This is a genomic window from Yoonia ponticola, from assembly GCF_014199395.1.
GTDB lineage: Bacteria > Pseudomonadota > Alphaproteobacteria > Rhodobacterales > Rhodobacteraceae > Yoonia > Yoonia ponticola.
The window spans coordinates 56038-112567 of record NZ_JACIJM010000005.1; the positions used below are offsets into that span (position 1 = coordinate 56038).

General features: G+C 55.2%; 59 protein-coding genes and 1 tRNA gene (2 of these 60 running past the window's edge). 29 read left to right on the forward strand and 31 right to left on the reverse strand.

The features are described from left to right. Window positions 1–609, reverse strand: partial view of a haloacid dehalogenase type II gene (locus FHS72_RS09645; RefSeq protein WP_183528518.1) — the 5' portion only. The gene continues 69 nt to the left of window position 1, outside the view; 609 of the gene's 678 nt are visible here — the first part of the coding sequence; the start codon lies at window positions 607–609; its stop codon lies beyond the left edge, outside the window. 129 nt (window positions 610–738) lie between these two features. Between FHS72_RS09645 and FHS72_RS09650 the strand changes: the two genes are divergently transcribed. Further along, window positions 739–1173 (forward strand): FKBP-type peptidyl-prolyl cis-trans isomerase, encoded by a 435-nt coding sequence (locus FHS72_RS09650; protein ID WP_183528519.1) that lies wholly within the window; start codon window positions 739–741, stop codon window positions 1171–1173. 319 nt (window positions 1174–1492) lie between these two features. On the opposite strand, the gene FHS72_RS09655 is transcribed toward FHS72_RS09650, so the two are convergent. After that, window positions 1493–2281, reverse strand: coding sequence for an enoyl-ACP reductase FabI (locus tag FHS72_RS09655; protein ID WP_183528520.1), 789 nt, complete (start codon window positions 2279–2281; stop codon window positions 1493–1495). A gap of 149 nt (window positions 2282–2430) precedes the next feature. Beyond that, window positions 2431–3660: a beta-ketoacyl synthase N-terminal-like domain-containing protein gene (locus FHS72_RS09660; protein ID WP_183528521.1), complete on the reverse strand. Its 1230-nt coding sequence runs from the start codon at window positions 3658–3660 to the stop codon at window positions 2431–2433. A gap of 193 nt (window positions 3661–3853) precedes the next feature. Between FHS72_RS09660 and FHS72_RS09665 the strand changes: the two genes are divergently transcribed. Next, window positions 3854–4423 (forward strand): fasciclin domain-containing protein, encoded by a 570-nt coding sequence (locus tag FHS72_RS09665; protein ID WP_183528522.1) that lies wholly within the window; start codon window positions 3854–3856, stop codon window positions 4421–4423. Window positions 4424–4580: 157 nt separating this feature from the next. On the opposite strand, the gene phoB is transcribed toward FHS72_RS09665, so the two are convergent. From phoB to FHS72_RS09695, 6 genes are all read right to left on the reverse strand, one after another. Beyond that, window positions 4581–5270, reverse strand: a complete 690-nt coding sequence (gene phoB / locus FHS72_RS09670) for a phosphate regulon transcriptional regulator PhoB (RefSeq protein ID WP_183528524.1) — start codon at window positions 5268–5270, stop codon at window positions 4581–4583. Beyond that, the gene (gene phoU, locus FHS72_RS09675) at window positions 5267–5989 is read right to left on the reverse strand and encodes a phosphate signaling complex protein PhoU (protein ID WP_183528526.1); all 723 of its coding nucleotides are present in this window, start codon (window positions 5987–5989) and stop codon (window positions 5267–5269) included. The genes phoB and phoU overlap by 4 nt, the downstream gene beginning before the upstream one ends. A 10-nt stretch (window positions 5990–5999) precedes the next feature. Then, window positions 6000–6797 (reverse strand): phosphate ABC transporter ATP-binding protein PstB, encoded by a 798-nt coding sequence (gene pstB, locus FHS72_RS09680; RefSeq protein ID WP_343042671.1) that lies wholly within the window; start codon window positions 6795–6797, stop codon window positions 6000–6002. Window positions 6798–6814: 17 nt separating this feature from the next. Further along, window positions 6815–8107: a phosphate ABC transporter permease PstA gene (pstA, locus tag FHS72_RS09685; protein ID WP_183528530.1), complete on the reverse strand. Its 1293-nt coding sequence runs from the start codon at window positions 8105–8107 to the stop codon at window positions 6815–6817. A gap of 10 nt (window positions 8108–8117) precedes the next feature. Continuing rightward, on the reverse strand, window positions 8118–9494 hold the full coding sequence (gene pstC / locus FHS72_RS09690) for a phosphate ABC transporter permease subunit PstC (protein WP_183528532.1): 1377 nt from the start codon (window positions 9492–9494) through the stop codon (window positions 8118–8120). A gap of 74 nt (window positions 9495–9568) precedes the next feature. Beyond that, window positions 9569–10612 (reverse strand): substrate-binding domain-containing protein, encoded by a 1044-nt coding sequence (locus FHS72_RS09695; protein ID WP_183528534.1) that lies wholly within the window; start codon window positions 10610–10612, stop codon window positions 9569–9571. 201 nt (window positions 10613–10813) lie between these two features. On the opposite strand from FHS72_RS09695, the gene FHS72_RS09700 reads away from it, so the two are divergent. The 7 genes from FHS72_RS09700 (at window position 10814) to FHS72_RS09730 (ending at window position 18509) form a co-directional block, all read left to right on the forward strand. Further along, window positions 10814–11656, forward strand: a complete 843-nt coding sequence (locus FHS72_RS09700) for an arsenate reductase/protein-tyrosine-phosphatase family protein (protein WP_183528536.1) — start codon at window positions 10814–10816, stop codon at window positions 11654–11656. Window positions 11657–11662: 6 nt separating this feature from the next. After that, window positions 11663–12661 carry an ArsJ-associated glyceraldehyde-3-phosphate dehydrogenase gene (locus FHS72_RS09705; RefSeq protein WP_183528538.1) on the forward strand — a complete coding sequence of 333 codons (999 nt, stop codon included), beginning with the start codon at window positions 11663–11665 and terminating at the stop codon, window positions 12659–12661. Further along, entirely contained in the window at window positions 12658–13923 is a 1266-nt protein-coding gene (gene arsJ, locus FHS72_RS09710; protein WP_183528540.1) for an organoarsenical effux MFS transporter ArsJ, read from the forward strand. Before FHS72_RS09705 ends, arsJ begins: the two co-directional genes overlap by 4 nt. Next, entirely contained in the window at window positions 13920–14930 is a 1011-nt protein-coding gene (arsB, locus tag FHS72_RS09715) for an ACR3 family arsenite efflux transporter (RefSeq protein ID WP_183528541.1), read from the forward strand. Before arsJ ends, arsB begins: the two co-directional genes overlap by 4 nt. Before the next feature lie 76 nt (window positions 14931–15006). After that, complete coding sequence (locus tag FHS72_RS09720) at window positions 15007–16215, forward strand: NAD(P)/FAD-dependent oxidoreductase (protein ID WP_183528542.1); 1209 nt, start codon at window positions 15007–15009, stop codon at window positions 16213–16215. Between the two features lie 73 nt (window positions 16216–16288). Next, on the forward strand, window positions 16289–17122 hold the full coding sequence (locus tag FHS72_RS09725; protein WP_183529111.1) for an NAD-dependent epimerase/dehydratase family protein: 834 nt from the start codon (window positions 16289–16291) through the stop codon (window positions 17120–17122). Window positions 17123–17180: 58 nt separating this feature from the next. Next, complete coding sequence (locus tag FHS72_RS09730; RefSeq protein WP_183528543.1) at window positions 17181–18509, forward strand: cytochrome-c peroxidase; 1329 nt, start codon at window positions 17181–17183, stop codon at window positions 18507–18509. Here FHS72_RS09730 and FHS72_RS09735 read toward each other — a convergent pair. Further along, window positions 18506–19984, reverse strand: a complete 1479-nt coding sequence (locus FHS72_RS09735; protein WP_183528544.1) for a CRTAC1 family protein — start codon at window positions 19982–19984, stop codon at window positions 18506–18508. The genes FHS72_RS09730 and FHS72_RS09735 overlap by 4 nt on opposite strands. Further along, window positions 19981–21261: an ROK family protein gene (locus FHS72_RS09740; protein ID WP_183528545.1), complete on the reverse strand. Its 1281-nt coding sequence runs from the start codon at window positions 21259–21261 to the stop codon at window positions 19981–19983. The genes FHS72_RS09735 and FHS72_RS09740 overlap by 4 nt, the downstream gene beginning before the upstream one ends. Window positions 21262–21474: 213 nt before the next feature. On the opposite strand from FHS72_RS09740, the gene xylF reads away from it, so the two are divergent. From xylF to xylA, 5 genes are all read left to right on the forward strand, one after another. Continuing rightward, a complete protein-coding gene (gene xylF, locus FHS72_RS09745) occupies window positions 21475–22503 on the forward strand; it encodes a D-xylose ABC transporter substrate-binding protein (RefSeq protein ID WP_183528546.1) in 1029 nt (342 codons plus the stop codon). 123 nt (window positions 22504–22626) lie between these two features. Beyond that, the gene (locus FHS72_RS09750) at window positions 22627–23907 is read left to right on the forward strand and encodes a sugar ABC transporter permease (protein ID WP_183528548.1); all 1281 of its coding nucleotides are present in this window, start codon (window positions 22627–22629) and stop codon (window positions 23905–23907) included. After that, window positions 23907–24653, forward strand: a complete 747-nt coding sequence (locus FHS72_RS09755; protein ID WP_183528550.1) for an ATP-binding cassette domain-containing protein — start codon at window positions 23907–23909, stop codon at window positions 24651–24653. Before FHS72_RS09750 ends, FHS72_RS09755 begins: the two co-directional genes overlap by 1 nt. Next, window positions 24650–26086, forward strand: coding sequence for a xylulokinase (gene xylB, locus FHS72_RS09760; RefSeq protein WP_183528552.1), 1437 nt, complete (start codon window positions 24650–24652; stop codon window positions 26084–26086). The genes FHS72_RS09755 and xylB overlap by 4 nt, the downstream gene beginning before the upstream one ends. 2 nt (window positions 26087–26088) lie before the next feature. After that, window positions 26089–27390: a xylose isomerase gene (gene xylA, locus FHS72_RS09765; protein WP_183528554.1), complete on the forward strand. Its 1302-nt coding sequence runs from the start codon at window positions 26089–26091 to the stop codon at window positions 27388–27390. 8 nt (window positions 27391–27398) lie between these two features. Here xylA and FHS72_RS09770 read toward each other — a convergent pair whose 3' ends face one another. Continuing rightward, a complete protein-coding gene (locus tag FHS72_RS09770) occupies window positions 27399–27842 on the reverse strand; it encodes a hypothetical protein (protein ID WP_183528556.1) in 444 nt (147 codons plus the stop codon). A 59-nt stretch (window positions 27843–27901) separates the two neighbouring features. Next, window positions 27902–28660, reverse strand: coding sequence for an ABC transporter permease (locus FHS72_RS09775; protein WP_183528558.1), 759 nt, complete (start codon window positions 28658–28660; stop codon window positions 27902–27904). Between the two features lie 104 nt (window positions 28661–28764). Here FHS72_RS09775 and FHS72_RS09780 point away from each other — a divergent pair, with 104 nt between their 5' ends. Further along, window positions 28765–30840, forward strand: coding sequence for a 4Fe-4S binding protein (locus tag FHS72_RS09780; protein ID WP_183528560.1), 2076 nt, complete (start codon window positions 28765–28767; stop codon window positions 30838–30840). Continuing rightward, window positions 30837–31691, forward strand: a complete 855-nt coding sequence (locus FHS72_RS09785) for an FAD:protein FMN transferase (RefSeq protein ID WP_183528562.1) — start codon at window positions 30837–30839, stop codon at window positions 31689–31691. Before FHS72_RS09780 ends, FHS72_RS09785 begins: the two co-directional genes overlap by 4 nt. Here the strand turns inward: FHS72_RS09785 and FHS72_RS09790 are convergent. Next, a complete protein-coding gene (locus FHS72_RS09790; protein WP_425511116.1) occupies window positions 31688–32581 on the reverse strand; it encodes a substrate-binding periplasmic protein in 894 nt (297 codons plus the stop codon). The genes FHS72_RS09785 and FHS72_RS09790 overlap by 4 nt on opposite strands. Window positions 32582–32590: 9 nt before the next feature. Continuing rightward, on the reverse strand, window positions 32591–33286 hold the full coding sequence (gene pedF / locus FHS72_RS09795; RefSeq protein WP_183528563.1) for a cytochrome c-550 PedF: 696 nt from the start codon (window positions 33284–33286) through the stop codon (window positions 32591–32593). A gap of 146 nt (window positions 33287–33432) precedes the next feature. On the opposite strand from pedF, the gene FHS72_RS09800 reads away from it, so the two are divergent. The 6 genes from FHS72_RS09800 (at window position 33433) to FHS72_RS09825 (ending at window position 38151) form a co-directional block, all read left to right on the forward strand. Continuing rightward, the gene (locus tag FHS72_RS09800) at window positions 33433–34599 is read left to right on the forward strand and encodes an ABC transporter substrate-binding protein (RefSeq protein WP_183528565.1); all 1167 of its coding nucleotides are present in this window, start codon (window positions 33433–33435) and stop codon (window positions 34597–34599) included. After that, on the forward strand, window positions 34596–35549 hold the full coding sequence (locus FHS72_RS09805) for a YVTN family beta-propeller repeat protein (RefSeq protein WP_183528567.1): 954 nt from the start codon (window positions 34596–34598) through the stop codon (window positions 35547–35549). The genes FHS72_RS09800 and FHS72_RS09805 overlap by 4 nt, the downstream gene beginning before the upstream one ends. A 70-nt stretch (window positions 35550–35619) precedes the next feature. Next, window positions 35620–36063, forward strand: a complete 444-nt coding sequence (locus tag FHS72_RS09810) for a hypothetical protein (RefSeq protein ID WP_183528569.1) — start codon at window positions 35620–35622, stop codon at window positions 36061–36063. Beyond that, window positions 36060–36767: an ABC transporter ATP-binding protein gene (locus FHS72_RS09815; RefSeq protein ID WP_183528571.1), complete on the forward strand. Its 708-nt coding sequence runs from the start codon at window positions 36060–36062 to the stop codon at window positions 36765–36767. Before FHS72_RS09810 ends, FHS72_RS09815 begins: the two co-directional genes overlap by 4 nt. Continuing rightward, window positions 36764–37555, forward strand: a complete 792-nt coding sequence (locus FHS72_RS09820; protein ID WP_183528573.1) for an ABC transporter permease — start codon at window positions 36764–36766, stop codon at window positions 37553–37555. The genes FHS72_RS09815 and FHS72_RS09820 overlap by 4 nt, the downstream gene beginning before the upstream one ends. A gap of 59 nt (window positions 37556–37614) precedes the next feature. Beyond that, window positions 37615–38151 (forward strand): tetratricopeptide repeat protein, encoded by a 537-nt coding sequence (locus FHS72_RS09825; protein ID WP_183528576.1) that lies wholly within the window; start codon window positions 37615–37617, stop codon window positions 38149–38151. Here the strand turns inward: FHS72_RS09825 and FHS72_RS09830 are convergent. Both FHS72_RS09830 and FHS72_RS09835 read right to left on the reverse strand, forming a co-directional pair. Then, window positions 38148–38774, reverse strand: coding sequence for an ABC transporter ATP-binding protein (locus tag FHS72_RS09830; protein WP_183528578.1), 627 nt, complete (start codon window positions 38772–38774; stop codon window positions 38148–38150). The genes FHS72_RS09825 and FHS72_RS09830 overlap by 4 nt on opposite strands. Then, on the reverse strand, window positions 38774–39745 hold the full coding sequence (locus FHS72_RS09835) for an ABC transporter substrate-binding protein (protein WP_221235396.1): 972 nt from the start codon (window positions 39743–39745) through the stop codon (window positions 38774–38776). Before FHS72_RS09835 ends, FHS72_RS09830 begins: the two co-directional genes overlap by 1 nt. A gap of 221 nt (window positions 39746–39966) precedes the next feature. Between FHS72_RS09835 and FHS72_RS09840 the strand changes: the two genes are divergently transcribed. Then, the gene (locus FHS72_RS09840) at window positions 39967–41733 is read left to right on the forward strand and encodes a PQQ-dependent methanol/ethanol family dehydrogenase (RefSeq protein WP_183528580.1); all 1767 of its coding nucleotides are present in this window, start codon (window positions 39967–39969) and stop codon (window positions 41731–41733) included. A gap of 47 nt (window positions 41734–41780) precedes the next feature. Here FHS72_RS09840 and FHS72_RS09845 read toward each other — a convergent pair whose 3' ends face one another. Both FHS72_RS09845 and FHS72_RS09850 read right to left on the reverse strand, forming a co-directional pair. Next, a complete protein-coding gene (locus FHS72_RS09845; protein ID WP_183528582.1) occupies window positions 41781–42248 on the reverse strand; it encodes a DMT family transporter in 468 nt (155 codons plus the stop codon). Continuing rightward, entirely contained in the window at window positions 42249–42713 is a 465-nt protein-coding gene (locus FHS72_RS09850; protein ID WP_183528585.1) for a DMT family transporter, read from the reverse strand. Between the two features lie 190 nt (window positions 42714–42903). Between FHS72_RS09850 and rpsD the strand changes: the two genes are divergently transcribed. After that, window positions 42904–43524 (forward strand): 30S ribosomal protein S4, encoded by a 621-nt coding sequence (gene rpsD / locus FHS72_RS09855; protein WP_183528587.1) that lies wholly within the window; start codon window positions 42904–42906, stop codon window positions 43522–43524. A gap of 64 nt (window positions 43525–43588) precedes the next feature. On the opposite strand, the gene FHS72_RS09860 is transcribed toward rpsD, so the two are convergent. Beyond that, window positions 43589–44209: a YdeI/OmpD-associated family protein gene (locus FHS72_RS09860; protein WP_183528590.1), complete on the reverse strand. Its 621-nt coding sequence runs from the start codon at window positions 44207–44209 to the stop codon at window positions 43589–43591. A gap of 181 nt (window positions 44210–44390) precedes the next feature. Between FHS72_RS09860 and FHS72_RS09865 the strand changes: the two genes are divergently transcribed. From FHS72_RS09865 to FHS72_RS09875, 3 genes are all read left to right on the forward strand, one after another. Next, window positions 44391–45794 carry a tyrosine-type recombinase/integrase gene (locus FHS72_RS09865; RefSeq protein WP_183528592.1) on the forward strand — a complete coding sequence of 468 codons (1404 nt, stop codon included), beginning with the start codon at window positions 44391–44393 and terminating at the stop codon, window positions 45792–45794. 135 nt (window positions 45795–45929) lie between these two features. Further along, entirely contained in the window at window positions 45930–46739 is an 810-nt protein-coding gene (locus tag FHS72_RS09870; protein WP_183528594.1) for a ParB N-terminal domain-containing protein, read from the forward strand. Window positions 46740–47121: 382 nt separating this feature from the next. After that, window positions 47122–47685: a recombinase family protein gene (locus tag FHS72_RS09875; RefSeq protein WP_183528596.1), complete on the forward strand. Its 564-nt coding sequence runs from the start codon at window positions 47122–47124 to the stop codon at window positions 47683–47685. Window positions 47686–47754: 69 nt separating this feature from the next. Here the strand turns inward: FHS72_RS09875 and FHS72_RS09880 are convergent, their stop codons facing one another. The 4 genes from FHS72_RS09880 to FHS72_RS09895 form a co-directional block, all read right to left on the reverse strand. After that, window positions 47755–48537 carry a hypothetical protein gene (locus FHS72_RS09880; RefSeq protein ID WP_183528598.1) on the reverse strand — a complete coding sequence of 261 codons (783 nt, stop codon included), beginning with the start codon at window positions 48535–48537 and terminating at the stop codon, window positions 47755–47757. Next, a complete protein-coding gene (locus FHS72_RS09885; protein WP_183528600.1) occupies window positions 48509–48997 on the reverse strand; it encodes a DUF488 domain-containing protein in 489 nt (162 codons plus the stop codon). The genes FHS72_RS09880 and FHS72_RS09885 overlap by 29 nt, the downstream gene beginning before the upstream one ends. Window positions 48998–49213: 216 nt before the next feature. Next, window positions 49214–49289 (reverse strand) — tRNA-Ala (locus tag FHS72_RS09890). A 118-nt stretch (window positions 49290–49407) separates the two neighbouring features. Beyond that, window positions 49408–49746, reverse strand: coding sequence for a TIGR02300 family protein (locus FHS72_RS09895; RefSeq protein ID WP_183528603.1), 339 nt, complete (start codon window positions 49744–49746; stop codon window positions 49408–49410). Window positions 49747–49857: 111 nt separating this feature from the next. Between FHS72_RS09895 and FHS72_RS09900 the strand changes: the two genes are divergently transcribed. Both FHS72_RS09900 and FHS72_RS09905 read left to right on the forward strand, forming a co-directional pair. Continuing rightward, on the forward strand, window positions 49858–50547 hold the full coding sequence (locus FHS72_RS09900; RefSeq protein WP_183528605.1) for a M48 family metallopeptidase: 690 nt from the start codon (window positions 49858–49860) through the stop codon (window positions 50545–50547). Window positions 50548–50578: 31 nt separating this feature from the next. Beyond that, entirely contained in the window at window positions 50579–51226 is a 648-nt protein-coding gene (locus tag FHS72_RS09905) for a GntR family transcriptional regulator (RefSeq protein WP_183528607.1), read from the forward strand. On the opposite strand, the gene FHS72_RS09910 is transcribed toward FHS72_RS09905, so the two are convergent. The 7 genes from FHS72_RS09910 to FHS72_RS09940 all read right to left on the reverse strand — a co-directional run. Then, the gene (locus FHS72_RS09910) at window positions 51223–51828 is read right to left on the reverse strand and encodes a TerB family tellurite resistance protein (protein ID WP_183528609.1); all 606 of its coding nucleotides are present in this window, start codon (window positions 51826–51828) and stop codon (window positions 51223–51225) included. The two genes, FHS72_RS09905 and FHS72_RS09910, sit on opposite strands and share 4 nt — an antisense overlap. Window positions 51829–51922: 94 nt before the next feature. Further along, window positions 51923–52240, reverse strand: a complete 318-nt coding sequence (locus FHS72_RS09915; protein WP_183528611.1) for a hypothetical protein — start codon at window positions 52238–52240, stop codon at window positions 51923–51925. A gap of 129 nt (window positions 52241–52369) precedes the next feature. Beyond that, window positions 52370–53758 carry a dihydrolipoyl dehydrogenase gene (gene lpdA, locus FHS72_RS09920; RefSeq protein WP_183528613.1) on the reverse strand — a complete coding sequence of 463 codons (1389 nt, stop codon included), beginning with the start codon at window positions 53756–53758 and terminating at the stop codon, window positions 52370–52372. Between the two features lie 72 nt (window positions 53759–53830). Further along, window positions 53831–54223: an MAPEG family protein gene (locus tag FHS72_RS09925; RefSeq protein WP_183528615.1), complete on the reverse strand. Its 393-nt coding sequence runs from the start codon at window positions 54221–54223 to the stop codon at window positions 53831–53833. Continuing rightward, window positions 54220–54534: a GIY-YIG nuclease family protein gene (locus FHS72_RS09930; RefSeq protein ID WP_183528617.1), complete on the reverse strand. Its 315-nt coding sequence runs from the start codon at window positions 54532–54534 to the stop codon at window positions 54220–54222. The genes FHS72_RS09925 and FHS72_RS09930 overlap by 4 nt, the downstream gene beginning before the upstream one ends. Before the next feature lie 57 nt (window positions 54535–54591). Then, on the reverse strand, window positions 54592–55779 hold the full coding sequence (odhB, locus tag FHS72_RS09935) for a 2-oxoglutarate dehydrogenase complex dihydrolipoyllysine-residue succinyltransferase (RefSeq protein WP_183528619.1): 1188 nt from the start codon (window positions 55777–55779) through the stop codon (window positions 54592–54594). Then, window positions 55776–56530, reverse strand: the 3' end of a protein-coding gene (locus tag FHS72_RS09940) for a 2-oxoglutarate dehydrogenase E1 component (RefSeq protein WP_183528620.1). The gene runs 2209 nt beyond the window's last position; only the last 755 of its 2964 coding nucleotides appear in the window; its start codon lies beyond the right edge, outside the window — the gene reads right to left on this strand; the stop codon is at window positions 55776–55778. Before FHS72_RS09940 ends, odhB begins: the two co-directional genes overlap by 4 nt.

Below are 56530 nucleotides of genomic sequence, written 5' to 3' on the forward strand. Positions count from 1 at the left end.
GGGTTCGCCCGCACGGTTCACCCAAGCGGTGGTAAATCCGTAGCCCGATGCCCCCGCCGCGTCCCATCCGTTTGAAGATACAAATAACACTTCATCGCGGGCGCAGCCGTAGTGGGCTTCGACCAGATCATACACCGATGCGTGTGGTTTAAAGACGCCGACGGTTTCAACCGACAGGCTCGCGCTGATAAATTCGCCTAAACCCGCCGACTCGACGGCCCCCGCCAACATGTCAGGCGATCCGTTGGACAATATCCCGGCCTGCAATCCGCGCGCGTTCAGTTCCGCCAACATGTCAGGCACTTCGGCGTAGGCAGGTAGTTCCCAGTACAGCGCAAGCAGGCGCTCGCGCAGCTCAACGTCGTCTAGACCTGCGGCCTCCATCGCCCAATCCAGCCCGTCTTGGGTCACTTGCCAGAAATCGCAATGCTGCCCCGCGACGGCTCTTAACCACGTATATTGCAACTGTTTCAGCCGCCAATCCCGTGCGACTTGTGGCCAAACGGCGGCCAATGCATCGCGTCCAGGTTCTGCAGCGGCAAGCCTTGCCGCCGCGTTCACGTCAAATAACGTCCCATACGCATCAAAAATGCAGGTTTTGATCGGCATTTATCTCTCCCAGCGTCATTTTCCGTAACGTTGCCATGCACAGGGCAGAACGAAAAGGGGCAAAGCGGTTTGCGCCTCGGTGTCAGTCCCTGTTAGGGTCCCCGCGATCTGAAAATCGAAAGGAAGAATATGTCACAAGCAAAGCAGGGCGACACAGTCCAAATTCACTACAAAGGTACATTGGACGACGGGACCGTTTTCGATAGCTCCGAAGGGCGTGACCCGCTTGAATTCGCTGTTGGCTCTGGCATGATCATCCCGGGTTTGGACGTTGCTATTCCCGGCATGGCTGTTGGCGACAAAAAAGTCGTGAACGTGCCTTGCGCGCAGGCCTACGGTGAAGTGAACACGGAAAACCGCCAAGCGGTGCCGCGCGATCAGTTCCCTGACGACATCCCGATGGAAGTTGGCACGCAGTTGCAGATGCAAGGCGAAGGCGGTCAGGTCATGGTTGTAACTATCGCTGAAGTTGCAGATACCGAAGTCACGCTGGACGCGAACCACGCGCTTGCCGGCAAAGATCTGACGTTTGCGATTGAAATGGTCGGCATTCAGGCTGCCTAAAAAATATGCCCCGCAGACCTACGAGCCTGCGGGGCATACTTACAAAACTGTTTACTACTCGATATGCAACTATCGCTAAGGCGACATGGTTAACACGAGGTTAACTTTGCAGCGCGTGCTCGGCACGTCAGCGATGCTCTGGAAATGTGTTGCCTTTAGATTGCATTTTCGCGTCGCCCCGAAAACTTAAAGCGGCAGAACAACTCTCCCAAACGATCAAATTGCGCTATTGTCGCCGCAATTCATCAGGTGGAAACGTGAAGTCAAACAATATTCGTTGCCAACCTTATGACCCGTAGTGCCGCCGCGGCACGGTCAATTAAAGGTTCTCACCCTGCGGCATCCCAAGAACATGGTAGCCGCCATCAACACGAATAATCTCGCCCGTGGTGCAAGCACCCGCATCAGAGGCAAGGTAAACAGCCGTGCCGCCAACCGCTTCTAGGGTCGCATTGGACCGCAGCGGCGCGTTCTCGCCAGTGTGCTTGTAGGTCTTGCGCGCGCCACCGATCGCCGCACCAGCCAGCGTTTTCATCGGGCCGGGGCTGATTGCGTTGACGCGAATACCGTCGGGACCCAGATCATTGGCCAGATACCGCACGGCACTTTCCAACGCAGCTTTGGCGACGCCCATCACGTTATAACTCGGCGTGACGCGGTTCGAACCTTGGTAAGTCAACGTCATGATCGTGCCGCCATTTGGCATCAGATCATGCGCACGACGGGCGACATCGATCAGGGAATAACAAGAAATCTGCATCGACTGGGCAAAGTTTTCGCGGGACGTGTTCATAATCCGACCCGTCAATTCGTCTTTGTTCGAGAAGGCAATCGCATGGACCACAAAGTCAATCGTGCCCCATTTATCCTTGATACCCGCAAAGGCTGTGTCCATCGACGCTTCGTCCGTGACGTCAACGTCAACCATAAAGTCGGAACCAACAGACGCGGCCAGCGGCTCTAACCGTTTGCCAAAAGCTTCACCTTGATAAGTAAACGCAAGCTCCGCGCCAGCCTCTGCCAGCGCCTTGGCAATGCCCCAAGCGATAGAGCGTTCATTGGCGACGCCCATAACCAAGCCACGTTTGCCTTGCATAGAAAGTGTCATCTGCGTCCCCTGAGTTGTTGATTTCTAAGTGGACGTTTTGTCGCGGGAGGTCAAGTTTATGGTGGCTATGATGCCAATCTACAGCGTTCTTCGTTTCGCTTTGGTAAAGCTGGGCAGGACAGCGCGTTTGCTTGTCCTGCCCGCCGTTTTTACCCCGTAAACTTCGACAACAGCATCGAGCCGTTTGTCCCGCCAAAACCGAACGAGTTGGTCATGACCGTATCAAGCCCTGCGTTCTCGACCATTTCAGTGGCGATTTCTTCGGGTTTCAACGCAGGATCAAGCGTTTCGACGTTGATCGACGGCGCGATGAAGTCGTGTTGTAGCATCAGCAAGCAATAGACTGCTTCGGATGCGCCGGTTGCACCTTGGCTGTGGCCTGTCATGGACTTGGTGGATGACACGGGCGGGGTGGATCCTTCTCCAAACACGCGCCGCACGGCTTCGATTTCGCCAACGTCGCCCACTGGCGTCGATGTGCCGTGTGCGTTGATGTAGCTGATCTTGCGACCTTCTGGCAGCGTTTTCAGCGCACCGCGCATCGCACGTTCACCGCCCTCACCGGATGGGGCAACCATATCAGCGCCGTCAGATGTGGCCGAGAAACCCGTGACTTCCGCGTAGATTTTCGCACCGCGTGCTTGGGCTGCTTCTAGGCTTTCGAGCACAACCATCGCACCGCCGCCTGCGATCACAAAACCATCACGGCCAGCGTCAAAGGCGCGAGACGCTTTTTCTGGGGTGTCGTTATATTTGGATGACATCGCGCCCATCGCGTCGAACAGGCAGGACAATGTCCAATCGAGTTCCTCGCCGCCACCCGCGAACATCGTGTCTTGTGTGCCAAGCGCGATTTGCTGGGCCGCCATGCCGATGCAATGCAACGATGTGGAACAGGCCGACGTGATCGAAAAGTTCATACCTTTGATCTGGAATGCAGTCGCCAAGTTCGCAGATACGGTGGACGACATGGTTTTCGGCACCGCAAACGGCCCGATGCGTTTCGTGGCACCCGTGTTTTCCACAACCTTGTGTGCGGCAAACATTGCAGATGTGGACGGACCACCTGAGCCGGCAATCACACCCGTCATCGGGTTCACGACTTGGGCCTCATCCAGACCCGCGTCTTCGATCGCTTGCTTCATCGCGATGTAGGAATAGGCCGCACCCGGTCCCATGAACCGCAACGTGCGCTTATCAACGTGGTCGGCTACGTTCAGTTTGACGTTGCCTGCGATCTGCGACCGAAAGCCGTGTTCGACCATATCAGCATTTGCTTCAATTCCGGATTTTCCAGCTTTCAAAGAGGCCAAAACCTCGTCTGCATTATTTCCGATGGGGGATACGATCCCCAAACCTGTGACGACGACGCGACGCATGTTCAGTCCTTTTCTTAAGTCGAGGTATGTGTAGGCGAGGGGGGATTACGGGGCAAGAGGCAAGGCGAAAACTGCTGCTTTGCGTCGCCTCAAAAAAAAATTGAAAATTTTTGAAACTCATTTTGAGGATCGTCCGTGGTTGTAGGCAAGTCAAAGCGATCATGCTTCGACACTTCACACTCGGGAGAGACCAATGACTTTTACGAAAACACTCACAGCTGCTGCCGCAATCATGTCCATCACAGCCGGTGCTGCGTTCGCTGACGGCCATGCGATGAACCCAACAGTTGGTGGCGCAGAAATGTCGACTGAAATGAACATCGTTGAAAACGCGATGAACAGCCCGATCCACACAACGCTTGTGGCTGCTGTTGTTGCGGCTGACCTTGCTGAAACACTGTCCGGCGAAGGCCCGTTCACAGTATTTGCACCAACAGATGACGCATTCGCAGCCCTGCCAGAAGGCGCAGTAGAAGACCTGCTGAAGCCAGAAAACAAAGATCGTTTGACACAAATCCTGACTTGCCACGTTGTTGCCGCTGACGCGATGTCCGACGCAATCCAAGGCATGATCGCTGATGACAACGGCAAGCACCCTGTGCCAACTGTTGGCGGTTGTACGCTTCAGGCGACTTACACGGATGGCATGATCATGCTGGAAGACGAGCAAGGCCGCATTGCGACTGTGACCGTTGCTGACGTGAAACAGTCTAACGGCGTGATCCACGTGATCGACACAGTACTTCTGCCATCCGCGTCTTAAGAACGCGATAGTTCGAGCCTCGCGGTTCGTTAGGCACCCCAATCCGCGCGGCTTGAAGACTGCACCGCCCTTGCAAAAGGGCGGTGCATTTTGGTTTGTCTACATGGTCATGCAACAGGTCTCAAAGTGTCATGCGATCTCATGGCGAAGGCAGGCGTCACCCCAAGGCATATCCAGCGCCGCGCACCGTCCGGATCGGATCAGCGCCGCCGTTCTGGCAGATCACCTTCCGCAGCCTGCCGATATGTACGTCGACGGTGCGGGTATCGACATAGATGTCACGGCCCCACACACGATCAAGCAGCTGTTCGCGGCTCCAGACCCGGCCCGGTTTTTCCATAAACGTGGACAATAACCGGAACTCGGTTGGTCCAAGTTTCAGCGCCTTTTCATCACGCGAAACCTTGTGTGTCTCACCATCCAGCGTGATGTCCTCGAACTGCAAGGACATACCAACAGCCGCAGGCCGTACCCTGCGCAACTGGTTGCGCACACGCGCCATAAATTCGGCCACAGAATAGGGTTTGGTGACATAATCATCCGCACCGGTTTCCAACCCACGCACGCGGTCCACGTCTTCGCCGCGTGCAGACACCATCACAATCGGGATCGCGCGCGTCGCGGGCTGTAGTTTCAGCCTGCGACAAATCTCGATTCCCGACACGCCCGGCAACATCCAATCAAGCACGATCAAATCAGGCACATGCTCCTGAACGCACAACAATGCTTCGTCGCCGTTTTCGGCCGATATGACCGTTACGCCCTCCGCTTCTAGGTTGTAGACAAGCACCTCGCGTTGCGAAGCCTCGTCTTCAACGACGAGAACCGTCGGCTGGCCTGCGCTCATGCTTCACCTAAATCTTCTGGTGTGGTGAAGGCGGTAAGATCGCTTTTGGGGCGGTCGTCGTCCGGCATTTCGCCTGTCACCAGATAAATCACCTGTTCAGCGATAGATGTGGTGTGATCGCCCATGCGTTCGATGTTTTTGGCGATGAAATGCAGGTGCATACAGGCCGTAATGTTCTGAGAGTCTTCCATCATATGGGTTAGCAATGACCGGAACAGCGTATTATACATCTCGTCCACTTGATTGTCGCGGTCGCGGACGTCTTCTGCTTTAGCGACATCGCGCTGAATGTAAGCTTCAAGCACGTCTTTGATCATGCTGCTGACCGCGTTTTGCATACCGCGCAATGCGGCTGCGACACCGTTGATCGGCTTCGCATTGGTCAGAACCGTTGTGCGTTTGGCGATATTTTTCGCGTAGTCACCGCAGCGTTCCAGATTGGAACTGATGCTCATAACGGTCAAAACGGTCCGCAAGTCGCTGGCCGTGGGCGATCTGGTGGCAAGGATGCGGGCGCATTCGTGCTTGATGTCCTCGTCCAGCGCGTCGATTGCCTTGTCATTCTTGCGAACGGCTTCGGCTTTTGCCAAGTCATTGGTTTCCAATGCGATGGCCACTTGGGCCATGGCTTCTTCCACGAGACCTGCCATTTTCATAACTTTGGCTTGTGCGCCGACAAGATCGCGGTCGAATGCGCTGACGATGTGTTGCGTAGTCATGGTAGGGCTCCTATCCGATCCGGCCAGAGATATAGCTTTCGGTACGGGGGTCTTTGGGGTTCGTGAAAATATCGTCGGTGCTGCCATATTCAACTAGATTTCCGAGGTGGAAAAACGCGGTCTTCTGGCTCACGCGGGCGGCCTGCTGCATCGAGTGGGTGACGATGACAACGGTGTAGTTTTCGCGCAGTTGGTCGATCAGTTCTTCCACTTGCGACGTCGCAATCGGGTCAAGCGCTGAACACGGCTCGTCCATCAACAGAACTTCGGGTTCCGTTGCAATCGCGCGGGCAATGCAAAGACGCTGCTGCTGACCGCCAGACAGGCCAGTACCCGGCGCATGCAGGCGGTCTTTGACTTCGTTCCAAATCGCACCGCGGCGCAGGGATTTCTCGACGATTTCGTCCATGTCAGCCTTGGACTTTGCAAGACCGTGAATTTTCGGACCGTAAGCGATGTTGTCATAGATCGACTTTGGGAATGGGTTTGGTTTTTGGAAAACCATGCCGACACGCGCCCGCAGTTGAACCGGATCAATGTCGCGATCATAGATGTCTTTGCCGTCGATCAGGATGTCCCCTTCGACGCGGCAGATATCAATCGTGTCGTTCATCCGGTTGATGCTGCGCAAGAATGTAGATTTGCCGCAGCCAGATGGACCGATAAACGCAGTCACTGTCCGCTCTTTGATCTCGACATTTACGTCTTTGATCGCATGGGTATCCCCGTAATAGACCTGCACATTTTTGGCGCTGATCTTGGTGTTGTTTGCATCAACGTCTTTGCTAACTGTTCTGAGGTCGTCCACGGCCTCTCCTTTCGAGTTTACCATTTGCGTTCAAACTTGCTGCGCAAGTAGATTGCGATTGCGTTCATCATGATGAGGAAGGTCAGCAGAACAAGGATCGCTGCAGATGTCCGGCTCACGAAGCCACGTTCAGGGCTATCTGCCCAGATGAAGATTTGTGTCGGTAGGGCCGTTGCACTGTCGAACGGCGAACCCGGTGCGGATGTGATGAAGGCGTTCATGCCGATCAACAGCAGTGGCGCCGTTTCACCTAATGCTTGGGCCAAACCAATGATCGTCCCTGTCAAAATCCCCGGCATCGCCAACGGCACCACATGGCCAAAGACCACTTGCTGCTTTGACGCGCCTACACCCAATGCAGCTTCGCGGATCGATGGTGGCACGGCTTTCAGTGCCGCGCGTGTCGCGATGATGATCGTCGGCATGGTCATCAGCGCCAGTGTCAAGCCGCCCACGAATGGAACAGAGCGTGGCAAGCCGAACAATCCGATAAAGACAGACAGAGCAAGCAAACCAAACACGACAGATGGTACAGCGGCGAGGTTATTGATGTTCACCTCAATGAAGTCGCTGATCTTGTTCTTGGGTGCGAATTCTTCGAGGTACACCGCCGCGCCTATGCCCAATGGAAAGGCGATCAGGAAACAAACCAAAAGCGCCCAGAATGATCCTAACAACGCGCCTTTTAGGCCAGCGAGTTCAGGAAAGCGGCTATCAGCGTTGGTGATTAAGCCTGTGTTCAGTTTCGATGTGATCGCGCCTGCGTCCAGCAATTGGTCGTAATTGGCGATTTGGAGATCATTCAAACGACGTAGTTCTTCCGGTGTCTCACGATCCAGCAGCTCTTTGTATAGCTGGTCGTAAGGGTCGGAGACTGGCATCCGCATGTTGATCGTTTGACCGATCAAAGACGGATCTTCGACGATACGGTCGCGCAGGTCAAACTGTGCGCCGTTCGAAAAGATGCCAGAGGCTTCACGCACTGCAGCGCGGTCGGTTGCGTCAACATTTGGCAGCTTTTCCAACAATGCCGCAGTCAAGACATCATCAAAGTCACCGCGCGGCAGTCGGTCTACGTTGATCTCTGCGGGGTCCACATAGATGTCCAACGTGATATTGGTCTGCATGAACGCCTTGTAGCCAGTGGCGATCTGGGACCACAGCAGGATGAACAGCATCAAGAACGCGATGCTGATCGCTGCGATACCAAACCCTTGGAGGATCCGTTGTTTGCGGTGGCGTTTTGCGAGCGATGCACGCACCTTGTCTGTTGTGGTTAAAAGCAAAGAGCCGGATGAAATATCGGTCATTAATCTAGCCTCAATCGTATGCTTCGCGGTACTTGCGGACGATCCGAAGCGCGAAAATGTTGATAATCAGGGTGACGATGAACAGCATCATCCCAAGCGCAAAGGCGGCCAGCGTTTTGGGGTTGTCGAAAGATGTGTCGCCAATCAAGAGCGTGACGATTTGCACGGTGACGGTTGTGACGCTTTCCAACGGGTTCAGCGTGAGGTTCGCCATAAGGCCAGCGGCCATAACAACGATCATCGTCTCCCCAATCGCGCGGCTGACGGCCAACAGGACGCCGCCAACGATGCCGGGGATCGCCGCCGGGAACAGGACGTTCATCACGGTCTCAGCGCGTGTGGCACCAAGTGCGAGCGCACCATCACGCAGCGCACGCGGCACAGCGGATAAGGCGTCGTCGGCAAAGGATGAAATGAACGGCACCAACATGATGCCCATCACGCCACCAGCCGCCAACGCGGTGTTTGGTGCGACCGGAATGCCCAGTTGTGCGCCAAGCGAGCGGATCGCAGGGGCAACAACAAGGATCGCGAAGAAGCCGTAAACAACTGTCGGAACACCAGCTAGCACTTCGAGAACCGGTTTGCAGACTGAGCGCACGGTTTTTGGCGCAAATTCGTTCAGGTAGATCGCGGACAACAGGCCGATTGGAATAGCGATCACGATCGCAACGATTGTGATGACGATTGTGCCAACGATCACGGGTATCCAGCCAAACGCACCGGTAGAGGCGATCTGATCAGCACGGATCGGGATTTGCGGCTCCCAGCTTGTGCCGAACAGGAATTCGGTCAGCGGAACGAGGCGCAGGAATTTGATGGTTTCAAAGGCGAGCGAGGCAACAATGCCGATGGTGGTGAAAATCGCGACAACCGAGCAAAAGATCATCAACCCAGACACGATTTTCTCAACACCCTGACGGGCGCGAAATTCGGCGGATACCTTGCCACGCGCAAAAAACATAATGCCAAGGCTGAGCAGGGCAGTGACCAGAACCAGACCCAATGATGCGGTCTGTAACATACCGCTAAAGCGCTCGGCGGCTGCGGTTTTCCAAGGCTCAGGATCACCAAAAACACGACCGCTCGAAATAGACTGGATTTCAGCAAGGATCAGATCAACTTGGCCGGCACCTAGACCGTCTAGCGTCCCATCGGGCAAGCTGGACATGATCAGCGTGTTCACCACGGCACCCTGCAAAGCCAGCCAAAACAGGATAACAACAAGAACGGGCACCAAAATCATCAGCAGGGCGAACAGGCCGTGATATCCAGAGACAGAGTGAAGTCGTTGGCCGCCGTCCCGAATGCCAGTCGCGGCGCGTCGGTTCAGGGCATATGCCACCATGCAGGCGGCCAATAAAATAGCGAAAGCCAAAGTCGTCATCGGGAATACTCGCTGAAAATGAGAGGTCCGGGGCAGATCAAATCCGCCCCGGGCTTTAAAAAGCTGCGATCAGCTTATTGTGGTGCTTCCATGGAAACACCGTCCAGCACTGCATCCTGAAGTTCGACGATGCGGTCTTCTGCCAATGGCACGAGGCCACGCTCGGACAAGTAACCACCTGTCATCAGCGCGTCGTCTGACATGTACTCTTCGATGAACTCGTTCAAGTTCGGGATTACGCCGCGGTGTGCGTTCTTGATGTAGAAGTACAGCGGACGTGACACAGGGTAGGATTTGTCAGCGATTGTATCGATTGTTGGCTCAACGCCTTCGATCTGCACGCCTTTCAGCTTGTCGAGGTTCTCATAAAGGAAAGAGTAACCAAAGATGCCCAATGCGTTGGAATCTGCTTCAAGACGCTGAACGATCAGGTTGTCGTTTTCGCCAGCTTCAACAAATGGTCCGTCTGTGCGCATACGTGAGCAGTTTTCGCCAACCCAGTCACCGTCAAAACCGCCTTCTTCAACGAATGCCAATTCTTCACAGCCAGCGTGCATTGCCAATTCAACAAATGCGTCGCGTGTGCCGGATGTTGGTGGAGGACCGTATGCAAGGATTTCTACGGCTGGCAGATCAGGGTTGATCTCGTTCCACATTGTGTACGGGTTATCAGCCCATTCACCGTCGACAGGAACTTGTGCGCCAAGTGCGAGGTAGATTTCGCCCAATGTCAGGTCCCAAGCAGCATCGTTCGCGCGGGAAATAGCCAATGACAGACCGTCAAAGCCGATCAGGGCTTCGGTGATTTCTGTCACGCCGTTGTCTTGGCAAAGCTGGAATTCGGATGCTTTCATTGCGCGGGATGCGCCAGTGATGTCTGCGTGTGCTTCGCCGATGCCGCCACAGAAAATCTGCATGCCGCCGCCGGTGCCAGTGGATTCAACGATAGGTGACGGAGCACCCGTGTTGTTCGCGAACTGCTCGGCAACTGCTTGAGTGTATGGGAAAACTGTTGATGAACCCACGATGCGGATTTCGTCACGGCTCTGCGCGACGGATGCTGTTGCGGAGATGGCAGCAACCGCGCATGCAGAGGCGGTCAGTTTCAGGTAATACATGTTTGCTCCTAAATTTGCATCGATCGCTGTCGCGACCGTGCTGTCCGATTAGGCGTGATTCATGAAAGTAATGTGAGAGTTGTGTAACGGTTTTGTAACAAACACGCTGTGGGGTGGGTGGCGTTGTCATTATTGTTTGATCCACGCGCTGGGCAGAGGTTCCGCTTGACGTGATCTATATAATTCCAATATTCACGAAATATGGAATCAATACTCACAGATCGTCTCGCAACTCTCAGCCACCCGCACCGCATGGCCGTGTTCCGCTTGCTCATGCGGCGTTGTCCGGACGAATTACCAGCAGGCGAAATCGTCAGCGTCTTGGGGTTAAAGCCAAGCTCGGCTTCGGTTTATTTATCCGCATTGACCCAAACGGGCCTGATATCGCAACGCCGCGAAGGCACAAAGTTACTCTACAAAATCAATCTGGCCGCCGCTGGCGAAGTCGTCACAGGCCTGTTCTTTGATTGCTGCGGCGGCAGGGCCGACTTGTGCGCCCCGCAACTGGCTGACCTGATCCAAACTGCCCCGCTGCCAACCGACAAAAAACTGAATGTCCTATTCATTTGCTCCGGTAACTCCGCCCGCTCGATCCTAGCCGAAGCAATCTTGCGGGACATCGGAAACGACCGTTTCAACGCCTATTCCGCAGGCACCGCGCATCGGTCCGACCTGAACCCGACTGCGATCGACGTGCTCTTGGCAAACGGGCTTGATACCACGCAGCTTCGATCAAAAAACGTGACAGAGTTTCAGGGCCCCGACGCCCCGCAGATGGATTTCGTCGTTACCGTGTGTGACCGCGCCGCGAACGAAGATTGCCCGACGTGGCAAGGCCAGCCCATCGCGAGCCATTGGGGCATGCCCGATCCCGCCAGCGCCGACGGAACGATCACGCAAAAACGTCTCGCGTTCCAGCAAACCTTTGATGCGTTGCGCAACAAAATTGCCGCGTTCACGTCGCTTTCGTTCGAAAGTCTGGACCGCAGCGCGTTGCAAAAACATGTCGATGAGATCAGCAAATTAACCTTACCAAAGGATTAAAATGTCATGACGACCTATGCATTGAACGGCCTTGGGCGGATGGGAAAGCTCGCGCTGCGTCCGCTTTTGGAAGGTGGCGCAAAGATCGCATTCATGAACGACGCGCTGGGCGACCCTGCGATGCACGCGCATTTACTCGAATTCGATTCAGTGCATGGCCGCTGGCCCGCCACGTTTTCGGCTGATGACGCCGCAATCACAATCGACGGCATGCGCATCCCCGTGACGAACGCCAGCAATCTGGAAGACCTGCCTTTAGATGGCGTCGATGTCATGATTGATTGCACCGGAGCCTTTAAAACCGAAGCCAAACTCGCCCCGTATTTCGCCGCAGGTGTCCGTAAAGTTATCGTATCCGCGCCAGTCAAAGACGGCCCAACCGCGAATATCGTCTACGGCGTGAATGACGACAGCTATGATCCGGCCACCCATCAGATCGTGACGGCGGCCAGTTGCACGACGAATTGCCTCGCGCCCGTGGTTAAGGTTTTGCAGGACAGCATCGGGATCAAACATGGGTCGATTACAACAATCCATGACGTCACCAACACGCAAACCATCGTGGACCGTCCGGCCAAAGATTTGCGGCGCGCGCGGTCTGCGTTAACCAACTTAATTCCCACGACAACGGGCTCCGCGACGGCGATCACCCTGATCTACCCTGAACTAAAGGGCAAACTAAACGGGCACGCTGTCCGTGTGCCACTGTTGAACGCATCAATTACCGATTGCGTGTTTGAAATGACGCGGGACACCACCGTGGAAGAGGTGAATGCGCTGTTTCAAGCCGCCGCCGAAGGTCCGATGAAGGGCATCTTGGGCTACGAAACCCGCCCGCTGGTGTCCAGCGATTACACCAACGACAAACGCAGCTGCATCATCGACGCGCCTTCCACGATGGTGGTGAACGGGACGCAGGTGAAAATCTACGCATGGTACGACAACGAATACGGCTACGCGCATCGCCTCGTCGATGTGGCACTGATGGTCGGCGGGTTGCTGTGACCCGCCCCGCTGGTTTCACCGCCTATATCACCGTCACGGCGGCCTATTGGGCGTTTATGTTAACCGACGGCGCATTGCGGATGCTGGTGCTTTTGCATTTCCACACGCTTGGCTTTTCGCCCGTGCAGTTGGCTTACCTCTTCGTGTTTTACGAAATCGCAGGCGTTATTACGAACCTGTCTGCAGGCTGGATCGCAGCACGATTTGGTCTGACATCGACACTTTATGCCGGGTTAACTTTACAAGTCGTGGCATTGCTTGCCTTGGCGCAGCTCGATCCTGCCTGGAGCATCACCGCGTCGGTCGTGTTTGTGATGCTCGTGCAAGGGGCGTCCGGCGTCGCGAAAGATCTCGCCAAGATGAGCTCTAAAAGCGCTGTTAAGATCCTCGCCCCAACCAATGACGGCGGATTATTCCGCTGGGTTGCAATCCTCACCGGATCGAAAAACGCGGTGAAAGGCGGCGGATTCCTGTTGGGTGCGGCATTGCTGGCGGCGTTTGGTTTCGTACCTTCCGTTCTAACCATGGCCGCAATCCTGTTCGTGATCCTTATCTGTGTCATGATCGGGATGCCTTCGGGCCTGCCAGCAGGGCGCAAAGACGCAAAGTTCGCTGACGTTCTGTCCAAAAACCGCAATATCAACTGGCTCAGCGCCGCACGTCTATTCTTGTTCGGCGCAAGAGATGTCTGGTTCGTCGTCGGCATTCCGATCTATTTCTACGCGGTTTTGTCAGACGGCAGCGTGGACAGCAAACGCGCCGCATTCTTTATGATCGGCACATTCATGGCGGTCTGGACGATCCTGTACGGTGTCGTGCAAGGCTGGGCACCGCGCATCCTACGCGCAGTATCACGGACGGAAACGCAAATATTAGACCAAGCCAAGCGCTGGGCTGGCGGATTGATCGCGGTCCCGATGCTGTTAGCCGCGTTGGTTTGGGTCACGCCCGTACCGTCCACTACGTTAACCATAATAATCGTAATGGGCTTGCTCATCTTCGGCGGCATCTTTGCGGTGAACTCTGCGCTGCATTCATTCTTAATCTTGAACTTCACCGATAAAAATCGGGTCACGATGGACGTCGGTTTTTACTATATGGCGAACGCGGCGGGCCGCCTGATTGGCACGCTGCTGTCCGGTCTGACCTATCAAATCGGCGGTCTAGCGATGTGTCTTGGCACTGCTGCCGTTATGATTACCCTCAGTTGGCTTTGCGTCGCGAAACTGAAATCAGCCCAAACCTTAAAGGCCACCGCGTGAATATATTCGAGAAATACCTGTCACTTTGGATCGCATTGGCAATGGTCGCGGGCATCCTTTTGGGCAATATCGCGCCCGTTTTGGTCACGGCCATTGCTGCGGCTGAAGTCGCGAGCGTTAACCTTGTCGTCGCAGTGCTGATCTGGGCGATGGTCTATCCGATGATGGTCGGCGTCGATCCTAGATCGCTTAAAAACGTGGCAAAACAACCGCGTGGATTGATGATCACACTGGTCGTCAATTGGCTGATAAAGCCGTTCTCCATGGCTGCATTAGCCGTGCTGTTTTTCCAATACATCTTCGCGCCTTGGATACAGCCCGAAGACGCGATGCAATATATTGCAGGCTTGATTTTGCTCGGCGCGGCGCCCTGCACGGCGATGGTATTTGTGTGGTCGCAACTGACGCGTGGCGACGAAACCTATACGCTGCTCCAAGTCTCGGTGAACGACTTGATCATGGTCATCGCCTTCGCGCCGATTGTTGCGTTCTTGCTGGGCGTGACGGATATCACCGTGCCGTGGTCGACCTTGGTTTTGTCAGTTTTGTTGTTCATCGCACTGCCGCTTGTCGCAGGTCTGATCACGCGAAAACGGCTTGGTTCAGAGGCGGCAATCGAAACATTCCAAGAGCGAGTAAAACCCTATTCCGTGGTTGGGCTGATCGTCACAGTTATGATCCTGTTCGGCCTACAAGGCCAAGTCATCGTGGCGAAACCGTTTATCATTGTGCTGATCGCCGTGCCGATTATCCTGCAAAGCTATGGTATCTTTGCCATCGCCTATGCCGCGGCGTTTGCGTTAAAAGTGCCGCACCGCATCGCGGCCCCTTGCGCATTGATCGGGACGTCGAACTTCTTTGAATTGGCCGTTGCGGTCGCAATCAGTTTGTTCGGGCTAAACTCCGGTGCCGCGCTCGCAACGGTCGTGGGTGTACTGGTCGAAGTCCCCGTGATGTTAACGCTCGTCGCGTTCGTCAACAGGACACGCGAAAAATTTGCGCCCTAGCGATAGCAAATGATTGGATTATGTCGCGGACTTCCTTCTAGACTGGTCATAACAGTGACGAAGGGATCGATGCGACATGACCCAAACGCCAAAGCACAGCAGTTACGATATCGTCATCGTCGGTGGCGCGATGATGGGATCATCAACGGCGTGGTTTCTAAGCACAATGGCGGGTTTTCAGGGGCGTGTTCTGGTCGTCGAAATGGACAGCAGCTACGCGAATTCGTCCACGGCCCATTCCAATAGTTGCATGCGGCAACAATTCTCGAACGAGATAAACGTGCGGATTTCGCAATTTGCGGCGGATTTTGTGAAAAACCTGCGGAGTTACATGGGCGGCGATCCGCGGGTGCCGGACCTGACAATTCAAAACTACGGATATCTGTATCTGTCGGACAATGATGCGCTGACCGCGACGTTGCGCGAAAACCAAAAGGTGCAGCTCGCGGCGGGTGCGGAAACTGAGTTGTTAGGGCGAAATGAAATTCTGGAGCGGTATCCATTTTATCAACTGGATGACATCCAACTGGGGTCTATCAATCGTAAAGACGAAGGATATTGGGACGGCGGCACCGTGTTCGATTGGTGGCGGCGCGGCGCACGTGACAACGGGGTGGAATATATCAGTAACAAGGTTGTTGCGATGGAAGTGCAGGGCGGGCGTGTGCAATCTGTGAAGCTGGAAAGCGGCGATGTTATTGCGTGCGGGCAGGTTGTAAATGCTTCGGGACCGCGTGCGGCGCTAACCGCAAAAATGGCGGGAATTTCACTTCCTGTTGAGCCACGTAAGCGATTTACATGGATATTTAATGCGCAGACACCATTAGATCGCGACTTGCCTTTGACGATTGATCCGTCGGGTATCCACATGCGGCAAGACGGGCCGACAACTTATTTGGCAGGCGCAGCACCCGACGCCGAGGATGATCTTGCCGTCGATCCCACCGATTTTGCCATGGACCATGCGCGCTGGGAAAACCACGTCTGGCCGATTATCGCGACCCGTATTCCGCAGTTTGAAGCGATCAAGGTTGTGACTGAATGGACCGGGCATTATGCCTATAATACGCTTGATCAAAACGCTGTCATCGGGGCGCATCCCGAGGTTACGAATTTTATGTTCCTTAACGGGTTTTCGGGACACGGCTTGCAACAATCGCCAGCAATGGGGCGCGCCATGGCAGAGCTGTTGACCTACGGGGAATATCGCACGCTGGACATGACGCCCTTTGCGTATGAGCGTGTCCTTGCAGGGGAAAAGTTCATCGAAAAAGCGGTGATCTAACGCCGTATTTAGTGAGACCCGTACCGTCTATGCGGGTGAAGAAATCGAAATATCAGAAAGGCCCACCATGAAACTGAAAAAACTCGTCCTGACAGGTGCCGCTGGTCGACTTGGGTCCTACCTACGCGAGCCGCTGTCGAAACTCTGCGATGAATTGGTGTCGACGGACATCAACGACGTGGGCAATCTCTACGAGGGCGAAACCTTCATCAAGGCCGACCTTGCCAATTTCGACGACATGATGGGCGTTATCGAAGGCGCAGAAATGGTCGTGCACATGGGCGCAATCGTCGACGAAGCCCCGTTCGAAGAATTGCTTGGTCCGAATTTCGTCGGCTCTTACAACGTCTGGGAGGCCGCGCATAAACATGGTGTGCGGCGCGTAATCTACGGCAGCTCGATCCACGCGGTCGGCATGTACCCCAAGAACGAATTTATCAACACAGAGGTCGCGCATCGGCCCGACACATTTTACGGCTTGGCCAAATGCTTTACCGAAGATTTGGGGCGCATGTATTGGGAAAAACGTGGGCTTGAAAGCGTCCATATGCGCATCCTATCCGCCGCCCAAGTCAATAATCCACGCGCCCTTGGATCATGGTTATCCTACGATGATTTGATCCAATTGGTCACGCGCTGCATCGACACCCCCGTCACTGGTTTTGCGGTCATCTACGGCGTGTCCAACAATGACCGCGCCCCAGTGGATAACGCCAAAGCCGCGTTCTTGGGGTATCGCCCAAAGGACAATGCGGAAGACTTCGCCGCCGACGTATTGGCCGAAGCTGACGTTCTCGATCCGCATGATCCCGGGCATATGTGTCACGGCGGGCCATTCGCGAGCGTCGAACTTGGCAATTCCGGCCTTGCTGGCATGAACGTGATCGACGACCGGAAAAAGTCTTAAGATATACGCCCTTTTGCCCGTAAGGTCGGGCAGGGGGCATTTGAATGAAACGCGCTGCATGTTGAAAACGTTGAAAATATCGGCCTGCTTTGTCGCTTGGGCGAGCTTGAGCAATGCCCAAGCCTTGCCGGATGCAATCACCGACGACGCCTATGCATCGGTCAATCTGGGCGAGGCGCGGTTGGGTCAATTACTGTTCTACGATCCGATCCTATCGGGCAATAAAACCGTTGCCTGCGCCACTTGCCACCACCCCGCATTTGGCACAGCGGATGGCGTGTCGTTGTCGATTGGCGACGGCGGCATCGGGCTGGGCCCCGACCGTATCGTTGATCCAGATAACATCCCCGAACAACGCATTCCGCGTAATGCCCCCGCGTTGTTCAACCTTGGCGCGCATGAATTCACCGTCATGTTTCACGATGGCAGGCTTGAGGCGGATGCGTCGCGGCCCGGTGGCATTCGGACGCCAATGGACGCCGACATGGTGACGGGGTTCGCATCGGTGCTGTCTGCGCAAACGATGTTTCCCGTGCTGAGCCGTGATGAAATGGCAGGATCACACCGCGAAAATGAAATCGGGCGTGCCGTGCGCCAAGGTCTGATTACAGGTGAAGGTGGGGCATGGGACTTGATTGCGCGGCGGGTCGCTGACATCCCTGAATATGCGGCGATGATGATGCAGGTTTATCCGCATGTCACGTTACCAAATGACATTGAATTCACGGACATTTCCGACGCGATCGCCGTGTTTATGGCGCATGAATGGCGGTCGGATACGTCGGAATTTGACGCGGTCCTGCGTGGTGAAGGGGTGCTAACAGGCCAAGCGAAAGACGGGATGAATTTGTTCTACGGCACTGCTGGATGTGCGGGTTGTCACAGTGGTCCCTTCCTGACGGATCATGGTTTTCACGCTATGGGAGCGCCGCAAATCGGACCCGGAAAGTCCGAAACGTTCGAGGATCATTACCGTGACGAGGGTCGTTTCCGCGTCACTGGAAACACCGCTGATCTCTACGCATTTCGCACGCCGTCTTTGCGCAACGTTGCTTTGACCGCACCTTACGGGCACGCGGGGGCGCACAAGGAATTACGTGCATTTATCGCAGCGCACACTGATCCGGCGGTTGGGCTAGCCAATTATGACCAAAACCAAGCGGTGTTGCCTGCATTTGATGTCGACGACTTCACCGTTATGAATGACGCGGCACAAGTTGCCGCGATTTCAAATGCAGTCACCACGAGGCCTGTTACGTTGCGCGAGGATGAAATTACGGCATTAATTGCTTTCCTCGACACATTAACAGACCCGCAGGCGTTAACAGGACGGCTCGGCATCCCCGACGAAGTCCCGAGCGGACTACCCGTACCAGCAGCAGACTAGCGCCTAATCACTACCGTTTGATTAACATCGTCGGTTTGGTGGCGAGTTTCAAACCCGTCAGGCCACGTAACAACCAGCGTCACGCCGTCACTATCGCCCAAACCAAAGTGCAGCGGCAACGCTTGACCGCCAGCATGACCGCCGCCCACAACCACTTGCTGCGATTGCGCACCCATATCGGTTTCAAAACTGACGACAGCCCCAATCGCATCAGGATTGCCGCCTGACTGTTCCAGTTTCACACGCAACCAATGGCCAGTATTGTTGGTGACATTGCGGTAAAGCTCTAGCGGCGCACGTCTGTTTGTGACGATCAAATCCAGCAACCCGTCTTGGTCAAAATCCGCGAGAGCCGCGCCGCGAGATCGGTCTGTCGTCGCAATCCCCGCTGAATTTGCCATCTCGACAAACGTGCCATCGTCCTTTTGTATCAACAGGTTATTAGGGTCGCGGGTTGCCATGCCTGGCATTTGATCAACATTCCCTTTGGCAATAAACAGATCAGCCAAACCGTCGTTATCCACATCGCCAAACTCGGCGTGCCACCCCGTCGACGGCCTACCGTCGTCGCCGATATGCGGGCGTTGGGCGTAGGTGCCAATCGCGTAGGGGGCGGCCTGATAGGTCCCGTCGGATTGCGCCAGTTGTAGCAATTGATCGCCCATCGACGTCAGCATTACCTCGTCGCGCTGGTCGCCATTCAGGTCACGCGACGCGATCCCCATCCCCCAAAGCGCGACATTCTGCCAGCCATCTTCAGCCCCTAAAAAACGCTGATCAGCGATATCCCACATCTGCTCATACCCGCCCTTCACATAATAATGGCGGTCGTTCGAAATCCGCAAAGTGGGTCTGCCGCGCGCATCTTTTGCAGCCAGCATCGACAGGGGGCAAAAGCCGGGCGTTAACGTTTCGGCCTCATAACCCTCTGGGATAGGCCGCAAAATCGCATTGCTATCACAGGCTTCAAACGGGCCTTCGGGATCAGTCTGGTCAACGTAATTCCCAATCGCCAAAGTAGGCCGATCCCCTTCCCACCAGGCCGTAAAGGCAGTTGTCCATTGATCCGTTTGCGGAATGCCAAAGGCGGCAGTGGCGTTGGTAAACGTGCAATCCGTCCCGCCTTTTAGCACGACATTTGGGCCGACACGCAGCACGAACAGGTCCATCAACCCGTCCGCATCCATATCGAGCGGATATGCTCCGGTCACACCTGTCAACTCAGGCACGGGCATGTCGGTGAATGCAAATTCACCATCATTGCGGATCAATTTAGCGGGGTTCGTGCCGCCTGCAACAAACACGTCGGGCAGGGTGTCCGCGTTGCAGTCAAACACAGCAACGCCGCCGCCGACAAAATGATCCCAGCCGCCGGCGTAGGTATGTTCTGGCAGCGCGTCAGAGCGGTTTTCAAACATCGGATCGGCTATCGCAGTGCTGCTTAAACCGATGAACGCTACCAAAAACCGGATCATGCGACGACAACTTCTTTTGCGAATAACGTGTCAGTCAGTGCCGATAACGCCAAGGCCGATGCGCCACGTGCCCAAATCAAATCACCCCACGCGTGGGTCTCGACTTTGCACGGTGTCCGGCCCGCTGATAAGGTTAACGCCTGCATTTCTGCGATCACCTCTTGGCCGTACAGATAGTCATATTGCATCCGTTCGCCTGACAAGATGATCAAAGGCGGGTCGAATAATTGAATGACGTTTGACAATCCCAACGACAAAAAACGCCCCGCGCGGTTAAAGATCGTCTGCGCCGCTTTGTTCCCAGATTTCGCCTGCGTGAACAGGTTTTCCAGCATATCTTGCGGGCTTTGATCCGTGTCCAAAGGCCGACCAAGCGCTGTCGCTGCTTCCCGCGCAAGCGCATAATCGGCCAGATACGCTTCAAGGCATCCGCGCTGCCCACACCGACACAACGCACCGTCCAGCTGCACCTTCGTGTGGCCCAACTCCAACCCCATACCTTGGGCACCGCGATACAGTTGATTGTTCACAACCATGCCCATGCCGACGCCGTGTTCAATCGTGACAACGGCAAAGTTTTCCATGCGTCGTCCCGCCCCAAACCATAGCTCGGCAAGAGTTAACATATTGGCATCATTGTCGATATAAACGGGCAGCCGAAACCGTTCGGTAAACGCAGGGCCCAAGGCCACATTGCGTAACTTCAAAAATGGCGACCATAAAATCACGCCCGTGTCGTGATCTGCAATGCCCGAAACACCGATGCCCGCCGCCCGCACATCGTCCAACGTCTTGTCCGATTGCTGCAAGAGCGTGTCCATCAACGTGCCGATATCGTCCAGCAATTCGGGTGTTTCGCGACGTGAAGAGCGGTGCGATATCGTGCAATCGGCGACCATGTTTCCTGCAAAATCCGCCAAAACTGCGGTGCTATGTTGGTCCGATAATTTGATCCCGATGACGTAGTTCGCCTCTGGGATGACCTCTAATGCGACGGGCGGGCGGCCTCGACCGCTTTCGCGGGGCGCACCGGCAACTTCGCGCAGGAACCCGTTTTCGATCAAATCGGCCGTCAAAGTCGTCGCAGAGCCGGGCGATATGTCGAGCGCACGGCAAACATCGGTGCGCGCGGCTTGCCCATTTGACCTTACAAATTCGAATATCCGTTGTTTGAGCGTCTTTTGACTGGCGGTCGTCGCATGAAGCTGTGGACCGCAACCATTCCCTTGCGAAGTGGTCACATCGAAGTAAGATTCAAGCGAGTCGTCAGTCAACATAAGTTTAGTCTCTGAATAAATGAGGCCGGATTTATGCGGCTGAACTATATATTGACCGCAAAATCACGATGCGCCTAGCAAAAAATTCTAGAAATCGTGCATTTTTATTTTGACAACTAAATTAAATAGCGCAAGCTTAAGGCATCGGGATTTCCCGATCCGAATCCTTTGTCGCAAATTCGGCAGGGGGCTTGCATTATCTGGGAGGAAAACATGCATAAACACGTTATCGCAGCCGCTATTGCTGTCGCCGGTTTCGGCTCGACTGCATTTGCGCAAGACATCACCGTCGGCGTCAGTTGGTCAAACTTTCAAGAAGAGCGCTGGAAAACAGATGAAGCGGCCATCAAAGGCGCTTTGGAAGCTGCCGGTGCGACTTATATCTCTGCCGACGCGCAATCATCTTCCGCCAAACAATTGTCTGACGTCGAAAGCCTGATAGCCCAAGGCGTTGATGCGTTGATCATTCTCGCACAAGACAGCTCTGCTATCGGGCCTGCAATTGATGCTGCCGACGCCGAAGGCATTCCTGTCGTGGGCTATGACCGTTTGATCGAAGACAGCCGCGCATTCTACCTGACATTCGACAACGTCGAAGTAGGCCGGATGCAGGCACGTGCCGTGATCGAAGCAGCGCCATCGGGCCGCTACGTCATGATCAAAGGCTCGCCAACCGATCCAAACGCAGACTTCTTGCGCGGCGGTCAACAGGAAATCCTGCAAGCGGCCATCGACGCGGGTGACATCACCATCGTTGACGAAGCCTACACCGACGGCTGGTTGCCAGCGAACGCACAGCGCAACATGGAACAGATCCTGACCGCAAACGACAACGGTGTTGATGCTGTTGTGGCGTCAAACGACGGCACCGCTGGTGGTGTTGTTGCCGCGCTGACCGCGCAAGGCATGGAAGGCATTCCCGTGTCCGGCCAAGACGGTGATCACGCAGCGCTGAACCGCGTCGCATTGGGCACGCAAACCGTGTCCGTCTGGAAAGATGCCCGCGTTCTAGGTGCAACAGCTGGGGCAATCGCGGCAGAACTCGCCAACGCAAACGGTGAAAAAGTCGCAATCGAAGGCGGCGTCGAATGGACGTCCCCTGCAGGCACCGAACTGAACGCGCTATTTTTGGCGCCGATCCCTGTGACCGCTGACAATCTGTCCGTCGTCGTCGACGCTGGCTGGATCACACAAGAGGCGCTGTGCCAAGGCGTCACTGACGGTCCGGCACCTTGTAACTAAGGGTTTTCTCCCGGTTGGGGTCCGCGATCTGTCGCGGGCCCCATAGCGACACAATCCACCCCACATCTTATTGAACTCTGTCGGCCCCACTTCGCGTGCGTGGGCTCAGAACAAGAGAGCGTTATGTCTGACCAAACCAAAATCCCGCCCAAGCGCAGTTTTGTGCAAACCCTCGAGATCGACATGCGCCTGCTTGGCATGATCGCTGCGTTTATCATTGTGGCAGTCGCCTTTAATATCCTGACCGGCGGGCGGTTCTTAACGCCGCGCAATATCTTTAACCTCACGATCCAAACAGCCAGCGTTGGCATCATGGCAACCGGTATGGTTTTCGTGATCGTGACCCGCCACATCGACCTGTCTGTCGGCGCAATCCTCGCGGCCTGTTCCGCGTTGATGGCAATGACCCAAGTCCGCTGGCTTCCTGAATTTCTCGAAATCGGCCATTGGGCGATTCCGTGGATTGCGATCATGGTTGGCGTCGCACTGGGCGCGCTGATCGGCGCATTTAACGGTTGGTTAATCGGCTACCAAGGCATTCCGGCCTTTATCGTGACGCTTGGCGGGTTCCTGATCTGGCGCAACGTTGGCTGGTATCAAACCGCAGGGCAGACCATCGGACCGCTTGATCAGACTTTCATGACATTCGGCGGCATCAACGGCACACTTGGCGGACCGTTAAGCTGGGCGCTGGGGCTGGCGGCAATTGCCTTTGTTCTCTTTGCGATCTTCAAGTCTCGCCATACCAAAGCAACGCATGGCTTCCCCGTCAAACCGATGTGGGCAGAGCTGACAATCGCGGGCATCGCCGTCGCCGCTATAGCAGGCTTCATCGGCGTTCTCACGAATTACGCTGTGCCTGAACGGGTCGTCGCCCGTGATCCATCACGCTACGGCTGCGACGTCGCAGAAGGCTGCAACGCGGTTTACGGCCTTCCAATTTCGGTGCTTTTGCTGATCGGGATCGCCGCCGTGATGACGGTCATCGCACGGCGCACCCGCTTTGGGCGCTACATCTTTGCGACGGGCGGCAACCCTGATGCGGCAGAACTCTCTGGCATCAACACCCGCATGTTAACGGTGAAAATATTTGCTCTGATGGGCGCACTTTGCGCCATTGCTGCCGTGGTCGCTTCTGCGCGCCTTGCTAACCATTCCAATGACTTAGGAACGCTGGATGAATTGCGTGTCATCGCCGCAGCCGTCATCGGCGGCACCGCGTTGTCCGGCGGGATCGGCACGATCTACGGCGCGATCCTTGGCGCGTTGATCATGCAATCGCTGCAGTCAGGCATGGCGATGGTCGGCGTTGACGCGCCGCTGCAAAACATCGTCGTCGGTGCGGTTCTCGTCTTCGCCGTCTTTATCGACATCCAATATCGCAAACGCGTAGGAGCAAAATAATGGCACCTCTCGTCGAAATGAAAAACGTCTCTATCGCTTTCGGCGGTGTGCAGGCGGTCGATAACGTCTCGATCTCGCTTAATCCTGGCGAAGTTGTGGGCCTGCTGGGTCACAACGGTGCTGGCAAGTCGACGCTGATCAAAATGCTCTCGGGCGCTTATAAAATGGACAGCGGCGAGATTTGGATCAACGGCAAAAAGGTGCAGATCAACTCACCCCGCGACGCACGTGATAATGCGATTGAGACGATTTATCAGACACTTGCGCTTGCCGATAACCTTGATGCGGCGTCGAACTTGTTCCTTGGTCGCGAATTAACTAACGCGATGGGCTTTGTTGACGATGACCGGATGGAGGCCGAAACCCGCAAGATCATGGCCCGCCTCAATCCCAACTTCAAAAAGCTGAAGGAACCTGTGTCGGCCTTGTCCGGCGGGCAACGCCAATCCGTCGCCATCGCGCGCGCGGTCTATTTCAACGCGAAAATCCTGATCATGGATGAACCGACAGCGGCGCTCGGCGTTCACGAAACCGCAATGGTGGCGGAATTGATCCAAGAGTTGAAAAAGCAGGGCCTCGGCATCTTCTTGATCAGCCACGACACCCGCGAAATGATGGAACTCTGCGACCGGGTCGCTGTGATGAAAAACGGTCAAATGGTCGGCGCTGAACGTGTCGAAGACGTGACCGAAGATGATATCCTGTCGATGATCATCCTCGGTAAAAACCCAAAGGCGGCCGCATGAAATTCATCGGCCTCGACCTCGGCACATCATCCCTCAAAGCCATCCTTGTTAACGACGATCAACAAATCCTAGGCGAACACGCAGTCCCGTTATCGGTCACACGCCCCGACCGCGGTTGGTCCGAACAAGACCCGCAAAGCTGGTGCGACGCGGCCATCACGGCCCTATCCGCATTGGCCGCTAACCACGATTGCAGCGACGTCGGGGGCATCGGCCTTGCAGGGCACATGCACGGTGCGACGCTCGTCGGCCACGACGACAAAGTCCTGCGCCCCTGCATGTTATGGAACGACACTCGCAGCCATGCGCAAGCAGCCACCATGGACGGATCACCAAAATTCCGCGACATCACAGGCAACATCGTCTTCCCCGGTTTCACGGCCCCCAAAGTCGATTGGGTCCGCGAAAACGAACCCGAAATCTTTGCGAAAATCGCGAAAATCCTGTTGCCCAAAGACTACCTGCGCCTGTTCCTGACAGGTGAACACGTCTCGGAAATGTCCGACGCGGCAGGCACATCATGGCTCGACACAGGTAAACGCGACTGGTCCGACGACTTGCTCGCGGCTTGCCATTTGACCCGCGATCAAATGCCCCGCCTCGTCGAAGGATCAGCCGAATCCGGCAGGCTTCGTGCTGACATCGCGGCACAAACGGGCTTACCCCAAGCTATCGTCGCAGGTGGCGCGGGTGACAACGCAGCGGCAGCCATCGGTGCAGGCGTCGTAAAAGACGGCACCGCGTTTGTGTCGCTCGGCACCTCCGGCGTGCTGTTCGCAGCCAACAACGGCTACCGTCCGGACCCCGCAACCGCCGTACACACATTCTGCCACGCGGTCCCCGACACATGGCACCAGATGGGCGTGATCCTTGCCGCCACCGATGCGCTCGAATGGTTGTCGCGCCTCACAGGCCAATCCGCAGCGCAACTCACTGGCGACCTCGGGCAACTCCAAGCACCGTCAAAAACGCTGTTTTTGCCCTATCTTGGCGGCGAACGCACCCCGCACAATGACGCGAACATGCGTGGGCAATTCCTACATCTGGACCACGCGACCGACGCAAAAGCAGCGGCGCGCGCGGTGCTTGAAGGCGTCACATATGCCTTCGCGGACTGCCAAACGGCACTCGCCGCGACCGGAACGACAATCAAAGCAGCGCTCGCAATGGGCGGCGGAACAAAGTCGCAATACTGGCTCGACTTGATCGCCACGACGCTGAACATCCAGCTGCATCTTCCCGAAGCCGGTGATTTTGGCGCTGCATTAGGCGCTGCACGGCTCGGGATGATGGCCGCAACCGACGCGGGTCCAGACATCGCCACGATGCCGCCAATCGCCACCACTATTGATCCGAACACCGCGTTGCATGCTGCCTTTTCCGAAGGCCATGCACGCTACCGCACCGCATATACCGCACTTAAGGACCTGTAATCATGACTGACTTCTTCAACGGCATCTCTAAAATCAAATACGAAGGGCCGCAGTCTGACAATGACTTTGCTTTCCGGCACTACAACCCTGACGAGGTCGTTATGGGCAAACGCATGGAAGAGCACCTGCGTTTCGGCGCGGCCTATTGGCACTCTTTTGCATGGCCTGGTGCTGACCCATTCGGCAGCGAAACCTTTGAGCGACCTTGGTTCGGTGACACGCTCGACCTCGCGAAACTCAAGGCCGACGTCGCATTCGAAATGTTCGACATCCTCGGCGTGCCCTACTACTGCTTTCACGACGCGGACGTTCGTCCCGAAGGTGCGGACTTCGCAGAAAACACACGCAACCTCGAAGCCATCGTCGACTATTTCGCCGAAAAGCAAGAAACCACCGGAACGAAATTGCTTTGGGGCACGGCCAACCTGTTCTCGCATCGGCGTTTCATGAGCGGTGCCGCGACCAACCCTGATCCAGATGTCTTTGCGTTTTCTGCGGCGACGATCAAAACCTGCATGGATGCGACGATCAAACTGGGCGGTGAAAACTACGTTCTTTGGGGCGGACGCGAAGGCTATGAAACACTGCTCAACACCGACATGGGTCGCGAACGGCAGCAGGCCGGGCGGATGCTGCAAATGGTCGTCGATTACAAATATAAGATGGGATACAAAGGCGCGATCTTGATCGAGCCAAAGCCGCAAGAGCCGACAAAGCACCAATACGACTTTGACGTCGCAACGGTTTACGGTTTCCTTAAGGATTTCGGCCTCGAAGGTGAAGTACAAGTCAATATCGAACAGGGTCACGCCATTCTCGCGGGACATTCGTTTGAACACGAATTGGCACTTGCCCGCGAGTTGGGAATTTTCGGGTCCATCGATATGAACCGGAACGACTACCAATCGGGCTGGGATACCGACCAGTTTCCAAACAACGTGCCTGAAATGACCTTGGCTTATTACGAAGTCCTGCGCGCTGGCGGCTTCAAAACGGGCGGCACCAACTTTGATTCTAAACTTCGCCGCCAATCCATTGATCCAGAGGATTTGATCCTCGCCCATGTTGGTGGCATGGACGCTTGCGCGGCAGGCTTCAAAGCTGCCGCAGCGATGCTGGCCGACGGCAAACTCGAAGCAGCGCGTGACGCGAGATACGCTGGCTGGGAAACCGACGCGGGTAAATCACTGCTGGACAGCGACTTGAATGCGATCACGGCTCGGGTGCTGAACGAAGGCATCAATCCGACACCAAAATCAGGACGCCAAGAACGTCTCGAAAACCTAGTAAATCGTTACACATAACTCCAGCATCATAGGGTTGTCTTTTGGAAATGTGCCGGTGGCTGGCCATATTCGACTGACGACCCTTTTCCATCCAGAACTGACCATCGCGCTGCAATCAAATGGAACGTGCGCGTCTCGAACCCATTGCCGTCTGCCGTAAACTGCGGTCGCCATGCACCTTCGATCCGCATAGGTAGTCTGCTTTTTCTGACATCTGCGACGTGTTCTTGGGCGTCCAACAGCGCTGTTAATCGCGCGATAATCGGCGCGGTTTTATCACTGCGACGGCCAGCAAAAGTCACCGCAATTTCCAAATCGCCTTTCACCAGCCCCGTCACGATCAGATCGTCGCGGTTATTTTTGCGCATGACGGGGATCAAATCGACATCAATATGACAGACGGTATTCTGGAATAGACCCGCATCTTCAATCTGCGGGCTGACCGTCATCGGTGTTTGGCGATTTTCCATATATCTGATCCGAGCAGTGGCTGTTTGGACCACCATAACACTCCGAGATTAAGGAAAAGTTATCGCCACCGCGTGACTCGTCGTTCCCATGCCTGAATAACGGTCCATTCGAGGATTAAGATAAAAATAACAAAGCTTAACGCGTAGGCCATCACGTAACCAATTTCGAACAACTGAAAATAGAGGTGGATTTGAAAGCCAACGCCGTTGCTACGCCCTAAAAATTCGACGACCAAAACGATCTTCCAAATGATCGCCAAACCGTTGCGTGTCGTGGATGCGATGAACGGCCATAACTGTGGCAGCGTGACGTGTCGTAGGCGGTCGAATCGGCTCATTTGAAATGACCGCGCCATGTCATTTAATTTTGGGTCAAGTGCCCGTGTTCCTTCGCGAATTGTCGTTGCTACCATCGCCGTTTTATTCAGCGCAACAGCCGTAATCGCGGCCACTTCGTTCAAGCCAATCCACAGGTAGCACAGCACGATGACGACCAGTGCGGGGATGTTCAAAAACACAACCAACCACGCGCTAAACCACAGGTCCAACGTCCGGTTCAGACCCATCGCAATCCCGATGATCAGCCCTAGCGTCATGGCCAATCCGAATGCCGCTGCGACCCGCCAAATCGTGGCTAACAGATGCTCTGCCAACGCCCCTGATGCGGCCTCTTTTTGCATAATTTGCCAAACCGCCGCTGGCGTAGGCAATACCGTCGGGTCCGCCTTGATCAACGCCAAAATCCACCAAAATACGACCAATCCAACGATGGAAAGCACCATAATTCCGTTGGTCATTTTTGGGTTTTCTGGCGTCATAAAAACACCTTGTCACGAAACGCACATCGACCCCAAATCCAAAATGCCCACCCTTGACCTAAGTCGCATAGGCCGGATTGTCCTTGCCGCATAGGATCACGCCAATGCGGTTTTTCATGATCATATTTGCGGTACTTTGGGCCGCGACAACCACGGCAGAGCCCTTGGGCCGCGACGTTTTGGAACCCTATATCGCGCCGCCGATGGAGTTGGGCGAGCAACTAAATGACGAGGGTGTGTGGCAATTGCTCAATTCCGGCGGCGCAGAGGCAGGATATGTGTTCGAAACCGAACCTATGGCGCCGTTGCCCGGGTTTTCTGGCGCGTCGATCAACATGCTTGTGGTACTCGATCTTGATGGCCGTTTTTTGGACGTCAAACTCATTTCCCACAACGAACCGATCTTCGTATCCGGCCTCGGTGAAGCCGCGTTTCACAAGTTTTTCGAGCAGTATCGCGGCCATTCGATTTCCGACTCCCTCGTGGTCGGCTCGCCTTATGGGGCGGGCAGCGAAGGCTCCGCGCTGGTCTATTTGGACGGCGTGACAAAGGCGACGGCGTCGGTGCGCATCGCCCACGAAAGCATCCTTGCCGCCGCGCTCAAGGTCGCGCGTGAAAAGATGGGCGGCATATCCAGCGGCCCGCCTGCCTACCCAAACCCTGATTATTCCGAGGCCCTGACATGGGACGATTTGATCGCACAGGGCATCGTGACCAGAACCACATTTACTAATGCCGAAGTGGCCGACGATTTCAAAGGCACAATATGGGAATTTGATGATCCAGTAGGAAATGCCAATCCAGATGGTGTCTATCTTGATCTGTGGGCTGTTGATCTTGGCCCGCAGTCCATCGCACGCGCCGTGCTTTCGCCGAGTAGTTTCGACGAGCTTCAGGGCTTCATGGCGATCTCGACCACCGACGAGCCGATCCTGCTGATCGAGACAGGACGCCATGGACTTGTCACCGATGATTTCGTCCGAAATACCTCCCCCGATCTGATCAGCGCGGTCCAAGGTGGTTTCCCGATTGCGTTCCGCGACGCCGACATTTTCATCCAGCTTCATCCTGACCTGCCCGACGAACTCCACGACGGAGCAGCCTTGATCCTGCGGACAGATAGGCGACTTGGCTTCGATCCAACCGCTGAATGGACATTAAATATCAAGGCGTTACGCGCCCATGGCGTATTCCAACCAGAAATGGGGTCAGTCACTCTGGCCACCACGCTTTCCACCGACGACCGCTTTTTCTCACGTCCCGTCGTCATCAAAACACGCCCGCCATGGCTCGACGCACTTTATAACCGCTCCACCGATCTCATCATTCTCAGCGTGTTCCTCGTCGGCCTTGTGGCGCTTTTAGGAACGAACCTAAACCGCCTCGCGGGCCATCGCTATTTCACACCTATCCGCCTGACAATACTCGCTTTTATGACGGGTTTCATCGGGTGGTGGGGCCAAGGTCAACTGTCCATCGCCACGCCAATCGCACTGATCCGGACAGCGTTCGAAGGCGGCAGCCTCAGCTTTCTACTCTACGACCCGTTTTCACTATTCATCTGGGCGGTCAGCATCGTCGGTTTCGTCCTGTGGGGCAGGGGGCTTTTCTGCGGCTGGCTGTGCCCGTTCGGCGCGTTGCAAGAATTCGCACATCACATCGGCCGCGTCCTACGCATCGCGCAAATCGAACCATCCGCCGTATGGGATGACCGCCTGAAATGGGTCAAATACATCGTCCTCGCAGGCATGGTCGCATTGATTTTCACAGCCCCCGCACGCCTCGACAAAGCGATCGAAATCGAACCATTCAAGACCGCAATCACCACGTTCTTCATCCGCGAATGGTACTACGTGGCATACGCGGCTGGGCTTTTATTGCTTTCGATGGTCCTGTTCAAAGGCTTCTGCCGCTACGTTTGCCCGCTCGGCGCAGTCATGGCAATCGGCGGGCTCGTCCGGGGGCGCAACTGGATTGAACGCCGCGCAGAATGCGGATCACCTTGCCAATTATGTAAAGTAAAATGCAACTACGGCGCGATTAAAAAGACTGGCGAAATCCAGTATTCTGAATGCTTCGGATGCCTTGATTGCGTCACGATCCATGACAGCCCAACCCAATGCGTGCCTCTGATCCTCGCCGCGAAAGGGCGCAAACTGCAAGGAATAGCCGCCGAATGACACTGTCTCGCCGCCGTTTTTTAACCATTAGTGCCGCCATGGCCGCAACGCCTGCTTGGGCCGGACAAGAAACATGGCATGGTCGCGCTTTCGGTGCAGATGTCAGCTTAACAATCCGTGGCCCCCGCGAACCTGCACAAGCCGCCATTCATACCGCGCGGCAAATGCTAGGCGAGGTCGAGCATCTGTTCAGCCTTTTCGATGAAACATCAACGCTGTCAAACCTCAATGAAAATGGACACTTACTGCGCCCAGATCCGCGCTTTGTCACATTGATGCAAGCCGCCGATCAAGGATTTAAACAAACCAAAGGGTTGTTCGACCCATCCATCCAGCCATTGTGGAAAGCACTGGCAAGCAACGCGCCCACTGACGTCGCGAAAGCCGCTATCGGCTGGGATCGCGTCCGTTTCGACAGCACTCAGGTCACGCTCGACACGAACCAAGCGTTAACCTTCAATGGCATCGCCCAAGGCTATGCGACCGACCTTATCACCGAACATCTAACCAGCCTTGGAATGACCAACACATTGGTCAATATCGGAGAGTTTCGGGCAATTGGCGGACCATTCACGCTTGGGCTATCAGACCCAACCCAAGGCCACCTTGGCAACCGTAGCTTGCAAAACAACGCCATCGCGACGTCTAGTCCCGCAGGTCACATCATGCACCCAACTCAGGTCGCGCAATGGTCCACCGTGTCCGTCGAAGCAACCACAGCGACCACCGCAGACTACTTGTCGACGGCACTATGCCTCGCGCCATTTGATCAAATAACAGAGATCAGCAAACTGCCCGAAGTCAGCCGCATCACGCTGGTCGATTTCGATGGGAACCTGACAACGATTTAGCGTTCAGGTGCTTGGTGTGTCAGCCCGTAGCTTTCGTAAATCGCAGCAATCCGACCGTCTTGCAGCGCATAGTTAATCGCATCATCAACGGCATAGGACAGCGGGCGATAACGAAAATTCACCGCAACACCCAATGTCCATTCGCTAACCGCAAAACCGGCAAGAGGCGGCTGATGGACGGCAGAACTGTCGGACAACCCAAATTCCAGCTGGTTCAACGGTCCCATCGCGGCCATCACGTCGCCAGCATTCAGCGCAGCCATGCCGTCGGCCATCGTCGGAAATCGTCGCACATTGCTAGCCATTTGACCGCCACCAAACGAGGCAAGGTAGAAATCCGCAATTGAATCGTTCTCAACCGCAACGCTATCAAACCGGAAATACGCGGGAACAGGTTTTTCCTCGGGATAACTGTTTTTATCATAGGCGATGGCGATGGACTCGCCTGCATATTGTCCTGTAAAAACAACCTGTTCTACCCGACATTTAAACGCACTGTTGTAGGGCACGCGCATCATGACGTTGGCAATCCGCCCGCCAATAATCGCGCCTTTCCAGATGTTCGTCAGCAGATCAGCCTCTAGATTTTCGCCCGCATCCACAAAGTTGAACCGCGCTTCGACGCCAATATCTTCGGCAATGATCCGCGCGATATCGATATCAACGCCGACAGGTTTTCCACCCTGTTCCCATGAATAGGGCGGAAAATCTTCGTAGACCGCGAACAACATATGACCCTGCTCTTGGATCGCATCCATGTCCTGCCCCACGTCATCACGACCCACATTCTGTGGTCGCGCTTGGGGAACATAATCGGCACAGGGGTCTTGGGCAGCTGCTTGTCCAGCGACAAACAACCCCAGCACAAACAGACTAGAACGCAGGATCAAAGGCGGCTCCTATTGGGCAGCTGACAGGCCAATTGTCAGGGTTTCAGCGGCGGCGGCATACTTTTCGGTGGTGCCATCAATCAGGTTCGCGGCGCGGAATGCAACACTATCGGCGACAGGCGCGCCGGACATTGTTGGAATTTCGGTAGCGATTTCAGTCAATCTTGCCTTCAAGGCATCCGCATCAGCACCCGCAGGATCATCGCCAAACACGGCAAGCTGATCGCGCAAATCCGCTAATTCGTCGGCAAATTCTGCCATTGCATAGTCATCTGGACGGGTCTCGATATACGTCCGGATCGCCCAAGCAGCGTCTTGACCCAACATCTCGCCAAAGGCTGGCATCTTGTTCGATCCGTTCTGGGTGTAGCCCGTGCGGAACCGCTCAACATACCATTCGTCGCCATATTCCTCGGCCTCAAGGAACCGAAGATCAGGCGCAAGCCCGCCCGAAACGACCTCTAGCCCGTGACAACGCGCACAGTTTTGGTTGTAGCCGGACGCGCCGATTTGCAGGGCCTTGTTCCAGACGTCTTCACCAGCCGCTTCGGCGCGATAGGGGTTCTCGATCAGCCATTCGTCACCGTTTTCAGGCAGGCCCGCCGTGTTCACAGGCTGCGGGTTCACATCGCCATGGGCGTTGGCCAGCGTGGCGGCTGCAATCGTTGCAATGGTTAATGCAGAGCGGAAAGTAAGGGTGCGCATAGGGTTCTCCAAACCGGGCTATTCAAGTGTTGCGCTGATCTTATTCACGTCCGGCATGCCCGTGGTATTGGACCTTTGTTGTGGTTCGGGGGGACTGCGACCAAGGTCTTATTAGACGGCGCACGGCGACCTGTTAGCGTTTCGATATGAAAAATTTTACTCAGTATTCAGTGCTATTTTGCACCTGCTTTGGCATGTCCGCACAGGCAGAGGTCGCGTTGGACGTGACCTATCTGTCGGTGTTCGAGGCGCAGCCGCCAACGCTTTCAAATCTTGACGCGGAACCGGTCGATATCGGTGTCGCGGGCGCCCTGACAGGGCTTGATGACAACATCACGACCGGACGGTTTCTGGGGCACAACTACGCTTTGAATGTTGTGCAACTGGACGACGGTGACGACGCAATTGCGGCGGCCAAAACCGCGCTCGCAGCCTCGCCTTACTTGATCCTAGACGCGCCGCCAGCGATGCTTTTGGCTATCGCGGACCTTCCCGAAGCGGCGGATGCGATCCTGTTTAACACGTCGTCTGGCGACCTGGATTTGCGTGACAGCGCATGCCGCGCGAACCTGCTCCATACCTTGCCGTCCGATAAAATGCGCACCGACGCATTGGCGCAATTTTTCCTCACACGGCGCTGGGACGATCTGGTGATGATCACCGGAAGGCACCCCCAAGACGTGTCTTATGCAGAGGCGATGCGCAGCAGTTTAATCAAATTTGGTCTAGAATTATCAAGCGAAAAAACGTGGGAATTCGACGCCGACATGCGCCGCGCAGCGAGCCAAGAAATTCCGTTATTCACCCAAGATTTGGGCGACTACGACGTCATGATTCTCGCGGACGAGCTTCATGATTTTGGCCGCTACGTGCTGTATAATACTTGGGAAGCCCGCCCCGTCGCAGGCTCCGAAGGGTTAACAGCCGTCACATGGTCACCCGTCATCGAACAATGGGGCGCTGCACAATTGCAAAGCCGTTTCGAAGTCAAAAATGCCCGCGACATGACCAGTCAAGACTACGCTGCATGGGCGGCGATCCGAACCTTGGGCGAGGCGGTGACGCGCACAAATGCCGCAGATCCGGCGACGCTGCGCGACTACATTCTATCGCCGGAATTTGAACTCGCGGGCTTTAAGGGGCGGCCATTAACTTTTCGGTCATGGAACGGCCAACTGCGCCAACCTATCGCAATCGCACACCCACGCGCGCTCGTTGCGCAGGCCCCGCTCGACGGATTTTTACACCAAGTTAATGAATTAGACACACTCGGGCTCGACCAACCCGAAAGCAATTGTGAGGTATTCCAATGATTCGATCGCTGCTTTTGTCCACCTGCCTTGCGGCCCCCGCCTATGCCGGCGAAATCTGGGTGACGAACGAAAAAGACGACACCGTGTCCGTCATTTCCACCGAAACGCTAGAGGTCATCGCGACTTACCCGACAGGCGAAAGGCCACGCGGGATCACCTTCTCTAAGGACTTCAGCGTCGTTTATATCTGCGCCTCTGACAGCGACGCTGTGCAGGTCATGGACCCGAACACGGGTGAGATTTTGCACGACCTGCCATCCGGCGAAGACCCCGAACAATTTGTGCTGCACCCGAATGACCGGCACCTCTATATCGCCAACGAAGATGACGCGATCACGACGGTCGTGGATACCGAAACCCGTGCCGTCATCGCGCAAATCGACGTGGGCGTCGAACCCGAAGGCATGGCGGTTTCCCCCGATGGAAAAATCGCGATCACTACGTCCGAAACCACCAATATGGCGCATTGGATCGACACTGAAACGCAGGAATTATTCGCCAACACTTTGGTCGATAGCCGTCCGCGTCACGCAGAATTTGTCAAAGACGGCGAACAGATGTGGGTCAGTTCCGAAATCGGCGGATCAATCACCGTTTTTAATACCGCAGACCAAACTGAACTTGGCAAGATCCGATTCGAAGTCCCCGGCGTTCACCAAGATCGCGTGCAACCCGTCGGTTTTGAATTCACCGATGGCGACACCCATGCTTTCGTGGCACTTGGACCGTCGAATCACGTGGCCGTCGTAAACGCCGATACGCTCGAAGTCGAAGATTACATCCTCGTCGGCCGCCGTGTGTGGCACATGGCATTCAACGCGGACAAAACGCAGCTGTTCACCACAAATGGGGTGTCCGGCGACGTGACAGTCATCGACGTCGCATCGCGCGAACCGTTGCAGTCCATCAACGTTGGTCGCTTCCCCTGGGGCGCTGCGTTCCGCCCGTAACTGTCAACGCTGTGCACGGCTTGTGCACGCGTTGTGCACGCAAATCACATATCGTTTTTGGAGCAAATTCATGAAGAAATCACTAATCGCACTCACGACAATCATGGCGCTCACCGCCGCCGCCTACGCGCAAGATGCGACCCCAACTTATGGCGCCGCGGGCGTCTTATCGGGCAATAATAAAGAAGATTTGCCGCCCATCATCCTGTCCTCTGGCGAACCCATTTCAGCTGCGCCGTGGGTGCTCAAATCGGGCACATATTACGAATTCGAAATCCAAGGGGACGGCTCGCAAGAACTCGCGCTGGTTGGCCCGGAATTCTTCCACGCAATCTGGATTGACGAGATCGTTGTCGAAGGTTTGGAAATCAGACCTCTTGGCCTTGATAGCATCGAGTTCGACGAGGCGGGTGAGATGGAAATCGGCTTTGTCGCGATCAAGCCGGGCGCATATTACATGAAAATCCCTGGCACGACTGGTGAAACACAACGTGTTGAAATCAAAATAGAATGAACGGCCTGCGGGTCTCGAACCTCAGCTATCAGTTTGGTGAAAAGACCGCGTTGGACAACGTGGGCTTTTCGCTTGATCAAGGCGATTTTTGTGCCCTTCTCGGCCCGAATGGCGCTGGTAAATCCACGCTATTTAACCTGCTCACGCGGCTATTCGTAGCGGGGCAGGGGCAGATTAGTATCGCGGGTCATGACCTGCAAAAAGATCCGCGTGCAGCCCTCGCAACGCTGGGAATCGTGTTCCAACAAACGACGCTTGATCTCGATCTGACGATCCTACAAAATCTGCGCTATTTCGCGGCATTGCACGGAATTTCTGGTCGGGATCGAAATAGACGCATTGGACGCGTTCTCGACCGGATGCAAATCGCTGATCGTGCCGGTGAAAAGGCGCGTACCTTGAACGGTGGTCACAAAAGACGCACCGAAATCGCCCGCGCATTACTCCATGATCCCAAGGTGTTACTGCTCGACGAGCCCACTGTCGGCCTCGACGCAGCGGCGCGTCAGGCGATCACAAACCACGTTCATTCCTTGTCCAGCGACGGTACAACAGTCCTGTGGGCTACTCATCTTGCGGATGAAGTTTGGCCGGATGATCGGCTGATAATTCTGCATAATTCGCGCGTTCTCGCTGATGGTCGCGCCAAAGATATTTGCGGCGGGGATACCCTTGAAAATCACTTTTTGCGGGTGACTACATGACGCCGTATCTCACTGTTCTTGTTGCGATAATCACACGCGAGGCGCTGCGGTTCGTCCATCAACGCGAACGATTCATCGCGGCGCTTGTGCGCCCGCTTGTGTGGTTACTCGTATTCGCGGCAGGTTTTCGAGCCGCATTAGGCTTGAGCATCATCGCCCCATACAAAACCTATATCACTTACGAGACCTATATTGTCCCAGGATTGTGCGGAATGATCATGCTTTTCAATGGGATGCAGTCTTCCCTTAGCCTCGTCTATGACCGCGAAATGGGGTCGATGAAGTTGCTATTAACCAGCCCATTACCACGTTGGTGGCTATTGATTTGCAAGCTTTTGGGGGCGACGGCTATTTCCATCCTGCAAGTTTACGCGTTCTTAATCATTGCAGCGTTATTTGGGATCAAAATGCCAGTGGCAGGCTATGTCACGGTTTTCCCAGCGTTGATCGTTGCTGGCGTCATGTTAGGCGCGTTGGGATTGCTACTATCAAGCTTTATCAAACAGTTAGAAAACTTCGCAGGGGTAATGAACTTTGTCATCTTCCCAATGTTTTTCATGTCGTCCGCTCTTTACCCACTGTGGAAAATGGCGGAATCTTCAGAACTTCTTTACACAATTTGTGCTATCAACCCGTTCACACATGCAATCGAACTGATCCGCTTCGCGCTTTACCTAGAATTCAATGGAATGGCACTGGTTTGGACCGTGCTCGCGGGGGTAGTATTCACGGTGGCTGCACTCTGGGGCTATAATCCTGCACGGTCGGGAATACGTCGCAAGGGCTGACCCTTTCTATGACCATAGGAGGAGTGAATTCGTGGTGAGTATCTGCTAATATGTTCACTATGAAACATCTTATTTTACCGTTTATTTTCATCGCCTCCCCTGCGTTTTCTGAGGAATCAGAAGACCTTGGCACGTTGAACCCTGATGAAATGACATGGCAGAAATTCGTGCAAGACGCCGAAAATGGCGATACTGGCATGGTGGTTTGTTCGATGGGCTATGCGCTGACGAAATCCGGCGACCACGATGCCGCGCGGACGCTGTTCCAAAACTGTGCTGAGGATGGTTACACGGCTGCAATGACGTGGATGAGCCAGCTGGATAACAACGGTTTGGGTGGCGACTATGACCCTGACGCTGCCGCTGAATGGGATCGTCGGGCGGCTGAATTGGGCGATCCGGTCGGTAAATTTAACTATGGAATCAACCTGATGCGCGGACATGGTGTCGCGCAAGACGAAGCGTTGGGGCGGCAATTTGTTGACGATGCTGCCGACGCGGGTTTGCCAATTGCACAGCGGTTGGCGGGTGCGGACTATGACCTCGACGAGGTCACGCCAGATGCGGATAACTGGAAATACGCACCTTTATTCTAGGCGATTTTTGCTGGCGATCCGGACAATGCAACCACGCGGTCCGCCAGTGCGTGTGCCTCTTGCGCGATGTGGGTCACAAGTATCGTGGCCACGTCATAGCTGTCGCGCAACTGGCGAAACAGGTCCATCATTTCGGCTATCAATGATGGGTCGAGGGACACAAATGGCTCGTCCATAAGCAACAAAGCGGGGCGCGCTGCAAATGCTCTGGCAAGTGATAGGCGGCGCTGTTGACCAAGCGATAGCTTGAGCGGATAGTCATCACCGCGCCCTTGTAGGCCCACCTCTGTTAACGCATTTTCTGCGGCTTTCTGGTTAACGCCTGTTGTGATGGTGATGTTGTCACGGACACTGCGCCACGGCAGCAGGGTTGGTTCCTGAAACACCATCGCGACTTTGCCGTTTACGCTGCAGGTGCCGTCAAAACCATTTTCCAGCCCGGCAATCACGCGCAACAGCGATGACTTGCCGATCCCCGACGGCCCGACGAGTGCAAGCGTTTCGCCCCGCGCCACTGACAAGTCAATTTGCCCAAGGACTTGTGTCTTACCATAAAACAGGGATTGAAGGTGCAAAGATAGGACGGATAACTCCGCCCTATCAATGGCTTGCGTGATAATCATTAGCTACCGCTTTGCACGAACGTACCAGCGGGCAGTTCACTTGCGTCGCCAAGTAGTTCTGCGCCGCCGAGATCATACATCAATGTCAGCATCCGGCTTGCCGCGTCTTCGTCGATTGGTCCCGGCGCAGGGATGCCTGCTCGAAATCCGGCCACCAATGCGGCAAATTGCGCATCGTCGTTGGCATTCATGTTCTCGCGTAGGCGGTCCCATTCGGCGTCGTCTGTGGTTAACAGGTCTTTCGCGGCACGCGACGCGGCAGTCAGTCCGTTAACCAAATCGGGGTGATCGCGCAGCATTTCGCCATGTACAACGTAGCCCAGCAGGGGCGTCTCTGGATCAAGGCCAAGGTCGATCGCTGCGTCTTCGACGCTGACCAAAGTCCGCATCCCGCCGGCTTCCATTTTTGCACCGAAGTGCCAGAAATTGATCGCCGCATCCAACTCGCCGCTCATCGACGCGCCAAAGATCAGCGGCGGTGCACCGAAAACCTGTTCGGTGTCATCGGCGAGGTTCATATCGTGGTTTTTCTCGGCGTATGCTTGCAAAATTAACCAACTCTTATCCAATGGTCCGCCTGCAATGCCGACCTTTAAACCTGCGAGGTCGCTCAGGTTTTGCGCGGTGCTATCGCCAGGCACCATGATGCCGCCGACGGCCTTGGAATAGGGGATGAAAACAAAGTCTTTGCCCGCCGCGCGTTGCCGCGCAACCCAAAGCCAATCGGACACGATCACATCGGTTTCGCCCGCTTGAAATGCGATCTGCGCCGCTGCACTTCCGGCGACGCCGTCCACCTCTAGGTTGAAACCGTTGGCCGTATCAAAGCCGTGATGCTTGATCGTGTTCATCTCCCAATTCACGGTGCCGAATTTCAGAACGGCGGCCCGAATTGTCGGGGTTTCAGCCCATGTTGCGGTCGCGAAACAGGCGGCGACAACCGCGCCGCTGATTGCTTTCATGAATGTCATTGCTCTCTCCCTGATTGGCGTCAGCCTAGCGATTTGTACGTGTGCGGGAATACGACCAAAGGCGGGGTAGGGTGCGAAAATCTAACACGTCAAGGTTGAAAGGGTCGTACGACGAAGGGCCTATATCTTTGAAACGACCATCTCGCGAATACTGCCCGTGGATCAGTTTGCGACGGGTCGCGGCTGAGATCGAATTGGAATGGCAAAGGGAGGAGCCGAAGATGAAGAGGTTCGTAATCGCCGTCACCGCAGCGCTTGTGACAGCAAGTTTCGCACAGGCGCAAGTGACCGAAGAAATGCTGCTGAATGACGCCGCATCCACCGAGGATGTGCTGACAAACGGCATGGGGCGCGACCTACAAAGGCACTCTCCGCTTGAGATTTTAAACAGAGATAACGTCGCTAACCTTGTTCCAGCGTGGGCTTTTTCGCTGGGTGGTGAAAAGCAGCGCGGGCAAGAAACGCAGCCGATTATTTACGATGGCGTGATGTATATCACGGGGTCATATAGCCGGATGTATGCGATTGATGTGATGACTGGCAAAGAGCTGTGGCAGTACGACGCCCGCCTGCCTGAAGGCATTCTGCCATGCTGTGATGTGGTGAACCGTGGGGCCGCGATTTACGGCGATAACGTCTATTTCGGCACACTTGATGCGCGAATCGTCGCGTTAAACCGGATGACGGGCGACGTCGTCTGGAACAAGAAAATCGACGATTATAAGGCGGGCTATAGCTACACTGCTGCGCCGCTGATCGTGGACGGTTTGGTGATTACCGGCAACTCTGGCGGTGAATTCGGCATCGTTGGTCGGGTTCAGGCGCGTGACGCGGAAACCGGTGATCTGGTTTGGGATCGCCCTGTGATCGAGGGTCACATGGGCATGCTGAACGGCGAAGAAAGCACGATGACCGGCACACTAAACGAGACGTGGCCGGGTGATATGTGGAAGACGGGCGGCGGTGCGACGTGGCTTGGCGGGTCTTATGATGCGGACACCGATACGCTTGTGTTTGGCACTGGCAACCCTGCGCCATGGAACAGCCATCTGCGCAATGCTGGCACGCCAACCGAAGGTAACGCAGGTGACAATCTGTATGCCGCGTCCCGTCTCGGGATTGATCCGGCGACTGGCGAGATCAAATGGCATTTCCAGACAACACCACGCGAAGGCTGGGATTATGACGGCGTCAACGAAGTTGTGTCTTACACCGACCGCGAAGGCAACGCACGCTATGCGACGGCTGACCGGAACGGATTCTTCTACGTATTGAACCGCGAAGATGGTGCATTTGTATCGGCGGCCCCATTCGTGAAAGATATCACATGGGCCGACGGGATCGACGAAAACGGCCGTCCGATCTTTAACGAAGACAACCGTCCGGGCAATCCGGCTGATGCCGCTGATGGCAACCGCGGCGATGTCGTGTTCTCGTCCCCGGGTTTCTTGGGTGGCAAGAACTGGATGCCAATGGCGCATTCGCCTGCAACGGGCCTGTTCTACGTGCCGTCCAACGAATGGGGCATGGATATCTGGAACGAGCCGATCACTTATAAGCAGGGCGCGGCCTATCTTGGCTCTGGTTTCACGATCAAGCCGAATTACGAAGACCACATCGGATCACTCAAGGCGATGGACCCCGATACAGGCGAAGTTGTGTGGGAATACCAGAACCCAGCGCCACTGTGGGGCGGCGTGATGACGACGGCTGGTGGTCTCGTGTTCACAGGCACACCAGAGGGCGAATTCATCGCGTTTGATGACACCACTGGCGAGCAGCTTTGGTCATTCCAGACAGGGTCCGGCATCGTTGGACAGCCCGTCACGTGGGAACAGGACGGCACGCAGTATGTGACCGTGATTTCCGGCTGGGGTGGCGCTGTGCCGCTTTGGGGTGGTGAGGTCGCACAGACTGTGAACTACCTGAACCAAGGTGGCCTGCTGTGGACGTTCCGTCTGCCTGAGCAATACGCGTCTGCTAACTAACCTCCCGGTTGATAGACGCTACTATAGGCGCATCCTTTGTGGTGCGCCTATTTTTTTGGAACGATGGTGGTGCCGGGGATTGTTGTTTTCGGCTTTGCACCTGACCGCGACACCATCATGCCGGCGAGGATCAAGGCGACACCAGCGATCCGTGCGGTTGTATTGCCAGCCATGCCAAGCGCCATATCGACGATCACGCCAGAAATCATCTGACCTGCGATAATCAGCATCGCGGTTTGTGCCGCGCCGATTTTCAGAATTGCCCAGCTTGATGCCGCGATAAAGATGAACCCGATAGGCCCGCCAAGGTATGCCCACCATGGCGCGCCCCACGGATCGCCAGCGAACAATCCGCCGATAGCGATGCCGACGACGGTCAAGAACGCGAACCCAACAACGTGGTTCCAGAAGGATGAATGCAGGGCCGAGGTGAACATCGACAGGCTGCCATTCAATTGGCGGCTCAGTGACACCAGTACCCCTGCCAGAACGGCTAATGCGGCATATCCCAACATCTATGCGCCTCCGAAAAAGATCAGGACGATGGACCCGGACAGGATCAACGCCAATGCGATCATATCGCGCGCAGTCGGGTCGCGTTGTGGCAAGCCCATCATGCCCCATTTATCCGCGACCAAGCTGAACACCATCTGACCTGCAAGGCCCAAGGCAATCGTGCCGGAAATCGCGAGTGCAGAGTTCATCGTGGCCGAGGTTAGCATCACGGTAAAGGCGCCTGATATGCCGCCCAGATACGCCCACCACGGGATTTTCGCCTCTGGCTTGGCGATCTTGGGGCGGAACACCAGCAACACGGCAATCGCGAGGATTGATCCGGTGATATGTGGCACCCAAGAGGCGAATAGCAGCGACCCTGTCACGGCTAAGGTCCCGTTGAACCACACCATCAAGGTCAGCAAGCCGCCGGTGACAAAAGCGCCAATAAAATCGAGCAATCGAGGGGGGGATATATCTGACATGGCGCAACATCTGCCCCTAATTTCCAAGCGGCGCAAGTAGGCGTTGACTCTGCTCTAGGCCCGCTTATAAGCCGCCATTCATTGGTGTTGGTGGACCTAGCAATAGGAACCCTGTCATTCCGGCGAAATCCGGGAAAAGGACAACGCCCTTCATGCCCTTCGGGGCGACTACAACGAAGGAGATCAGCGTATGACTAAACGTACCGCTGCCAAATACAAAATTGATCGCCGCATGGGCGAAAACATCTGGGGTCGTCCTAAGTCCCCAGTAAATCGCCGCGAATACGGCCCAGGCCAGCACGGTCAGCGCCGTAAAGGTAAATTGTCCGACTTCGGTATCCAGCTGCGCGCTAAGCAAAAGCTGAAAGGTTACTACGGGGACCTGACCGAGAAGCAATTCCGTCGCATCTACGCCGAAGCTGAGCGCGTAAAAGGCGATACAGGCGAAAACTTGATTGGTTTGCTTGAGCGTCGTTTGGATGCGGTTGTTTACCGTGCCAAGTTCGTTCCAACAATCTTTGCTGCGCGTCAGTTCGTGAACCACGGCCACGTGACTGTGAACGGCAAGAAAGTGAACATCGCTTCTTACCGTGTGTCCGAAGGCGACGTGATCGAAGTGCGTCAGAAGTCCAAGCAGCTGGAAATCGTTCTCGTGGCGTCCCAATTGCCAGAGCGCGACGTGCCTGACTACATGGCCGTTGACCACAGCAAAATGACTTGTGAATTCACACGCGCACCAGGTCTTGGCGATGTGCCATACCCAGTGACGATGGAACCAAACCTCGTGGTCGAATTCTACGCGAAGAACTAATCGTTCTTCAGATGATTTATGGAAAGGCCGTAGCATTTGCTGCGGCCTTTTTGTTTTGGCGCGTCTAGCGGTCAGTCGCACCTTTGCCCGCGATGATCTTGTCACGAAACTTGGCGATCCGGTTGATGCGCGTGGTCGATTGCTTTGCGCCGTTCAGATTGAACAAATAGCTTTTCTGTCGACCGGGCGTCAGCGCATGGAAGGCTTCGGCCAGTTCAGGATCGCTATCCAGCGCCTCGGACAGTTCTTCTGGCATATCCGGCTGGTTGGTGGGGGCGGGGGCCTTGATGCCGCGCTCTGCGTAGCCCATCGCCTCTGTGAGGTAGGTTTTGATGATCGTGGACCGCTCTGCGACCTGCGCGTGCGAGGTAAAGCGGATCATACCCGCCGTCGCCGTATTTGGTCCTTGCCTTTCAAGGACGCCATCGGGGTCTGTCATCAGCCCCGCGTTAAAAAATGTCAGCCTGAAATCATCACGGAACGCGCCGATAATCGCGATGTTGCGGCGAGCATGAACGTAGCAGGGGTGGCCCCATTTGACGGTCTCATTGCAGCCAGTCGCGTTCAGGATGTCACGCAACGCGAGCAGTCCCGCCTGCCACATCATCACCGAACAGTCAGGCGTGTCAAAACGCGCACAGCGATCACAGCCCTTGGCAAAGAAATCTTCGATATCAGTGATCATAAACCATCCTACCAAAACCATGTTGGGGCAGGGTAGCACTGTCACGATAAAATGCGAGAAAGAAGGTTTGGTGGAGCCTAGCGGGGGCTACACGTTTGAGGGTGATGCGCCTTTCTGTATTGCGTTTCAGTGCGTTAGGTATCACAGATTGGTCAATGAAGTTGGTCAATGAGTGTCCAAAATGGCGGTGAAGTCCAATCGTAGTGAGCGACTCTTACAGTTAAAAGGTAACGTGTTTTGGTATCGACAGGGGGTGCCTAAAGCAGTCCACAAGTTGATCGGTGGCCCGAAGTTTTTGACGATCAATCTGCTTACATCAGACGTTGCTAGAGCCAAGTCCAAGAGAGATGAGATCGAAGCTGTGACAAGGGTTCAGTTCCGTGACATCGAAGCTGGTCGTAGGGTTGAGTTGGAGTTGCTGGGTCAACCTTTAGGCAAGCAGCGGGACAGGCTTTCTCCGACTGAGCGTGGAGTGGTTACACGGGAAGCTTGGATAGATGCTAAGGATAACGGTGATGAAGAAGAGCTGTCCCTAATCATTGATGCTGCGGAGGCTGAAGCGTCTTCGTTAAGGCCAGCACGTCGCAAAGCCTTTGAGGATGCGATGTTAGGTCGTGTGAGAGCTGACTATCACGTTGATGCATACCTCAGTACAGCGGGGCTGACATCTAAGACTGCGAGTGAACGACAGGGGTTGATCCGTATGTTCGCTGACTGGTGTGAGCGCAGTAAGCAGTCACTTGCTGATGTGGATCGGCGCTTGGCTGGACGTTACATGAACGCTGTTCTTGATGATCTGCATCCTGCGACGCAACGGAAGCGTCTCACTGCGTTGCGGCAGTATTGGATTTACCTCGCAAGGCGTGGACACGTTAGCTTGCCTGTGGGGGAAGCCATGACGTCAGGCTGGCCATGGAATGACCAAAGAGTTGTAAAGCGAGCAACCCGCGTTGAGCGAGGCGCAAAGCCGCAACGCGAGCGGTCGTTCACTGACGCTGAGATCGGAAAACTGCTGAACACCACCTTCCCCCTCGCTTCAGATTGGGAAGACCTGATGAAGGATGCGCTACTGGTGTCTTTGTATTCGGGAATGCGGCAGGGTGAAATCATGACCTTGTGGGTCGAAGAAGTCGTGTTTTCAGATGGTAAGATGCTCTTTGATATTCAGCAGGGGAAAACGGAAGCCGCTGCAAGGAAGGTCCCCGTTCATAGTGAACTGGTCGACATCATCAAGCGTCGTACCCTCGGGAAGGGGCCTCAGTCGTTGGTGTTTCATGAATTGACAGGTTCACAGAACCCGCCTGACAAGTACGGGAAACGTTTCAAGCGTTGGCGGGAAGCCGTGGGGGTGAGTGATATGCAAGCTAACACTCGGCGCTCTCTTGTGAACTTTCACTCTGCGCGGCGCTGGTTCACAACGAAGGCGCGTCACGCTGGTGTAAGCAAAGAAACGATTGGCGATGTGGTAGGACATAAACCAGACAAGCGAGACATCACGTTTGGAGTTTACACGCAGGGAGCGTCAGTCGAACAGCTTGTGGCCTGTGTGGAAGCTGTGCGGCTAACGACGACATCAAAGAGCTGATATGGTTGTGGGGAGTGGTCGTCTAAATGATTTTGACTAACAGGTAAGGTGCCAGTTACCGTTCTGTGAAGGCAGTGCTGAGGGGGCGTTTGTTTACCCCCTCCATATAGAGATAACTCCACACAGGACTGCCTTATGACAACTCAGACAACCCTTGCGGCAGGGAAGATTTGCCGCGACCAAAACCTGTCGTTCCGTCACGCTGGATTGCGGCTTGATCGTGACCACATCAGAACGCTAGCCGCTGTATTAAAGCGAGGACGCGAGCTTGATCCCATCACAGCTTGGCGGGAACAGACTGACGAAGGTGTGCTCACTGGGCGCACTGTTTTGCTAGACGGTGCTCACCGTATGGCAGCATACGCTAGCCTAAAGACACAGCGTGAAATCCCCATCACGATCTTTGAGGGAACGAAGAAAGAGGCTTGGAAGTTAGCTGGCTTGCAAGGATCAAAGGCGTCACTACCGCTTTCGGTTGCGGAGCGAACCAACATGGCTTGGCGAATGGTTTTGGAGTTTGGTTATCAAATGTCGAAAGCTGAGATCACCCAATCATCGGGTGTGTCGGACAAAACCGTCGCAATCATGCGCAAACGGCGCAAGGTGTTCGCTGCCAACAACGATGCTTCCAGCGATGACGCAGCCAAACAACCGACAGGCATATGGTGGCAAGATCGAAGAGAAGAAATGGGTAACTTTGATCCGATGTCTGATGAGCAGCGGGAGGTCAAGGCCACTGCAATCAGCAAAGAGTTACGGCGGGTTGTCGGTATGACGCCTCGGCAGGATTGGGAGTTGTTTGCCCTGTCCATCGGTTACGCTTTCCCTACACACATTGCCTCGCTTGCACAGTGGCACCTAGGCGCTGATTGGTTAGAGGAACAAGAAGAGGCTGTCGCTGACTGGACGGGTGCCATGGGGGACGAAGAGAACACTGACTTCTAGCTGAATGTAGCGCTGGCCTATGACATCATTAAGGTGTGTATTTACATAGGCCAGTTGCATCTCATGTTTTTTCGGCAGCAAAATTCTGTTGGGTCAATCTAACATGTAGCGCCGCAACTTACCCCCCCTCCACGCCCCCAACGAGGCTCATAGGGCGCATCTCAATGAATTTGGCGTAAGGACTGGCCGCTGAGATGTTGTGCCGCTCACAGTCTTGTCTGAACGCCCTGTGGCTGCTGGTCTTACCTTGTGTTGTCTCACAGGCCTTGGTCATGTGAGGCAGTGTCATTCGGGCGTGACTGAGTCTCATAAGAATGGGTATTGACCTTTTGAGGCACTTGTCTCACTACATGTCTCATATGAATGTGGAGCAACGATCATCATGATCATCGGATACGCACGTACTTCTACTCTCGACCAGACAGCAGGACTTGATGCCCAGCACCGTGACCTCACCACAGCAGGGTGTGACCGCATCTTCTCTGAACAGGTGTCATCAGTAGACAAGGACAGCCGGACAAAGCTGGCTGATGCCTTGGACTTCATTCGTGAAGGGGACACGCTGGTCGTGACCAAGCTGGATCGTCTGGCTCGGTCTGTTGCGCACTTGCTGGACATCCAGAACACCATCATCGCCAAGGGCGCACATCTTCGCATCCTCGGCCTTGGCGTGGACACAGCAACACCCACTGGGAAGCTGATGCTGACGATGCTGGGTGGCATTGCTGAGTTTGAACGCGAGATCATGCTGGAACGGCAACGTGAGGGCATCGCGAAGGCCAAGGCCGCTGGCAAGTACAAGGGACGTCAGCCAACTGCAAAGGCCAAGACAGACGAGGTACTTAAGATGAAGCAAGCAGGTGCAGGTGCGACCGAAATCGCCAAGGCGCTGGGCATCGGACGAGCCAGTGTCTACCGGATCATCGCTGATGTTGATGTCGCTTGAGGGCATCGGGGGGATTTTGTTTTTTAAATCTCTTTAAACAAATGTTGAGGTCTGGCGCATCGAAGGCCTTCAAAAGAGGGAGGCCTGCTCGCTGGGCTTTAGTTGGATTAGGCCGTTGATTAACCACGTTTCGGGGTACATGGAGTGAGTTCCCATGGCGAAATACAAACCGCGTTTGGGAAGCACCTCACCGAATTGAATTGCCATTCTTTCCAGAGCACTCTGCTCGCCGTATTCGTTCGACCATTTGAAGTAGGTGGCTTCGGTCTCCCAGTCCTGACAAGTACCCTTCCGATCTCCATCATCCGTTCGATACACGTACCTGAATTCGTAAGGACATGCTTTCGCAGGTACTATCGGCTTTGGAATGAACATGTCTTCTTGGTTATGCAAAGCATCAATTTTGGCCTGCTGCATTGCAAGCTTCTCCGGAGGCTTGGGAACGATCTTGAAGTCCAAAATTTCAGGCTGCAGCAGCGCTAGAGATCGACCGGCTTCGAGTTCTGCATCGAGGCTGGTTACAATGTGGCGATCTAGCAACGGGCGACGTTCGGAAGTTTTAACGTGCCCATGTATTGAAAGTGTTTGACTGTTTACATGCCTACTTTCACCGCGTGAGTCGTTGCGCGGCAGACGCCAATCAAACCTAACTTTGTCCCATCGCTTGAACCGCTTACCGTCCTCTAGAACGCGAAAGGAAACGGGGTAGAGGCGCAACCAGTTACCATACAGATCGACCCCTGCGCAGCAAACGGTCTCCCCATTCTTTATGCCTATGACGGGAGCAGCTTTAATGAGAACTATGGCTTCAGTGGTACCTGAGCTAAGTGTTGGTGCACTCTGCAATTCCATGACGGACACCTATATGCGACAATTCAATGTCAACTCGTTGAGAAAGGGCGTCCGCAACTATGGACCGATGACAGTCGCTATGGCAACGCTCAAAACACAGCAAACAAGCGCCACCTGCTCTTACCGTGGGAAGAAGTGCCTCCAAGGCGTCTTGCGTACTTGATAGCTTCATGTGCTCTCCGAAGATGCGCCGAAAACCCTTCATGTCTCCAGCCCTCGCAGCTTGTCTCCCCGGCTTAGGATCGCCCAGAGCTCTCACATGTGTGTACGAAATCCCAGCATCCTCCAGCGCAAGGCCAAGAGCGGTCTTTGAGAAACCCTTCTTGCGTGAAAGGGGGAGTTCTCGAACGTCGATCAATGATTTTATTCCGGCGTCGCGTAGCGTTTCAATGAAATCCTGAATGTTGGCGCCTTCGTATCCGATTGTTGCCAGCGTCACCTTCGGCGAGTTGTCGTACATTATCTGCTTCCTGTCGTTTTGTGGCGCTACACCATCTTCATGCAGAGCTTAGACTAGCTAGGGTATAGTTTGCGAACCAAGTTTCCTGTCATGGGCGAGATCAGGCGCAGTAGTAGTGTGGGTACATCAACGGGTCGATAAGCATGGTCAATGAATGTGGTCAATGCTGGTCAATGATTTGCTGTAAGCCATTGATTTATATGGGGTTGGTGGTGATGGTGGAGCCTAGCGGGATCGAACCGCTGACCTCCTGCATGCCATGCAGGCGCTCTCCCAGCTGAGCTAAGGCCCCATCACATGCGGATATTGCCGCAAGGGTGCAACGTATGTTGCGTGCTGCTGTCTATGCAGCGTGGCGGGCGAGATCAAGATCAAAAATCCCGCCCATCACGAAAATCTTTTAACGCGGACTAGTCGTCGTTGTCGTTGGTCGCAACGTCGGCCAATTCTTCCAATGACACAGTGTCATCGTCGTCATCTTCCAACACGTCGTCGCCGAGATCGACGTCATCGTCGTCATCCTCGTCGTCGTCATCAAGCACCAGATCGTCTTCTTGATCCTCGTCCTTGGTTTTCATCTTTTTGGTCTGCGCATCTTCGGCATCAGCAACCATTGTCCGTGTCTTGCCGGTTTCAACAGGCACTTCTTTGCCTGTGTACGGGCTGATCACCGGGCTGGCGTTCAAATCGTAGAAGCGTTTGCCGGTTTCGGGGCAGAGGCGCTTTGTGCCCCACTCTTCCTTAGGCATAGGCTATTCCTTATAAATCTGGTCGTGCTCTTGCAGCGGATCGCTGCCAACTGCCATAAGCGAACAGGAGTGTCAAAGCCTTTGGCATATGTCAGCAACGGAACCACCGATATGGGCCACCATACTCTGCATGGCAACCCCCCGATTGAGGTGGCTTTGCGGCGCTCTGCAACCGCAAAACGGCTGTCTTTGCGGGTCTCGCGGCTGGATGGGCGCGTGACACTGACGATTCCCAAGCGGGCGCGGGTGAAAGAAGGCGTCGCATTTCTTGAAGACCGCGAATCATGGCTGCGCGGGCATCTGTCCCAGATCCGCGATTTACACGTGGTTCAGGCAGGCGGCACCGTGCCTTTTGCGGGGCGGGCGCTGCCTGTGATTGTGGGGCAGGGTAGGCGGGCGAGCTTGACCGACGACGCTTTATTCGTACCCGATGCGGCGACGGCAGGGCAAAAGGCCCAAGCGGTGCTGAAAACCAAAGCCCGCGACGCATTGGCCGAAGCCTCTGATCGCTATGCCGCACAAATCGGCAAGACGTATGCGCGACTGTCCTTGCGCGATACGCGGTCGCGGTGGGGGTCGTGTTCGTCGAAGGGGACGCTGATGTATTCGTGGCGGCTGATTATGGCCCCACCTGCGGTGCTGGACTACGTTGCGGCCCACGAGGTCGCGCATTTGGCACAAATGAACCATTCGCCCGCGTTCTGGGCCGTGGTTGAGCGGATTTATGGCGATTACGCGCCGCCCCGCAATTGGTTGCGTGAAAACGGGGATCAATTGCACCGCGTGCAGTTCGGCGATTGACGCTGCTTTCGTTTGTGATCACAAATAGCCCATGATAACACCACGCGCCCTTGACCCGACGACCGCCGCCCATGAACGGGTGTATCGCGCGTTGCGAACCCAAATTATGCACGGAGAAATCGCGCCCGGTGCGGCATTAACGCTGCGCGGGATCGGCAAGGATTTCGGCGTATCCATGACGCCCGCCCGAGAAGCAGTACGCCGTTTGGTCGCCGAGGGCGCGTTGTTCCTGTCGTCGTCGGGCCGAGTCTCTACGCCAGAGCTGTCAAATGACCGCATCGAAGAACTCGCGTCATTACGGGCGATGATTGAACCTGAGCTGGCCAGTCGTGCGCTGCCTCGTGCGCATTTCGCGCTGATCGAACGGCTTGAGGCGATTAACCATGGTGTCAGCCAGATGGTCGCGCGGCATGATGCGTCGGGCTATATCCGCATGAACCTCGAATTCCACCGCACGTTGTATCTGCGCGCGCAGGCACCTGCGATGCTGGCGGTGATGGAAACCGTGTGGTTGCAGCTCGGGCCGACGATGCGGGCGCTCTATGGGCGGTTGAACCGGACCGAACCGCCCTACCACCACAAGTTGATTCTCGCGGCGCTCAAAGCCGGTGACGAGCCGGGATTGCGCCTGTCAGTTCGCACAGACGCGACCCAAGGGTTGCGGATGTTAAAGGCTTAAGCGGCCAAAAACTGACGCGGCGGGACGGTCACATCGGGACGCAGTGCGGCCCTGATCTGATTGTGAAGCACAGTGCTGTCGAGATCCAATGCGGTCTTCAACTCTAGCAGAAAATCGTTCTCGCGTGGGCCGATCTCGCCGTTTGCGACAGCCACATCAACGCAGCCGCGCATCATTGTATCGCGTTCGATCCGCGAAAATGGGGCCATAATGCTGAGCAAATCTGCGGTTTCGGCCTGATGGGCATATTTCGCAGTGATCATGTTTTGGCTCACAGATTTACCGGTCAAGTTTTTATAAGACCGCAAAAGGGCCTGCATCGCGGTCTGGCTGATCTCGCCGTTCAAGCGGGCCGTATGGAACAACGTCGTCAGCAGCGTTTCTTCGAACATCGGCGTCGCGGGAACCGAAGGGACGACGATTTCATCGACAGCAGGGCTGCCACGCTTATGCAAAATCGCGAATAAAACCAACAGGGTAGCAAATACGATGCCGCCATATTGCCACAACACCCAATTGGTCGTCTGGGTCCAGGACAGAGGGGCGGCTTGGGCAGAACTTGCGACGAAACACGTGGTCAACATGGCGATGAGGCGAAGCATGGGCATTCCCGGATATGGTTACTTTTCCAATGCTTGGCCCGAGATTGTGGTTAACATGTGGTTCTAACTGGGAATGTATGTGACGACGCATACATTAATCGTCGTCGCGTGGGTCCAAATCGTTGAGCCGTAAGTTGTGCTTTTGGGCGAACCAAGCGAATAACGGCGTTTCGATTAACATCATGGTTATGATGGAAAAAACGAGCCAGTTCGTGTTGAACAGAACCATATGAAACGTGATATTGCGCCCCGCAAATAATGCAGCAGCCAAAGTCAACGCCGCGACACTGATCGCAACGTCCCGCACCATAATTGCCCGCCATGTTTTCACGGGCAAGCTTGGGTAAGCCCACAAATAGGCGAACCCCAATAACGCGATGTTAATGATTAGGATGGTAGCTTCTGGCGACATGCTAGGGGACCTGCTTGCAAATTTGCGGAGGCGATAGCTGATGCGGGCAGGTGTGTCGAATAGGTCTGCGCGCATATGGCGCAAACATGTGAGTCTGCTGGCCCCCGTAAAGAGGCCAGCAAGAGTAATTTACATATGGATTGCGCCGTCGCCACAGGCGAGGGCGGCTTCGCGTACTGCTTCGGAGTAGGTCGGGTGCGCGTGGCATGTCCGTGCGATATCTTCGGCTGCGGCGCCAAATTCCATCGCGACGCAGATTTCGTGGATCAAATCGCCAGCCATTGGGCCGATGATATGTGCGCCCAAAATGCGGTCAGACGCGGCGTCAACGATAAGCTTCACAAAGCCGTCGCCAGCAAAGTTCGCCTTGGCGCGGCCATTGCCCAAGAACGGGAATTTGCCGACTTTGTACGCGCGGCCTTCTTCCTTCAACTGTTCTTCGGTTTTGCCGACGCTGCCAACTTCTGGGTGCGTGTAGATCACACCCGGGATCACATCGTAGTTCACGTGCGGCTGCTGGCCTGCGATACCTTCAGCGACGGCCATGCCTTCGTCTTCGGCTTTGTGGGCCAACATCGGACCAGTGATCGCGTCACCGATGGCATAGATGCCTGCAACATTCGTCGCGTATTTGCCGTCAGTTTTGATCTGGCCACGGTCGGACAGTTCAACGCCAAGCGCCTCTAGACCCAAACCTGTGGTGTAGGGTTTCCGGCCTGTTGCGACCAGAACCGTATCGGCGTCAACTGTGTGCTCAGAGTCGTCTTTGCGCAGTTTGTAGGTGACTTTGGCCTTGTTATTCTTGGTTTCGACGCCTTGCACGGCAGCCCCGAGAGTGAACTTAAGTCCCTGTTTCGTCAGCAGTTTCTGGAACGTCTTAGCGACTTCGGCGTCCATGCCGGGTGTGATCGCGTCGAGGAATTCGATCACGGTGACATCAGAGCCTAGGCGGGCGTAAACTGAACCTAACTCTAGCCCGATAACGCCAGCGCCGATCACGACCATTTTCTTTGGAATTTTGCCAAGCTCAAGCGCGCCTGTAGAGGTCACAACGGTCTTTTCGTCGACCTCGATACCGGGCAATGATGATGGCTCTGAGCCTGTCGCGACGATGATGTTTTTTGCCTCGTGAACGTCGTCACCGACTTTGACTTTGCCAGCTTCAGGGATCGAACCCCAGCCTTTGAGCCAATCGATTTTGTTCTTCTTCATCAAGAACTCAACGCCGCCAGTGTTCTGGCCGATGACGTTATTTTTATAGGTCTGCATCTGGTCCCAATCGACCGACGGTGTTTTACCTTTCAGGCCCATTTCGCTGAAATTATGTTCAGCTTCGTGCAGCATGTGGGTCGCGTGCAGCAGTGCTTTGGATGGGATACAACCGATGTTCAGGCAGGTGCCGCCAAGCGTTTCGCGGCCTTCGACGATGGCCGTTTTCAGGCCCAATTGAGCGCAGCGGATTGCGGACACGTAGCCGCCGGGGCCTGATCCGATAATGATGACGTCGTAGTTAGCCATGGGGAGTCTCCTGAGGCGAATTGGCGGTGTGACTTGCGTGCACAACACGTGCACAAGGCGTGCACCGCCGCGTTAGAATAAGAGCGCTGACACGATCATCAGCATCGTTGACATGAACCCTACGGCCCAAACGAGTGAACGCCAAGGGGTCAGCCCGAATGTGTAGCAGGGGATATAAAGGACGCGCGCGCCGAGATAGGTCCACGCGCAGGTTGCGGAAAAACCTGTGGTTTTGTCGCCAAGCACGACGACAACGACGGCGAGGGTGAAAAAGATCAACCCTTCGAAATGGTTGTTCAACGCGCGTTGCAGGCGGCCAGCGGTGCCTGTGAGCGGGATGAATTTGTCGCGTGGTCCCATCGCGGCTTTTGGTCCAACCTGCAGGTTGGCAAAGACGGAATAGGCGAAGAATTGGACCGCTTGCAGGATGCCTGCGAGGGCGAGGACGGTGAGTTCAGGTGTCATTGGTCTGCTTTCGATGTCATCGTCGGACTAGATCCGACGATCTCTGGCCAAAGATCGTGCCAATCTGGATTTTGATTTTCGATGAGTTCAATTTTCCAAGCACGGTTCCATTTTTTGATCGCCTTCTCTCGCCGAATGGCTTCTGCAGGGGCTACATGTTGCTCGAACCAGACAAGTTTTTCCAAGTTGTAGCGATCAGAAAAACCTTTGTTCAAATGTGTGCGGTGTTCATGGGCACGACGTATCAGATCATTTGTAACGCCAGTGTAGAGCGTGCCATTTGGTCTATTTGTCATGATGTAGACGAACATCGCGTCGCCCCCAGCCGTCGGAGACCCCCGGGGCAAGCCCGAGGGTGACCATCGAGATTACAGATCCATCAACAACCGACGTGGATCTTCCAGCGCTTCTTTGACCCGTACAAGGAACGTCACAGCGCCTTTGCCGTCGACGATGCGGTGATCGTAGGACAGGGCGAGGTACATCATTGGGCGGATCACAACTTCACCGTTGATCGCCATTGGACGGTCTTGGATTTTGTGCATGCCGAGGATGCCGGACTGTGGGGGGTTCAGGATCGGCGAGGACATCAGCGATCCGTAAACACCGCCGTTGGAAATCGTGAACGTGCCGCCCTGCATGTCTGCCATGGACAGTTTGCCGTCACGCGCCTTGCCGCCCATTTCGCCGATCGCTTTCTCAATACCTGCGAATGACATTTGGTCGGCGTCTTTCAACACAGGAACCACGAGACCGGTTGGCGTACCCGCCGCGATGCCCATGTTGACGTAGTTTTTGTAAACCACATCGGTGCCGTCGATTTCGGCGTTCACTTCTGGCACTTCGTTCAGGGCGTGGATACAAGCCTTTGTAAAGAAAGACATAAAGCCAAGTTTGACGCCGTGCTTTTTCAAGAACAGGTCTTTATATTCGTTGCGCAGCGACATCACCTCGGTCATGTCGACCTCGTTGTAGGTGGTCAGCATGGCAGCGGTGTTTTGGCTCTCTTTCAGACGTTTGGCGATGGTCTGACGCAGGCGAGTCATCTTCACGCGCTCTTCGCGGGATGCCTGATCTGCGGCGACGGGTGCGCGTGGTGCGCTGCTGGTCGCTGGTGTTGATGATGACAGCGCGTTCAGCACGTCGCCTTTCATCACACGGCCGTCTTTGCCTGTGCCTTCAACGTCTGACAAGTTGTTCTCTGCCATCAGTTTTTTGGCAGATGGGGCGTCTTCGACGTCTTTGGAAGCGGCTGCGGGCGCTGGTGCTGCGGCGGCTTTGGGTTCTTCTTTTTTGGCGGCGGGTGCAGGTGCTGCGTCGCCTTCGGAAATTTGGGCCAGCAGCGCGTCAACGCCCACTGTTTCGCCTTCGGCCGCAACGATTTCGGACAATGTGCCCGCAACTGGTGATGGGACCTCGACGGTTACTTTGTCGGTTTCCAGCTCGCACAGCATTTCGTCAACTGCGACGGTGTCGCCCGGTTGCTTGAACCATGTGGCAACGGTGGCTTCAGAGACGGATTCACCCAGTGTCGGGACGCGTACTTCGGTGCTCATGACTTTGTTCCTTTAATCGTCAGCGCGTCGTCTACGAGCGCTGCTTGCTGTGCTTTATGTTGGCTGGCCAAACCGGTCGCAGGGGATGCGGCGGCGGCACGACCGGCATAGGCCGGACGGGCGTTTTTCGCTTTGATGCGTGTCAGGACCCATTCGAGGTTGGGTTCCATGAACGACCAAGCGCCTTGGTTTTTGGGTTCTTCTTGGCACCAGACGGTTTCAGCGTTCGGGAACCGTTTCAGTTCGTTCACGGCTGATTGGGCTGGGAACGGGTAGAATTGTTCAAAGCGCAAGATGTAGATGTCGTCGATGCCACGGGCGTCGCGTTCTTCGAGCAGGTCGTAGTAAACCTTGCCGGAACACATGACGACTTTTTTGATTTTGTCGTCTGCGACCAATGTGGTGTCCGAGTTGCCCTGCTGTGCATCGTCCCAAAGGACGCGGTGGAAGGACGATCCTGTGGTGAATTCCTCGGCCTTGGAGACGGCCAATTTGTGGCGCAACAAGGATTTCGGAGTCATTAAGATCAGCGGTTTACGGAATGTCCGGTGCAACTGACGCCGCAGCAAGTGGAAGTAGTTCGCAGGCGTTGTGCAGTTCGCCACGATCCAGTTGTCGCCGCCGCACATGGTCAAGAAGCGTTCCAGACGTGCGGAAGAGTGTTCCGGTCCTTGGCCTTCATAACCATGCGGCAACAGGCAAACGAGGCCCGACATGCGCAACCATTTGGATTCGCCTGACGAAATGAACT

Excerpts from the sequence above, each read along its gene's own strand:
- FHS72_RS09650 (WP_183528519.1), top strand. The coding sequence starts at position 739 with ATGTCACAAGCAAAGCAGGGCGACACAGTCCAAATTCACTACAAAGGT.
- FHS72_RS09655 (WP_183528520.1), bottom strand. The coding sequence starts at position 2,281 with ATGACACTTTCTATGCAAGGCAAACGTGGCTTGGTTATGGGCGTCGCC.
- FHS72_RS09660 (WP_183528521.1), bottom strand. The coding sequence starts at position 3,660 with ATGCGTCGCGTCGTCGTCACAGGTTTGGGGATCGTATCCCCCATCGGA.
- FHS72_RS09665 (WP_183528522.1), top strand. The coding sequence starts at position 3,854 with ATGACTTTTACGAAAACACTCACAGCTGCTGCCGCAATCATGTCCATC.
- phoB (WP_183528524.1), bottom strand. The coding sequence starts at position 5,270 with ATGAGCGCAGGCCAGCCGACGGTTCTCGTCGTTGAAGACGAGGCTTCG.
- phoU (WP_183528526.1), bottom strand. The coding sequence starts at position 5,989 with ATGACTACGCAACACATCGTCAGCGCATTCGACCGCGATCTTGTCGGC.
- pstA (WP_183528530.1), bottom strand. The coding sequence starts at position 8,107 with ATGACCGATATTTCATCCGGCTCTTTGCTTTTAACCACAACAGACAAG.
- pstC (WP_183528532.1), bottom strand. The coding sequence starts at position 9,494 with ATGACGACTTTGGCTTTCGCTATTTTATTGGCCGCCTGCATGGTGGCA.
- FHS72_RS09695 (WP_183528534.1), bottom strand. The coding sequence starts at position 10,612 with ATGTATTACCTGAAACTGACCGCCTCTGCATGCGCGGTTGCTGCCATC.
- FHS72_RS09700 (WP_183528536.1), top strand. The coding sequence starts at position 10,814 with ATGGAATCAATACTCACAGATCGTCTCGCAACTCTCAGCCACCCGCAC.
- FHS72_RS09705 (WP_183528538.1), top strand. The coding sequence starts at position 11,663 with ATGACGACCTATGCATTGAACGGCCTTGGGCGGATGGGAAAGCTCGCG.
- FHS72_RS09720 (WP_183528542.1), top strand. The coding sequence starts at position 15,007 with ATGACCCAAACGCCAAAGCACAGCAGTTACGATATCGTCATCGTCGGT.
- FHS72_RS09730 (WP_183528543.1), top strand. The coding sequence starts at position 17,181 with ATGTTGAAAACGTTGAAAATATCGGCCTGCTTTGTCGCTTGGGCGAGC.
- FHS72_RS09735 (WP_183528544.1), bottom strand. The coding sequence starts at position 19,984 with ATGATCCGGTTTTTGGTAGCGTTCATCGGTTTAAGCAGCACTGCGATA.
- FHS72_RS09740 (WP_183528545.1), bottom strand. The coding sequence starts at position 21,261 with ATGTTGACTGACGACTCGCTTGAATCTTACTTCGATGTGACCACTTCG.
- xylF (WP_183528546.1), top strand. The coding sequence starts at position 21,475 with ATGCATAAACACGTTATCGCAGCCGCTATTGCTGTCGCCGGTTTCGGC.
- FHS72_RS09750 (WP_183528548.1), top strand. The coding sequence starts at position 22,627 with ATGTCTGACCAAACCAAAATCCCGCCCAAGCGCAGTTTTGTGCAAACC.
- FHS72_RS09755 (WP_183528550.1), top strand. The coding sequence starts at position 23,907 with ATGGCACCTCTCGTCGAAATGAAAAACGTCTCTATCGCTTTCGGCGGT.
- xylB (WP_183528552.1), top strand. The coding sequence starts at position 24,650 with ATGAAATTCATCGGCCTCGACCTCGGCACATCATCCCTCAAAGCCATC.
- xylA (WP_183528554.1), top strand. The coding sequence starts at position 26,089 with ATGACTGACTTCTTCAACGGCATCTCTAAAATCAAATACGAAGGGCCG.
- FHS72_RS09770 (WP_183528556.1), bottom strand. The coding sequence starts at position 27,842 with ATGGAAAATCGCCAAACACCGATGACGGTCAGCCCGCAGATTGAAGAT.
- FHS72_RS09775 (WP_183528558.1), bottom strand. The coding sequence starts at position 28,660 with ATGACGCCAGAAAACCCAAAAATGACCAACGGAATTATGGTGCTTTCC.
- FHS72_RS09780 (WP_183528560.1), top strand. The coding sequence starts at position 28,765 with ATGCGGTTTTTCATGATCATATTTGCGGTACTTTGGGCCGCGACAACC.
- FHS72_RS09785 (WP_183528562.1), top strand. The coding sequence starts at position 30,837 with ATGACACTGTCTCGCCGCCGTTTTTTAACCATTAGTGCCGCCATGGCC.
- pedF (WP_183528563.1), bottom strand. The coding sequence starts at position 33,286 with ATGCGCACCCTTACTTTCCGCTCTGCATTAACCATTGCAACGATTGCA.
- FHS72_RS09800 (WP_183528565.1), top strand. The coding sequence starts at position 33,433 with ATGAAAAATTTTACTCAGTATTCAGTGCTATTTTGCACCTGCTTTGGC.
- FHS72_RS09805 (WP_183528567.1), top strand. The coding sequence starts at position 34,596 with ATGATTCGATCGCTGCTTTTGTCCACCTGCCTTGCGGCCCCCGCCTAT.
- FHS72_RS09810 (WP_183528569.1), top strand. The coding sequence starts at position 35,620 with ATGAAGAAATCACTAATCGCACTCACGACAATCATGGCGCTCACCGCC.
- FHS72_RS09815 (WP_183528571.1), top strand. The coding sequence starts at position 36,060 with ATGAACGGCCTGCGGGTCTCGAACCTCAGCTATCAGTTTGGTGAAAAG.
- FHS72_RS09820 (WP_183528573.1), top strand. The coding sequence starts at position 36,764 with ATGACGCCGTATCTCACTGTTCTTGTTGCGATAATCACACGCGAGGCG.
- FHS72_RS09825 (WP_183528576.1), top strand. The coding sequence starts at position 37,615 with ATGAAACATCTTATTTTACCGTTTATTTTCATCGCCTCCCCTGCGTTT.
- FHS72_RS09830 (WP_183528578.1), bottom strand. The coding sequence starts at position 38,774 with ATGATTATCACGCAAGCCATTGATAGGGCGGAGTTATCCGTCCTATCT.
- FHS72_RS09835 (WP_221235396.1), bottom strand. The coding sequence starts at position 39,745 with ATGACATTCATGAAAGCAATCAGCGGCGCGGTTGTCGCCGCCTGTTTC.
- FHS72_RS09840 (WP_183528580.1), top strand. The coding sequence starts at position 39,967 with ATGAAGAGGTTCGTAATCGCCGTCACCGCAGCGCTTGTGACAGCAAGT.
- FHS72_RS09845 (WP_183528582.1), bottom strand. The coding sequence starts at position 42,248 with ATGTTGGGATATGCCGCATTAGCCGTTCTGGCAGGGGTACTGGTGTCA.
- FHS72_RS09850 (WP_183528585.1), bottom strand. The coding sequence starts at position 42,713 with ATGTCAGATATATCCCCCCCTCGATTGCTCGATTTTATTGGCGCTTTT.
- rpsD (WP_183528587.1), top strand. The coding sequence starts at position 42,904 with ATGACTAAACGTACCGCTGCCAAATACAAAATTGATCGCCGCATGGGC.
- FHS72_RS09860 (WP_183528590.1), bottom strand. The coding sequence starts at position 44,209 with ATGATCACTGATATCGAAGATTTCTTTGCCAAGGGCTGTGATCGCTGT.
- FHS72_RS09865 (WP_183528592.1), top strand. The coding sequence starts at position 44,391 with ATGGCGGTGAAGTCCAATCGTAGTGAGCGACTCTTACAGTTAAAAGGT.
- FHS72_RS09870 (WP_183528594.1), top strand. The coding sequence starts at position 45,930 with ATGACAACTCAGACAACCCTTGCGGCAGGGAAGATTTGCCGCGACCAA.
- FHS72_RS09875 (WP_183528596.1), top strand. The coding sequence starts at position 47,122 with ATGATCATCGGATACGCACGTACTTCTACTCTCGACCAGACAGCAGGA.
- FHS72_RS09880 (WP_183528598.1), bottom strand. The coding sequence starts at position 48,537 with ATGGAATTGCAGAGTGCACCAACACTTAGCTCAGGTACCACTGAAGCC.
- FHS72_RS09885 (WP_183528600.1), bottom strand. The coding sequence starts at position 48,997 with ATGTACGACAACTCGCCGAAGGTGACGCTGGCAACAATCGGATACGAA.
- FHS72_RS09895 (WP_183528603.1), bottom strand. The coding sequence starts at position 49,746 with ATGCCTAAGGAAGAGTGGGGCACAAAGCGCCTCTGCCCCGAAACCGGC.
- FHS72_RS09900 (WP_183528605.1), top strand. The coding sequence starts at position 49,858 with ATGGGCCACCATACTCTGCATGGCAACCCCCCGATTGAGGTGGCTTTG.
- FHS72_RS09905 (WP_183528607.1), top strand. The coding sequence starts at position 50,579 with ATGATAACACCACGCGCCCTTGACCCGACGACCGCCGCCCATGAACGG.
- FHS72_RS09910 (WP_183528609.1), bottom strand. The coding sequence starts at position 51,828 with ATGCTTCGCCTCATCGCCATGTTGACCACGTGTTTCGTCGCAAGTTCT.
- FHS72_RS09915 (WP_183528611.1), bottom strand. The coding sequence starts at position 52,240 with ATGTCGCCAGAAGCTACCATCCTAATCATTAACATCGCGTTATTGGGG.
- lpdA (WP_183528613.1), bottom strand. The coding sequence starts at position 53,758 with ATGGCTAACTACGACGTCATCATTATCGGATCAGGCCCCGGCGGCTAC.
- FHS72_RS09925 (WP_183528615.1), bottom strand. The coding sequence starts at position 54,223 with ATGACACCTGAACTCACCGTCCTCGCCCTCGCAGGCATCCTGCAAGCG.
- FHS72_RS09930 (WP_183528617.1), bottom strand. The coding sequence starts at position 54,534 with ATGTTCGTCTACATCATGACAAATAGACCAAATGGCACGCTCTACACT.
- odhB (WP_183528619.1), bottom strand. The coding sequence starts at position 55,779 with ATGAGCACCGAAGTACGCGTCCCGACACTGGGTGAATCCGTCTCTGAA.